Here is a 50,347-nt window from a genome sequence, read left to right as displayed (position 1 = left end):
CGTGAATTTCGGCTCAAAGCGAGGGAAAAGACAGCACTTCGGCTTTTCCCGATCCTTCCCACAGCGATCCAGACCAAATTTGGCGAACGGTAAGGCGGCAAGTACGCGACAATCATACTATAATGGCTGTTATCCTTGTCACACCAGAATTCGTAGCTGTTTTCTATCTTTCAACCTTTAGTCGCTTAAACTTAATCTGAATTTTTAGATGTCAGTTGCTTTACAATGCGCTTGATCCAATGCAAGAGCGGTTGGCGATCCGACCCGACCAAGCCAATGGCTTCGACAAAGAGTTCCAAACCAATCAGAATGGCGATTGTCAGCAGCACGGATCCCCAAATGGTCGACAGTGGGTATAGTAATGAAATAAAGGAAAAAATCAACGCAATCCCATAAATCACCAGCACCGTCTGCCGGTGGGTCAAGCCCAATTGCATCAGCCGGTGGTGCAGGTGGTGTTTATCGGCATGCGAAATAGGCTGTTTGTTTAAAATCCGCCGAATCATCGCGTAGACCGTGTCCGTGATCGGTACCCCGAGAATAATCACGGGGATAATCACGGAGATAAACGTGACGTTCTTCAACCCATACAACGAGAAGCACGCGATCATAAACCCAATAAACTGGGCACCGGTATCTCCCAAGTATATCCGGGCCGGAAAGAAATTATACGGCAGGAAGCCCACCATCGCGGCAACCAGCGCAAAGATCATGATGGCGACCCACGTGTTGGCAACGTTCAGGAAGAACAGGCCCGTAATCCCGGTAGTGGTCAACGCAATGATTGAGACCCCTGTGGCCAAACCGTCCAACCCGTCGATCAGGTTGATGGCATTCACGATGGCCACGATCCACAGCAACGTGATCGGCAGTGCTAACCAGCCAAAATGCCAGACACCCACGAAAGGCAGCGTTAGGTAACGCATCCGCACGCCCGCCACAAAATAAACTTCCAGTGCTGCAGCTAGTTGAAACATCACCTTTTGCCGCGGCTTTAGTTCAAAGACATCATCAATCATGCCCCCCGCGATGATGATACATTCACCGCCAAACAGGCCCCACAGCTGTTGCGTCGGTATTTGGTCACGCAAGAGGAACATGGTTGAAAATGTAAACGCGATAAAAATCGCCAGGCCACCCAACGTTGGCATTGGGATCTTATTGACCCGTCGCTGATTCGGTTTATCCACCGCACCTATTTGAAACGCAAAACGGCGTACAAACGGCGTTAGGACTGCGGAGATAATCATGGTAGCAAATAAGCTAACAATAATCTCAAATCTCATAAAGTGTCCTCTTTCTTTTCTACATATCTTTTGCTAATTATACAAATCTCCCAATTTAAACACAACCGCTAGTTTCAGAATGTTCAGAAAAGTTAAGGTTTTCAATTGGTCTGACCGATTTTCACAAAGTTCAGTCGTCTATTCAGCGCTTAGTTAGTTCAGCGAAAAACCGATGAAAACAACTGCCTAGTCAGGTCGTCAAAGCCTCAGTTAATAAATCCACCGTAATTACTGGACTTGCGGAGATTAAGCTTGTGTATTCGTCAGCCTCCCAATATAATGAGGTTAGTTCGAGAGTGATTAAGTCCTTATTAATTTCTTTATAATAAGCGCCTAATTTTCTTGTGAAATTAGGTCGATTGTCGGTTTGGTTTGGTGTTTCATTGAAAGGAGATTTTTCTATGGCTAGCCAAGACAAAGTTCCCCAGACAACTGAGCAGACTGAAGAGAAGCCCTCGCCAATCATCGTGCAAATGGCGATTTTCGCGGCGATTCTATTTGTCTCCAGTCTGATTTCACCCCTCTTCCCACCATCTTTTCCCGTACCTACGCCCGTTATCGGACTCATTATCCTTTACGTGCTACTGGCGACCCACATCGTTAAGCTACGCAATGTTGAGAAATTCGGTGATTTTATGATCAGTCTGATTGCCTTTCTCTTCGTTCCTTCTGGTATTCAGCTCGCCGCGAGCCTGAACATCTTGAAGACGCAAGGGCTACAAATCGTGGGGGTGGTGCTCATCGCCACAATAGTCATGTTGGTCGTCGTGGCCTATACCACGGCTGGGATGATTTGGATTCGTAAGCATATCTTCCACCGTAGCGTTGATGTTAAGTCATAATTAGGATTCCGTCACACGTTAAACGCATAAGAGAGATGAGTGTTCATGATAATTTTGACAGCAACACCCCACATGGCCGTCTGGGGCAAGTGGTTAGGTGATGCCCTCGGCACCAACGCGACCGGTGCCCCTGCAGGCAACGCCATCTTCGGTATTTTCCTGTCGCTAGTGGTTTACTTAATCGGCCAGTGGCTCTTTAAGATTGGCAAGGGGTTCTTTCTCTTCCAGCCCCTCTTCGTCGGCATGGTACTGGGGATCTTCGTTCTGTTTCTCATGGCCAAGTTCTTTGGGACCACGACCGCAACCTTTTATAAGTCGGCTTACAAACCCGGTGGGGACATCATCTTCTGGTTCCTGAATCCCGCAACGATTGCCTTCGCCATTCCTCTGTACCGGCGAAACGACATCGTCAAGCGGTTCTGGCTTGAAATCGTCCTGTCCCTAATCATCGGCTTGATTGCCTCGCTGTTCTTCATCTACGGCGCCGCCAAGCTCCTGGGCCTCAACGATATCGGGATTGCCTCCATGCTACCACAGGCCGCAACCACGGCTATCGCCATGCCAATTGCGACGGCGATTGGTGGCGACGCCGCGGTCACCGCTATGGCCTGCATTCTCAACGCCGTCATTATCTACGCGCTGGGAGACTGGCTGGTCAAGTTCTTCCGGATCAACAATGATCCCATTGGTGCCGGGTTAGGGTTAGGAACCGCCGGCCACACCGTGGGGTCCGCCAAGGCCCTGCAACTAGGGTCAATCCAAGGCTCGATGGCCTCAATCGCGGTCGTGATCATTTCTATCGTGGTTGACATCGTCGTTCCCCCGTTTGCCGCATTCATGGGTCTCAAGTAGTCACGTCTAACAAAAATAATTTTAATTTTAGCCGTTTCCGACAATCGTTCATCCTTTTTGACTGGAAATTTAGCGCTTGTGAAAAATTAGTCGTCCTGAAAAGCTTTTTGAAACCTAGGTCGGCTGCTTGCAAGCCCAAAACGTTGCACAAGTAACCCTATAAACCGCGTCACACCGCAGATTTCGCTTGTGCGAACCGTTTAAATCCCATATAATGATGGTGAGCGATTGAGAGCGGTTTCACAGCAAGTTTCATTCTGCCTCTGCCAAGGTCTTCCTTTGAGACTCCTCTCGCATCGCTGCTTCTAGCTTTGCGTTTGAAAGGAGACTTTATCTTGGCTCAACAGCATGCAACGACCGAGACGGCGACTGAGGAACAACCTACACCTATTCTGGTTCAGATGAGTATCTTCGCTGCAATTCTCTTTGTAGCAAGCCTCATCTCACCCCTGTTTCCAGCCTCGCTCCCCGTCCCCACGCCAGTCATTGGGATTGTGATTCTCTACACCCTACTGGCCACTCACATTTTAAAATTACGTAACGTCGAAAAATTCGCTGATTTTATGATCAGCCTGATTGCTTTTCTCTTTGTTCCCGCCGGCGTTCAACTTGCGGCCAGCCTGGATATTCTAAAGGCTCAGGGCCTGCAGATCACGGCGGTTGTGCTGATCGCGACCATTGTCATGTTGGTGCTGGTCAGCTACACCGCCGTTGGACTAATCTGGCTTCGGCAACACCTGTTTCACCGCAGTAATGCGGTGGAACAAGAGTCGACACTTTAGCGCCTAAATGAAGAAGGTTATAACATGTTAATTTTAGCTGAAAACCCCAATTTAGCGTTGTGGGGCAAATGGCTCGGCGATGGTCTCGGAAACAACGCCGACGGCTCCACCGCTGGTAACGCCATCTTTGGTATCTTCTTGTCGCTGGTCGTGTACTTAATCGGCCAATGGCTCTTCAAAATTAGTAAAGGCTTTTTCCTATTTCAGCCGCTCTTTGTCGGGATGGTGCTCGGTATTCTGGTCTTGTTCTTACTGGCCAAAGTCTTTGGCACTTCAACCGCAACATTCTACCGTTCCGCCTATAAACCCGGTGGAGACATTATCTTCTGGTTCCTAAATCCCGCGACCATTGCGTTTGCCATGCCCCTCTACCGCCGTAACGACATCGTCAAACGCTTTTGGCTTGAGATTATCCTATCCCTGATCATTGGCCTCAGTATCTCGCTATTGGTCATCTATGAGGCGGCTAAGCTCATTGGGCTCGATACGGTGGGGATTGCCTCCATGCTACCCCAGGCGGCCACGACGGCCATCGCCATGCCAATCTCGAACGCCATCGGTGGGGTTGGCGCGGTCACGGCGACGGCTTGTATCCTGAACTCCGTCATTATTTACGCACTGGGCGACTGGTTGGTCAAGTTCTTCCGGATTGACAAGGATCCCATCGGTGCCGGGTTAGGGCTGGGGACTGCCGGTCACACGGTCGGCTCGGCCAAGGCCGTTCAGTTGGGCTCCATCCAAGGGTCCATGGCCTCGATTGCCGTGGTCATCATTTCCATCGTGGTTGACCTCCTGGTACCGCCATTCGCTTCGTTGGTGGGCCTGCGTTAACTTCCCCGTTTTCGGTCGTCACCTGACCGCCTGCCTTACAATTAGTCAGGCACCGCGGATACATCGCTTCACCAATTTTTATCCAAAAAGGCCCGCAAAACCAAAGTGGTTTTGCGGGTCTTTCGGAACTACTCTTTCAAGTGGTAGTTATAAGTGGAAACGATAATATTTTCTCGTGAGTTCAGGGTGGTCCGTAAGCGTAACGCCGTTTGGTTATGCAGGACGTTTTGCCAAGGATGCCGCGGCACGAACTGCGGTACCAGCACGGTCGTGGTGAAGTTCCGCTCGGCTGCCCGCTTCGCAATGACATCACAGAAGCGCAGCGTTGGCGTCGCAATCGACCGGTAAGACGAGTGAATATCCACAAAACGAATGTCCGGAAATTCTTCTTTGAATTCCTGCGCCGTCTTGTGCTCCTTCTCCGGATTCTCGTCAAAGGAGACGTGCATCGCAATCACGTAGTCCCCAATGGACCGCGCGTAGTTGATGGCTCCAGCGGTCACCCGCGTAATGTTGCTGACCAACACAATGACCGTTGCGCCATCGTATTCATGCATGTCGGCCTTCGTCTTGGCCGCCACCCGTAATTGCTGGGCAACCTTCTTGTAATGCTGGTGAATGCGATAAAACAGCAGCAATAGCAGGGGCATGATGATCAGATATGGCCAAACGTTGGCAAACCGGGTGAACAAGAGAATAGTCACCAATGCCGCCGATATCAAGGTCCCAACTAGGTTAACAAACGCCTTGCCCAGCCAGATGCCCTCTCTTACGCGGAACCAGTGGATAATCATCCCCGATTGCGATAACGTAAATGGCACGAAAACCCCGATTGCATAGAGGGGAATCAGGAGCGTGGTTTGCCCGTGGAAGATCATGATCAGAACCACGGCACCAACGGCTAAGGAAATAATCCCGTTAGAGTACCCCAGCCGGTCCCCCCGGTCCAAGTAGGCGTGGGGCAAGAACTTATCTTTAGCCAAGTTATAGGCCAGAATCGGAAAGGCCGAGAACCCGGTGTTCGCCGCAACGGCCAAAATCAAAGCCGTAGATAATTGCAAGAGATAGTAGATCACGCCATGACCGAAGACGCCGATTCCAATTTGCGAAAGAACGGTTTGACCGGCCACAGGACGAATCCCCATGTAGTAACTCAGGAACGTAATCCCACCGAAGAAGACCGCCAGAATCGTCGCCATAATGGCCAACGTTGCCGCCGCATTATGGCTCTTGGGCTTCTTAAAGTTGGGCACCGCATTACTGATCGCCTCAACCCCAGTTAAGGAAGACGACCCGGACGAGAACGCCCGGAGGAACAGCAACAGGGTCATCCCTTGAACTGAACTGCCCAAGTGTGCCGCCGCATGATACGTGATGTTCCCGGTAACAATGTTATAGAACCCAATTCCGATCATAACCACGATCATCAGAATGAAGAAATAGACGGGGCCGGTAAGAAACGCCGCGGACTCCCGCATTCCCCGTAAATTCAACAACATGATGCCAATCACAATCAGCACTGAAATCAGCACCGAATAAGGCGACAATACCGGAATCGCGGCGGTAATCGCCTCGGTCCCAGATGTCGTCGAAACCGCCACGGTCAGCATATAATCAACCAACAGGGATCCCCCGGCGACTAACCCTGCCGATTCCCCCCAGTTCGTGCTGGCAACCACATAGGCGCCACCACCCGATGGATAGGCATGGATAATCTGTTGGTATGAAAGCGTGATCGCAAACAACAGAACCAACACGACCGCCGCAACCCACAATTGGTACATCAAGGCTGCCGCGGATAAGGTAATCAGAACCGTCGTAATTTGCTCAGTACCATAAGCCACGGAGGACAACGCGTCAGATGACAGCAAGGCCAGTGCCTTAAACTTCGTCAACGCTTGGCCACCTTCATCCATGGTCTTTAGGGGTTTCCCAATCAAAACCCGCTTTAAATAATGCCACATGACTACTTACTCCTTATCCCATAAATAATGAAAACGGGCTTGCACCCGCCTAAAAAGTCTTAATTAAGGCGTTCCAAATTCAAACGCAAACGTAATTCTACTACAACTGACTCCACAATACCACTCCTGTTCAGCATAGCAACTAAGAAAACCGCGAACGGTGTGGTTCCACGTAACGGCCGTAAATTTAACATTGTTGACCTGCGGCAAAAGAAAGCGTTTTATCGACGGTTCGCCTCAGCACAAATTTTTATCCGATTTCTCATTCAGTGTCCAAACGCTATTTACGCCGCCCCCTCCCAATGAGTGGACAGCTAGCATGACGCGTTATATCGTCTATCATCACCGGCACCGCGGTCCTGGTGGCACTACAAAAAGGCCAATCGGAAAATCCGATTGGCCTTTTCTTTCAACGCACTAGCGAACTAGTGGGTTAAGTTTTACATCATACCGCCCATACCTGCTGGGTTAGCAGGTGCTGCAGGAGCTGGGTTGTCTTCTGGCTTGTCAGCCACAACGGCTTCAGTCGTCAACAACAATGCGGAAACGGATGCGGCGTTTTGCAGAGCAGAACGGGTTACCTTAGTTGGGTCGGTAATCCCGGCCTTAACCATGTCTTCGTATTGGTTGTCGGCAGCGTTGTAACCGATGCCTTCTTTTTCACCCTTCAGGTGTTCAACGACAACGGAACCTTCAACACCGGCATTTTCAGCGATTTGACGAACGGGTTCTTCCAGGGCACGAAGCACGATGTTAACCCCGGTCTGTTCGTCGCCTTCAGCCTTGACAGCGGCAACGTCCTTGATCACGTTGATCAAAGCAGTTCCACCACCAGCAACGAAGCCTTCTTCAACAGCGGCACGCGTTGCGTTCAAAGCATCTTCAATGCGGTACTTACGTTCTTTCAATTCAGTTTCGGTTGCGGCACCAACCCGAACAACGGCAACCCCGCCGGCTAACTTAGCCAGACGTTCCTTCAACTTGTCACGGTCGAAGTCAGAAGTCGTTTCTTCGATTTGGCCCTTGATCTCAGCAACCCGGTTGGCGATTTGATCCTTGGCACCAGCACCTTCAACCACCGTGGTGTTGTCCTTGGTAACGTTAACCTTTTGGGCTTGGCCTAATTGATCGATGGTCGTGTCCTTCAAGTTAAGGCCTAAGTCATCAGTGATGACCGTCCCACCAGTCAGAACCGCGATATCTTGCAAGGTCGCCTTACGACGGTCACCAAAGCCAGGTGCCTTGACAGCAACCACGTTGAAGGTCCCACGCATCTTGTTCAGAACCAAGGTTGGTAAGGCTTCACCGGTGATGTCATCGGCAATGATCAACAGTGAACGGCTTTGTTCAACAACGGATTGCAACAATGGCAAGATGTCTTGGATGTTGGAAATCTTCTTGTCGGTGATCAAAATGTAAGGATTGTCCAAGTTTGCTTCCATCTTGTCGTTGTCGGTGACCATGTATTGTGACATGTAGCCCCGATCGAATTGCATCCCTTCAACGACATCCAAGCTGGTATCAACCCCACGGGATTCTTCAATGGTGATAACCCCATCGTTACCAACCTTTTCCATGGCGTCAGCAATCAGCTTACCCGTTTCTTGGCTAGCAGATGAAATCGATGCGATTTGGGCAATATCGTCCTTGGTCTTAACATCGTGTGACATCTTGTGCAGACCGTCAACGGCAGCCTTGGTTGCCTTTTCGATCCCCCGACGAATGCCGACAGGGTTAGCACCGGCCGTGACGTTCTTCATGCCTTCGTTAACGATGGCTTGCGTCAATACCGTAGCCGTGGTGGTCCCGTCACCAGCGATGTCGTTAGTCTTGGAAGCAACTTCGGAAACCAACTTGGCCCCCATGTTTTCGAAATGATCTTCAAGTTCGATGGACTTGGCGATCGTAACCCCATCGTTGGTGATGGTTGGGTTACCATAGCTTTGTTCCAAAACCACGTTACGGCCTTTAGGTCCTAAGGTGGTCTTTACCGTATCAGCTAATTTATCAACCCCGGCAAGCATCTTGCTACGGGCATCTTCAGAGAATTTCAATTCTTTAGCCATTTTAATCATTCACCTCATACTAAAATTTTTGAATTATTTGGATAGTCTTCTTAAGTGGGAAAAGCTTAGTCGATTACGGCGACCAAATCTTTTTCATGTAAAACAAGGTAAGTCGCGTCTTGGTACTTGACTTCAGTACCGGCGTATTTATCAAACAATACCTTGTCGCCAACCTTAACAGTTGGGGCTACCTTTTCGCCATTGTCTAACACACGGCCATCACCGACAGCGACAACGTTCGCCGTTTGTGGCTTTTCTTGAGCATTACTTGCGAGCACAATGCCACCAACCGTAGTTTCTTCTTCTTCTGGTTGATCCAAAATGACGCGGTCTCCTAATGGTTTTAACACTTGAATCCCTCCAATAAACTTACTTTTTAGCACTATTAGCACTTGACTAACATAAGTGCTAATCAACAATATCTAATATATGGTTTTTCCCTCTAAAAATCAAGGAATTTGACAAACAATTTCTCCGATACTGCCGTGGTTGCCCATGACGAGCGGGATTCGTAGGTTTTTGACAAATCCCAGTCATCACTGCGCACAACAGAAAAGGAACCCGGACGAAGACATCCAGATTCCTTTTTAAAATTTACCGACTGATCACGACCTCATCAGTCCGTATTGCACGCTTCATTTTCTAGTTTAAATTATTGTAGTGTTCCAAGAAATAAATCAACGTCTGTAGCTCGTTGGTTAAGTCCACGTTTTGAACGCGAACGCCCTTGGGCACCGTGATCCGCAGTGGCGTGAAGTTCAAGATCCCCTTGACGCCGCCAGACACGGCCTCATCGGTAACCTCCTGAGCCACTTGTGACGGCACCGTCAAGATGGCCACTTCAATCTGTTGTTCTTCCAGTTGGGTCCGCAAATCCGTCATCGGATAAATCGGAACGCCGCTTTGAATCGTGTTGGCAATCTCTTGCTTCACATCAAAGGCCGCGCTGATCCGGACGTTACTGTCTTGGTGGAAATTAAAGTTCAAGAGCGCATGGCCTAAATTTCCAACCCCAATCAAAGCCACGCTGGTGAGGCGGTCCTGATTCAAAATCTTCTTAAAGAACTTGATTAAGCTTTCAACGTCATAACCGTATCCGCGCTTGCCGAGCGCCCCAAAATACGAGAAATCCCGACGAATTGTTGCGGAATCGACCTTAACGGCTTCGGACAATTCAGTCGAAGAAACTCGGGTTTTATCAGCGTCTAACAAAATATTGAGATAACGGTAGTAAATGGGCAAACGTTTCGCTGTCGCCCGCGGGATTTTTTGTTCTGTCAAAACGTGACCTCCTATTAAAGAAACCGGCTACCGTTCACAAGCGATAGCCTCATATTTAAATAATTGTCTGGATTGTGAAATCAACTTTCTTATAGATTATAGCATAACCGTTCATCTTGTGAAAGAATTTGCAAGTTTTTTTCACAATTTGTTCGCTTATTTCGGTCTCTCTGCAGAATATGCTAAAATAGTGATTAGACGTGTTCCACGACAGAACTGGCTTGGCGCAATTTCCGCGAGTCGGTAACCGACATCGGGCTAGTGACACCGATCACCAGTCAGACGGCAATCGTTGGTAACCACGCGTAATGGTTGCGTCACTTCACGAATCACTAGTTAGTCAGTGACGGCTACCCCCTATTTTCTTTAGTCAATAACCGCTTAAAAAACTTCCTAAAAAAAAAAACGACTCCCAATAAAGGAGGGTGAGTAATCGTGATTCTTTTACAAGTTCAACAGGTCACGCGGCGATTCGGCGCCAGTGTCCTCTTCGAAAATGTCAGTATGGACGTCCCCGAGCACGGCCGGGTGGCCCTCGTCGGCCGCAACGGCGCGGGTAAGTCCACCCTATTAAAAATGATTGCCGGTGAAACCACGCCGGACGTGGGTCAAATTACCACCAAGCGCGGTCTGACCATGGGCTACCAAGCGCAGAATGCCGGCTTAGCTTCAACTAAAACCGTTTGGAACGAAATGCTCAGCGTCTTTGCCAAACTTATCGCGATGGAAAAACGGATGCACGAGCTCGAACAACAGATGAGTGACCCCGACATCATCGCCAATCAGGAACAATTCGATCAGATTAGCGCGAGCTATGACCAACTTCAACAGGACTTTAGCGATCAGAACGGTTACGGCTATCAGGCCGAGATTCGTGGCGTTCTTCACGGTTTCGAATTCGATGAAGACTATTACGATAAACCGATTAATGAGTTGTCCGGTGGTCAGCGAACCCAACTGGCCCTGGCCAAGCTCCTATTGGAACGACCGGATCTGTTAATTTTGGACGAACCCACGAACCACTTGGATGTGGAGACATTAACGTGGCTAGAAGGCTACCTGCAAGGTTATCCCGGCGCCATTCTCGTCGTTTCCCATGACCGGTATTTTCTGGATCACGTGGTCAACGACGTTTACGATATGGCTCACGGGGGCCTCGATCACTACCCCGGAAACTACTCCCACTACATCGCAGACAAGGCGGAACGCCTACGGTTGGCCTGGAAGGAATACGATAAACAGCAGACCGAGATCAGCAAGCTGGAAGACTTTGTCAACAAGAATATCGTCCGGGCGTCAACCACCAAGCGGGCTCAGGCTCGGCGTAAGCAATTGGAAAAAATGGACAAGATGGACCGGCCCGAGGGCGACGAAAAGGCGGCGCGGTTCAGCTTTCGGCCCAAGCGTCAGAGTGGTAATGTCGTCTTAGATGTCGTCAACGGTGCCGTGGGCTATGACGGTCAGATCTTGGCCGCTCCCGTTAACCTGGACATCAAGAAGCACCAGGCCGTGGCGATCGTGGGCCCCAATGGGATCGGTAAATCGACCCTGTTAAAGACCATCTTGGGCCGGATTCCCGCCATTCAGGGCCAGATTATTTTTGGTACCGGTGTGGATACCGGCTACTACGATCAGGATCAGGCGACCCTGCACGATAAGAAATCCGTTCTGCATGAGCTGTGGGACGACCATCCCACCACACCCGAAGGCCACATTCGCTCCATTCTTGGCAGTTTTCTGTTTACCGGGGCCGACGTGGACAAGAGCGTCCACAGTCTCAGTGGGGGTGAACGGGCCCGCCTGTTACTGACGAAGCTAGCCATGCGTCACGACAATTTTCTCATGCTCGATGAACCCACGAACCACTTGGACATCGACAGTCGTGAGGTCTTGGAAACCGCACTCAATGAGTTCGATGGCACCATCCTGTTCGTCTCCCATGACCGGTACTTCATTAACCAAGTTGCCACCCAGGTGGTTGAACTCAGCCCCGAGGGCACGACCCGTTATCTGGGTGACTACGACTACTACGTGGCCAAGAAGGCCGAGCAGGATGCCTATGCGGCCAAGGAAGCGGCCGAGGCGGAGGAAGCCCACCCCACCGTTGTGGCCCCGAAGCAGACCCAGGTCGACTACCAAGCGCAAAAGGAGCAGGCCAAGGCCAAGCGGAAACTCAGCCGGCAGGTCGCCGCACTTGAGGAACAGATGAGCGACTTGGAGAAGCAAAAGACCGCTGTGGAAACCGAAATGAGTCAGGAGGAAAACTTCAATGATGCCGGCAAATTGGCCGACCTTCAGGCCCAGCTCACGGCCGTCACCACGCAACTCAGTGAAACGGAGGATGCGTGGACGGAAAAGAGTCTGGAACTGGAAGACTTTGCGGATTAAAGCTGGGGACGGGAGCGTATTCGTGAACTTTCAACCTTTAGCCGTTTAGTCACAAAATCAGTGTCGTTCCCCTAAGAATTTAAGGGGCGACACTGATTCTTTATATCCAATCCGAATCCCCACCCCACAGAGAAATTAACATTACCCACATTTTCACTAAGCACCTTGTCTCAATAACCGACAAAGCCTATAATTCTAAATGGTTTCAGGGGAGAATCATTGACGTTTCAATTTAGCGTGGTATGTCCGGATTACTCCGAGAATACGCGTGATACGGGGAGAGGTCTTTTAATGAAGAAGCTATTTAAGCAGTATTGCCAAGCCAGCATCGCAAGAACAAACGCCCTATTCAAAAATTATTCCAAGTGGTTTAGGTGGTTCGTCTTGGGCGCGGGGCCGGTATTGACGCTCCAACTCATCTTAGTTTTCCTGCCCGAATCCCTACCCATTTTTCTACTTGAGGTTCTAGGCCTCACCTATTTCATCATCGCCTTTGCCCTATTTCTGGTGGAATCTGTCATTCATGGGGTTCGGTATCTGAGAAATAATTAGGGATCCCACTTAAAGATCCCTATCCTATACAAAAACTGTCAGTCCGAAATAAATCGACTGACAGTTTTTTTTCCTCTATTCCATGACGCGATAGTCCTTTGGCCAGCTAGTCATGAAACGTCGTCATCTGATCGATAGGTAACCGCGTAGACGTGATTCGGTTAACTGTCGCATCTGCCGCACGATAACCTAAGCCAATGCCCATAATGAGCTTCTCATTGTTTGCCAGTTGAATATTGTGCCGAACTTCCTCTGGAAAGCTGACGAACTGATAGGCCGGCATGGAATCGATTCCGGCATCTTTAGCCGCTAGCATCAATGCCATACCGAAGGCCCCCAAATCGTATAGTGACCACTCTGAGTAGCCTTCAGGTAAGGTCAGATAGACAATTGCCTGGGCATTATAGAGCTTACCTGCGGCATCCCCCATGACTTTCTGCCAATCGGAACCAACTGACTTCGCAATCCCCTCGGACCAGCCCTTCATATTGTCCTGTGCCTGAGATGACCAGTCAGACCGCGCCATTACGGGTAAATCGGAATGGCCATGCTCACCGACATCCCCTAGGTGTTGATGCTCTTGGCGAATACTTTGTAGCGCCTTCCCCGTGACCACATGGACCTGATAGGGTTGTGAGTTCACCCAAGAAGGCACCTTTTCTGCCGCCGAAATAATCTTCTCCAGCGTGGCTTTGGGAATTTGCTGATCCGTGAACCAACGTGTTGCATGACGTTCGTTTAAAGCTTGATAGACATCCATTCAAACAATCTCCTAATCTGTGAATTTCTTACTTTTACTGTACTATTGTGCCTTTAGCCCATGCTAGTCCAAACCTTTATGATCTTGCGGTGTCCGGATCAAACTGGAATCCACCACTGTACGGGGCCTCGTCGATTGCTTGCATCTCAGCCGCCGTTAGCGCAAAGTCGAAGTCATCCAAATTAGCCTGCATATGCGTATCACTAGTCGACTTGGTCAGCGGAATAATGCGCTTTTGAATCAGCCAACGCAAAATAACTTGTGAAGGTTGCTTACGATACTTGTCAGCAATCCGGTTAACCGTGGCATCTTGTAAGACGTTACTGTCCGGTCCACCAAAGGGGCTCCAAGCTTCGACCTGAATATCCTGGGATTGCGCATACTCGGCCGCTTCCGTTTGGGCAAAACCAGGGTGATATTCAATCTGGTTCAGCATTGGCTTAATCTCGCTATCTTCGACTAACGCCTTCAGATGGTGCGCCAAAAAGTTAGAAACACCAATGGCCTTGATCTTACCAGTACGATACAACTCTTCTAATGCGCGCCAAGTATCGGCATTTAATTCTCGCCAGTCATCATGCCACTTGGCATTAGCCGGCCAATGAATCAGATAAATATCAACATAGTCCAAGCCCAACTTATCTAATGAAGCATTGAAAGCCTGCAACGTCTGCTGATAGCCCCGATGACTATGCCAAGCCTTCGTACTAACCAAAATATCTTCTCGTTTGAGATTATTTTCGGCCATTGCCTCACGAATTCCTTGACCAACACTCACTTCATTGCCGTAAATTTCGGCTGTATCGATCAGCCGATAGCCATTTTTAATCGCCTTTTTAACCGCTGTCACGGTCTCTTGGCCGTCCGGAATAATCGTACCGAAACCAACTACTGGTACCTTGTAACCATTGTTTAACGTATAAGTTGATGTCATATCCATCATTTTTCGCTCCTATTCTACTGAAAATTGCTTTGACATATCCAACATCGCTTGAAAGTCCTTCGCGTTCTCAGGCATATTAAACCCATTTCCCGTGTTCAATGTCGCGATCTTTTCCATTTCATCAGCCTGTAACTCGAAATCAAAGATAGCCAGATTTTCCTTCATTCGGTTAACGTGAACACTCTTAGGAATGGCCACGATGTTTCGTTGCATCAGCCAACGCAGAATCACCTGGGCCGTCGACTTACCATGGGCCTGAGCAATCTCCGTCAGCACTGGCAAGTCAAACACCTGCTTGTTTCCCGAGGAGAATGGCGCCCAAGCTTCCATTTGCACATCATAATCACGCATGGCTTGTTGGTCCGCCTCGCGCTGGTTAAAGACATTGGCTTCAATCATGTTCACGGCTGGCTTAATGTCCGTGAAATTAATGAGGTCAACCAACTTTTGTTGGGTAAAATTGTCAACTCCGATGGCGCGAATCTTTCCAGCACGATAGGCTTCACTCAAGTAACGCCAAGCGCCATAATAATCACTTACCGGTTGATGGATTAAATACAAGTCCAAGTAATCCAGGCCTAAATTAGTTAAAGACCGTTCGAGACCGCGTTGGGCCCTCTCATAGGAGTTGTCTGTCAACCACAGTTTTGACGTGATAAAGAGTTCCGACCGATCAACCCCACTACGCTTGATGGCTCTCCCTACCGCTTGTTCATTGCCATAAGCAGCGGCCGTATCAATCAACCGGTAGCCCAACTTGATTGCCTGATAAACCGCCTCTTCGGCCTCGGCCAAATCCGTTACCCGAAAGACGCCTAAGCCTAACTTAGGCATTTTGATTCCATTGTTTAAAGTTGTAAATTCCATTTTGATAATCTCCTTTAGTGGTTTTCCATGAGTTGAAACTTTAAATAATCAATACTCGCAATTTGTTGCTCGAAGTGATGAATCGTTGTCAACCTTTCCCGACGGCGTTGCGTTAACAGCGCGATTAGCTTAACGGGCGGCACCTGTTGCTGTAGCTTAAGGCTAAGAAAATCTTCAATCTCCTGCGACGAAAATCCAATTTGTTGAAGATCGAACATCAAACGTAATTTTTCGATATCTTCCACCGTGTAAGTCGACGGTGCCACTTGACCATCAACCTGTTTCACACGCCATGATTCATAATCCGATAAGAGTTGATTCGACAAGTGATACTTCGTTTGAACGTCGTCTCTGTTCACTAACCTCACCGCCTTCTGTCCACTATCTCAGTGGCTAAATATGTTCTCGTTCAGCAAAACCATCAAATTATAATGGCCTTGCTAATCGATGACTGTAGTGTATCGCGATTTTTTAGATATGTTAAATGCTTATTTTGTTTAAATAGAAATACAATTATCGCATATCTAAAATGGGTGACCGTCTCGCTTGACAGTCACCCATTAACTCTTAATTTTTAGCTTGTCGGACAAATTCAATAAACGCTTTTGTCACTGCTGAATGTGGTTGCTGGCCCCGCCAGGCCAACACCGAATCTAATTTTAAGGCTGGCTCTAACGGCACAAAAGCTAAGTGATCAAACGTCTGATTGAGCTTTAAACAAATGACGACACCGTGATTTTGTTGCGCGAGCATCGCCGCACTGTAAAGCAGGTTATAACGCGCCTTATTCCTCATCTTTATCGCGTAATCTCCGGACCAGTTTATCAGTTCATTTTGAACCACGCGATCTGCAATTGTAATCACGCGCGTACCTACCAAGTCTCCGGGACGGATGGCATCATAGCTGGCAAATTTCGAGTCCTTGTGTGCCAGAATGCCCCACTCCTCTTGACTCTTTAAGTGAACAAAGTCATATTTGCCAATTTCAACTGGCTCAATGAGCAAGCCTAAATCTAAGACGCCTTGTTCAATCCAGCCTTTAATGTCATCATTATTGCCGCTTCTTAAGTTAAATTTGACCTGGGGGTGTTGTTCCTGAAACACATCAATTAGCTCTGCCACTTCCGCCATACTATGAAGTTCACTACAACCAATCGCAATGGTTCCCGCCAGTTCCTGCTTTTCTTGTAGCTCATCGCGCGCCTGTTCTAAAATATCAACCATATCCTGAGCCCGCTGCCGAAAGAGCAAGCCCTCCCGAGTGAGATAAATGCTATGGTTACTGCGGCGAAACAAGTCGACTTGCAGTTCTGCTTCCAATCCCTTTAATTGTCGCGACAAGGTCGGTTGGGTCATATGAAGCAAAGCCGCCGCCCGCGTCACGTTTTCTTCCCGCGCCGTAATTAAAAAGTAATTCAGCACCCGAATATCCATCAATTTCCACGTCCTTTTCGCCTAATTAGATAGCTATAGTCTAGCACAGACATACTAAATATGAATAACTGATCACGTGAAATGGATAATGGCTAATTGCCGTTTCGTCACAGGCGATAACCCCTACGTGCAAATTATCAGTGCCCCAGTTTTGTTGCTCATGATTTACCTCAAAATAAAGATGGCCTCATCCCATTTTCGGGACGAGACCATCTTTCGCTTTAAACTAGATTGAACCGTATGCCCATAAGCGACCAGTTGGAATCGCCTCTTTATTTGGCCGAATCCGCCGCCCAGTCAAATTCCAGACTTGGGTCGGCATTCAACGTGGCATCCGCAAACACCCCGTGCTTAAAGGCCACGTAGGCAAAGGCGCCGATCATGGCGGCGTTATCGCCACACAGCTTCAACGGTGCCTTGACCAAGTGCGTGGTGGGATTACTACTGAGGTCGCGTTCCAACCGTTCACGCAGTCCCCGATTAGCGGCCACGCCACCGGCCAAGATCAGTTGCTTAACCGGGTAATCGGCCAGGGCGCGCTGCGTCTTTTCGGCCAAGACATCGACCACGGCCTGTTGGAAGCTCGCCGCCAGGTCTTGCTTGCTCAGGGTCTCGCCGATCTGATCGGCGTGGTGCGTCGTATTGATGAAGGCACTCTTCAATCCACTGAAGCTAAAGTCGAAATTGTCGTCCTTCTCCATGGCCCGTGGAAAGTTAAACGTATCCTTCCCTTGGTGGGCCCACTCATCGACCGTCTTACCGGCGGGATAGTTCACGCCCATCACCCGGCCAACCTTGTCGTAGGCCTCACCGGCGGCATCGTCACGGGTCTCACCGATGATTTCAAATTGGTTCTCGGCGGGCATGTAGACCAATTCGGTATGGCCGCCGGAAACCAATAGGGCTAAGGCTGGAAATTCGATGGGTTCCACGTAACGGGCCGCATAGATGTGACCGGCCATGTGGTTCACGGGAATCAAGGGTAAGTTGTGGGCAAAGGCCACCGTCTTGGCCGCCGTGACGCCAATTAATAGGGCGCCGACCAGTCCGGGACCGTACGTCACGGCCACGGCATCGAGGTCATCGTATCCGACCCCAGCCTCGGCTAAGGCATCCTTGATGCACAACGTGACCTCTTCAATATGGTGGCGACTGGCCACTTCGGGTACCACGCCACCAAACCGTTGATGACTCTTAATCTGCGTCGCCACAATGTTCGACAGAATCTTGTGGCCGTCCTCGATGACGGCCACACTGGTCTCATCACAACTCGATTCAAATGCTAAAATCAAATTTCGCTTTTCCGTTGGACTCACTCCTCTTCATCACTCACGCAAAAAACGGGTGGCCAAGTGCCAGCCCGCCAATGACTTGCTTAATTCTGTTCACGCGTCTCCGGCTCAACGCCATCCTGGGCCACGTTTTCATTTTCATTCAGGAACAAGGCCATGTCGACCGCATCTTCGTGGTCACCAAAATAATAGCCCCGTTTAATCCCGGTCTGTTCAAATTGAAGATCGCGGTAAAGGCGCTGGGCGTTCTTGTTTGAGATCCGAACTTCCAAGCTAACCGTCTTGTAGTTCAACTTCCGCGCCTTGCGGATCATGATCCCTAGCAGGAACCGGCCCAATCCCTTACCCTGATAGTCCGGCAACACCGCAATATTGGTGATGTGGGCATCGCGCGTCCGTTCGTCAAAGGTGCTGCCGATAAATGCCAACAGCTTATCGTTCTTACGGATAACCAGGTACAGCCGATCCTTTTCCCGCCGCAACTCGTTGGCAAACGCCGTCGAATCCCACGGCGCCTGACCGGCATACACGGCACGCTCAATCTCGATCATTTCTGGAATATCGGTGAATAGGGCCTTAGCCACAAAGTAGGTCACGTCATGGATGTCAACCCGATGATTCTTCACATCCATGGTCTCTTCGCGCACAACCTCACGCCGACTACCAAATATATTTTTATACCAACTTTTAAATTTTTTCAACATATGATCCGGTATCCTCTTCTGGGTTCTTCGCACGCCATTCAGCCTCCGCCTGTGTCAACCGTAAATAGTTGGGCACAAACCGATCAACGTCACTGACCGGCGTCATCTTCTGACCTAACAAACCAATCGTTGCGACCTGGGGCAAGTTCAACCAGGGGCTGACCGCCGGCGTGGCCGCTGAGACCGTGGTCCCAATCAGGTCACGGAAATGATCGGCATCCCCTAGGAACCACACGGGCTCACCGTATTCACCAACCGCCGTCAGAAAAGCCGTCACGTCAGTGTGTGTGTCCGCAATTTCCGCGGTCGGAACGCCCTGTTTAATGCGGTACAGGCCCGCAAAAACATTCTGGTTTCGGGCATCAAACATGGGGGCCACCAAGGCACCCTCGACCGGCACGTTAGCGGCCAAGGTCGCCAAACTCGAGACGGCCACTAAGTCAATATCCAAGGTTGCCGCCAACGTCTTCGCCGTCGTTACGGCAATCCGAATGCCCGTGTAAGATCCCGGACCGGCCGCTACCACCACCCGATCCAAATCGGTTGGTTGTAAATCGGCCATCGCCAGGAGCCGTTCAATCTCTGGGAGTAGGTATTCCGCGTGTTTCTGATGAACCGTGACCGTAATGGCCGCCAAGACGGTTGTCCCATCCAAGACGGCGACGCTAAGCGGACGGTTCGATGTGTCAATTGCTAAAATCTTCATATTTGCTTGGGTTCCCCTTCATGTGTATGGTGACCACAGCCGGTACCAGGAGATGGCAAAAGCGGCGGCTGGTTTAACGGCCCACCGCTTTTCCCGGTACCCGGTTACTTACTTCTCTTCGTGCACTGTTCATATCAGTGTCCTATGTTACCACAAAGAACGACTGGCAACATCTTCTCTGCCTGTCTTTATCAAAATTAATCATTTTCTTCACGCGAGGTGTATGACTTACGATCGCTCCTGCCACGTTACCGTGGCTAAGACCGCCGTGGTAGCGCCCAATTTAATCGTATGTTGGGTGGTCATGGCCGCGCTGTGCACCACTTCACTGGTCACCTGGTGGCCGTACTTCACTTCGTTTTCGAAACGGATTCGGACGTCCACGACCTGATGATGACGCAACCAGTCAGCGGGCAAGGTATCCAGCATCCAGTCAAAATAGTGGGCGTTGTTAACGTGACCATTCTCATCAATGTCGAAATACCGGACCGTGTACGGTTTCATCCGACTGGTCGCCGTCATCTCCCCATGTTCTGGTCGTGGCAACCGCGGCAAGCGTTTCACCGGTTCGGTGCCATACGGTGCCATGATGGCCGGTGGAATCGTGGCAATCTTCCGGGTGGCATAGCTCATCGTCACCCAGATTCCCTCGCCGTAGACCAACTGCTCACCTTGGGCATCCAACAACCAGTACTCGCGATAGGCGAAATACTTGTTGAAGGCGGTTGCCCGTGTCTTAAGGGTCACTTGGTCACCAATCTTTGGCAACCGGTTCACTTGCAGGTGATACTGCGTGACGACCCAGCCAACTCCAAGGCTGTGAATGTACGCGGGCGTTAGCTTTAAGGCGGCGTTTTGGTCCTCAGAGACCAAAACGAGCAAGTTAATCAACATGGCTAAGGTGAGATGACCGGTATCGTCGACTTCGTAGTAGACGACCCGGTGGGGTTCACTAAATTCGTTTTGGGCCACACGGGTCACTCCTCATCTAAATGGTGGTAAGTTCGGTAAACATCCTGTTTCTTTAGGCCGCGAAGATTGGCCACTTCCTTGATGGCCGCGTTGGGCTTATCGCCAGCCGCAATCAAGCGATCCACCTGTGTCTCGATGGGTTCACTCAGATCGACCGCCGTCGTCGCCGTGGTCGTGGGATGGGGATTGCCCTCCACCAGCACCACAAACTCGCCCCGAACCGTATCCGTGGCCGCCCATTCGGCCAGCTCACCCAGACTACCGCGTAGAAATTCCTCGTAGCGTTTCGTCAACTCGCGGCATAAGACGGCCGGTCGATCGGCCCCCATGCCATCCGCGAGGTTCTTCAGGGTCTTCTTCAAGCGATGGGGCGCCTCATAAAAGATCAAGGTCTCCGGCCGTTGTGCCAGTTCATCGATCTCTGAGCGTTGATCCTTGGGCTTGCGGTCTAAGAAACCATAGAAGTAAAAGGGTTGCGGCACGAGTCCCGAGGCAATCAGCGCCGTCAAGCCGGCGTTCGCCCCGGGCAACGGCACCACCGGAATGTGCGCGGCAATACAGGCATTAACCAGTTCATGACCGGGATCCGAAATGGACGGCATCCCCGCATCACTAACCTGCGCAATCTGCATCCCCTGCTGGAGTTTCGCCACTAATTGGGGGATCCGCTCCTGCGTATTGTGCTCATGAAAACTAATTTGTTTCGTGTCAATTTCAAAATGATTTAAGAGTTTCTGGGTATTTCGCGTGTCTTCGGCGGCAATCAGATCAGCGTCCTTTAGCGTCTTGACGGCGCGAAAGGTCATGTCGTCGAGATTTCCGATCGGTGTGGGCACCAGGTATAAATGACCGCTGTCGGCGGTTTGAAAACTACGTTGACGTTCCATGTGTGGTGCGGACCTCCTACTGATCACGATAGATAACTTCTAGACAAAAGGCACATTCCTCGTCCTGCTTACGACGTGTCCCGTAGAACTCACGGCAAACGTGGAAGCCCTCTTCGTATAACTTTTCCAAAATTTGCCGCGACTTGGACAAGCCCTGCGGCGTCTCCGGATCTTCGGGCAGGTTGCGTTGTAATTCCCGCAGTAAGTCCCGCAGATGTTGATTCTCAATCTCTAACTCGGCATTCTGCTCAAAGACTTGGGTCATCTCGCCCTGTAAGTCAGTGAATTGGGCGAGCACGTCTTGTAATTGGCTCTCGAGCTGTTTAAATTGATCGTATACTTCCTGTTTTTCCAAGTTGCCACCCCTCCAATGCTGACTGGTCAGCGCGAAATCTGCGTTAAAATCTGTAAGGTCAAGGCCTCTAAGATGCCCTGAAAGTTCATGTTGCCGGCTAACTGACTGCGGGTCTCTAGCGTCAGCGTCATGATGGCGACCAGCTGTTCAATGCTCAAGCGCTGGGCCATCTCGCCGCTTGTTTTGGCCACCTGGGGAAAGGCCAATTGATCGGTCGGCACCGTGGCATTTTGCTGGCGCAAGACGTCGTGCCAAACCTGAACCACCATATCGAGGACGGTCCCCTGAAGGTCGCGATTGGTCCCCAACGGCAATAGTTCCGTCTGAACGCGAACAAAGGCCCGTTCATCACCCGCACAGGCCGCCGCGAACCACTGACCCACGTTGGTCTGGGCGTTCTTTAACCAGTCCTCGGCCGTCAACGCCTTGGCCGCCTGAACACTCTCCGTCAACGTCGCCAAGAGGTGGCGCTGACTGGGCGCAATACCGGCCGCCGCCAACGCATCGGCGAGGGCACTGGGCGCAACCCGCAGGAAATCCACAATCTGGGTCCGGGAGAGAATCGTGGGCAGAATCAGATTCTTATTGGCCGTCAGAAGTAAGGCCACCGTGTTGCCGACCGGTTCTTCGATGAACTTCAATAGGCTGTTAGCGGCCCCCGTGGTCATCCGCTCCACCTGATCGACAATGAAGATCTTTTGATTCCCCTCAACGGCGCTCTTGGTGAATTCGGACTTTAGATACCGGACCTGATCGACCTTAATGCGTTGGCCATCGGGAATGACCGTCACCACATCCGGATGGTCGCCCGCCATGATCCGCTGACACTCCGAGCACTGACCACATGGCAGGCCGTCCGCCGTGACATTTTGGCAAAATAACCGCATGGCAATGACCTGCGCCAACTGTTGCCGTCCGGTGCCGTCCGCCCCATTAAACAGGTAGGCGTGGGCCAGCCGGTTCTCGGTGATCAGCGTCATAAAATGGTGTAACAACTGCGGCTGCAAGCGCTGCGTCGTTGCCACGAGAGATTCTTCGGTCATGCGGGCCTCCTAAAACTGATGGAACTGATCGACGGGTAGGACGAAGACCGTCGCGCCACCGACCTGAACTTCGACCGGATAAGACGACGTATTGTCCAGTTGTGCGTCCAGATTAACAGGTGGTGTCATGAACTGTTGTCGGGTGTGGCTGGCTTCCTTAATCATGTTCAAAACCTCATCAACCCGTTCTTCTTCCACCCCAATCATAAACGTGGTGTTACCGGACTTCAAGAAGCCCCCCGTCGTTGACAACCGCGTGGCGCGAATGTTCTGGTCAATAAACTCATTACTCAGCCGATTCGCGTCCTTATCTTGGACAATCGCGATTAGTAATTTCATTGCTGTTCCTCCCTCAAATGCCGGTTTAAAAGTAACGCTTTGCTGTTTGCTTGATCAACGCCAACGCTTCAGCCACCACTTGTTCTGGGGCTTGCGTGGCATCGATTAATTTGATCCGTTCAGGATGGGCCTGTTGTAGCCGCAGGTAAGCCGCACGAACGCGGTCGTGAAAGGCTTCCTGCTCAACATCGAGCCGATCGACTTGATCGGCCTGTCGATGGGCTTGAATTCGCCGCAAACCAACCTCGGCGGGAACGTCGAAGTACACCGTGAGTTCGGGAAGCAAGCCATCCGTGGCGAAGGTGTTCATCTCGGCCACGGCGGCCTCCCCAATCTGACGCCCAGCACCCTGATACGCAATGGAACTGTCGACATACCGGTCACACAGCACCAACTGATCGGCCGCCAGCGCTGGCAAGATCGTTTCTGCCAGATGTTGCCGCCGCGCCGCCGCATACAGTAGGGCTTCGGTTCGATAGTCCATCGCCGTATTCGCCCGGTCTAAAATAATAGACCGGATACTTTCGGAAATCGGGTTGCCCCCCGGTTCCCGCGTAATCGTTAACCGATCGCCTAACACCGGTTGAATCTCGGCCGTAATCGCTGCGAGAGCACTGGTCTTGCCAGCACCATCGGGCCCTTCAAAACTAATAAACGTTCCTGACAACATACTCGACCCCATTTTTGATTGAATACATACATTGTACTTGAATTCAGAATTGATGTCTATTTGCATCGCTCGATTTTGGCACCGGTTGTCCGTTTCAATGAGATGACAACTGGTGATGATCGCCTTAACATTCGCCAAATTTGACGTAACTATAGCTACGCGGAACGTAAGGTCGTTATTACGGATGGACGCTGACCGTCAAGTAACACTCCCGGTCATTCCATAATCTTCAACTTTTATAACCGGAGACAACCAGAGGTGACTAACCTAATGCTTTGATTATCTTGTAAATTAGGAAATTCTAAGGTCCGTGCATATTCATCCTTATTAGCTTAAAATAGATTATGCAGACCATGCATAATCTATGCAAGAACGATGGCGACACTAACCCGTAGCGTTCTTACACGTCTTAAAAATTTATAATCCTGAAGGCTGACCGTTTAACCACGGATTAATTCTCTTTCACTCACACTCACCAATCTTAACGTGAAAGACTTATCTGAAACACTCACGGTTCCACTTCAAACTAGGCATAATCCTTGGGTAAATTCAGCAACGTCGACCAATCCTTTGTAAGACTCGTAGCAGTTCCATTTGCGATGCGACAGATTGGTTAAATCTACTTTTTAAAGTGTTTACCCATCTATATATGAATGGTACAATATAATATCATATTTATATTATTTACATACAGTAATATAGTACGTTTAATAAACACTGGGATAAATAAAAAAGACCATCAGTATCCTGCAAAACAAGAAAACGAGGAAACATTTATGTTAAGCATCGGCGTCATTATTCCCGCACTCAATCCCGATAACCAGTTGCTCAAGTTAATCAAGCAGCTCACCACAGAACCGGAACTGACCCCCCTAATTGAAAAAATGATTATTGTAGATGATGGCAGTGATCCCGCTCACCAACCCATCTTCCGCCAACTTGGCGATCTTTATCCGGACTTGGTCATTCTGCACCACGCCACGAATCGCGGCAAAGGCGCCGCGCTCAAGACCGCCTTTACTTACGTTAAGGACCAGTTACCCAACCTGGACGGCGTCGCCACGATGGACTCGGACGGGCAACATACCGTAGCGGCCCTTCAAAGTTGTCTGGACAAATTCGCACAAGACCCCCAGCAATTGGTCATTGGCGTTCGACATTTTACCAACGACATTCCCTTCCGTAGTCAATTTGGGAATCTACTGACCAGCGGACTGGTCCGGATCTTAACGCACCAAAATATTTCCGATACGCAGACCGGACTGCGCGTCATTCCTACCACTTATACGGAAGCCCTCATTCATTTCCCCGGTGACCGCTTCGAATTTGAATTCGACATGCTCCTTCAAGCCAAAAAATATGCGGTCAAGATTGTTGAACAACCCATTCCAACCATCTATTTGGAAGGAAATGCCTCCTCACATTTTCGGGTCATTCGTGATTCCATTGCGATTTACTCCCGCTTTTTTAAGTTCGCAGCGAGTGGCCTCATTTCTTTTTTGCTCGACATCAGCCTCTTCTACCTGGTCTTATTCTTTATCGGGAATCATATTTTAAACAGTATTCTCGTAGCGACCGTGGTCTCACGGGTCTTGTCCTCCATTGTTAACTACTCTATTAATCATCGGGTGGTGTTCAACCATGCCGGGCATCAAACCCTCATTAAATACGGGTGTTTATTTGTCGCGCAAATGTTGGCTTCCGGATTCTTTACGGACTTACTGACCACCCTACTTCCAGCCACCGATGGGCAAGTCATGCCCACCCTAGCTAAAATGATTGTCGACTTTATCCTCTTCGTGATCAGCTACCAAATTCAACGTGACTTTATCTTTAAAGAAGGTCCTCAACATGTCTAACCGGCGTCGCGCACTCTATTTCCTAGCCATTGTGTTATCCGTCATTTACTTATTGTGGCGGATATTCTTTACGATTCCCTGGCATGCCAATATCTTCGTCCTGATTTTTGCGTTATTACTGGTTATTAGTGAAATTCTATCGAACACGACTGGCTTTATTCTGATCTTCTTCCGAATGCTGTCGACCAAGAAAAAGTGGAACTTAGAGATGCCGGACTACAGTACAACCCAGCCGCTGCCAGACGTTGACCTCATCATCGTCACCCACAACGAGGAAGTTGATCTGCTGCGCAAGACCGTTAATGCAGCCACCTATATTGACTACCCCGATAAAAGTAAAGTCCACGTGGTCATTGCCGATGATGGCAATCGACCAGAAGTCAAGGCTTTAGCGGAACACTACCACGTTGGTTATTCCGGCATGGAAGGCAACAAGCAGGCTAAGTCTGGAAATATCAATCACACATTGGCTAAACTGCATTCTCCCCTATTCGTTATCTTTGATACGGATATGATTCCCTTCTCTGGGTTTCTACGAAATACGGTGCCGCTGTTTACCGAAAATTTCCAGCAACTCATTGACGATCCCGACCATACGGAACCCTTGGGATTTGTCCAAACCCCGCAGAGTTTTTATAATGCGGATATTTTTCAATTCAATCTTTTTTCAGAGAAAATCATCCCCAACGAGCAGGACTTCTTTTCACGCGACATTAACGTGCTGAATGGTGGCAATAAACGGGCCCTCTTTACCGGTTCTAACGCCGTTTTCCTGCGTAAGGCCGTTGATGAAGTCGGCGGCTTTCCGACTGACACCATCACCGAGGACTTTGAACTCGGGACGATGCTCAACATGGCCGGTTACATCAGTTTAGCGACCAAGATTCCGCAATCCAGTGGCATTACGCCAATTGATATGAAGGGGGTCATCAAGCAACGGACACGGTGGGCCCGTGGGGTGATGCAGAGCTGTCGAAACCTGCACATCTTCACCAATCCCCATCTGTCACTGATGAACCGCGTGATTCTGATCAATACCTACTTCTATTGGTGGGCGTTCTTCCGTCGCATGATCTATATGATTGCGCCAATTCTCTACGCCCTGTTTAAAATTCAAGTCGTCAACGCCAATTTTTGGATTCTCATGATCGTCTGGGCGCCCGGTTATTTTCTCTTGCACTACGTCATGGGAGACACCTCCGGCATGGGCGATAAGGCCAAGATCCGGAATGAACGTTGGGGGGAAGTTCAAGAAACCTTCTTTGCTCCCTACCTGTTCATCCCGGTCATTCTCGAAACCTTGGGGATTAAAGCTAAGAAATTCAAGGTGACCTCTAAGAACGTGACCTACTCGCTTAAAGACAAGCTGTACATCTTGCCCTACCTGATTTTGTGGACGATTACCGTGGTGGCCATCATTAAGTTCAACTACGGCAAATACGGGTCTGAAATTCTGGTCGGGAGTGTCATCACTTTCTGGCTCCTCATGCACTTTATTAATTTGAGCATGTGCCTCTTTATCTCGCTAGGGCGTCCCGTTTATCGGAAGAACGAACGGTTTATCCGCCGGGTTCCCGGCCGAGTACAGGGTGACGATGGCCAATGGCATCCGATGATGACCGAAGATGTCTCCGAGGGTGGCGTGGCGTTCACGACTACGGATGGTCCCGTGGACGATATTGCCGAGGATGATGATGTCCAACTAACGATTAAACACGGTGAGTTTGACGTTCAACTCACCGGCAAAATTGCCCGGATCAGTCATCGGGATGAGACGACAATCTACAGTGTCCAAGTTCAGGTGGCCCCCGACGAAAATCGTGATCATTATTTACAACTCATTTACGATGGTGCGAACAAGACCTTGCCAAGTGTTCAGGACACTTGGGTCACGCCATTTGACGAACTTTACATGAACTTGATCGTACGCGCACGCACTTACGAACGAAACCTAAGTCGGCGCTTTAATCGGTTTTAGGAGGAACCCTTATCATGAACGCTTGGATCGGACTTTTTATTTACCTATTAGGCCTATTAGGCTATGATGGCACACTGCGTCGGTTGGGCATCAGCCCCTACCTAGCCTGGATTACGGCCATGCTGGTTCAAATCTTAATGCTCTATGTTTTTGCCATGACTGGCCTGCTCAATCTCGGCATCCAAGTCGTGACCTACCTGGGTATCGCCCTACTCGTCTTCTGGTTTATCCTGAGCTTTTGGCACAAGGGGCGTCTGAGATTCGAAGGAATCCACCTCTTTGACTTCTGGATGATTGGTTTGGGACTTGCGATGGGACAGACTCTCCTCAAAAGTCCCCTCGTCCACTACGACAACTTCTCCCACTGGGCCGTCATGGTTAAATTCATGACGTTTACCGGTCACCTGCCCGGCGCGGCGGATAAGTTAATTTCATTCACGTCGTATCCGCCCGCCACGGCGCTCTACATTACCCAATTCGTCCACTGGACCGGCTTTAGCGACGGCACCATGTTGGTCGCCCAATTCATCTTAATTTGGGCAGCCAGTTACGCCATTTTTGCTGGTTTACGTGATCGGTCACGCGCGTTGATGAGTTTTGCCCTGTGCTTCACGTTGGCGATTTCGTTCGTCTTCAACGTGGCGATCCGGCTCAACAATCTACTGGTCGATTACGTCCTGCCGATTATCGCGGTAGCTGGACTAGTGGGAATCTTTGTTTATCGCAAGAAGCCAACCGTGCTTTGTGTCCATACCGCTATTTTTATCGGTGCACTCATGCTGGTCAAGAATTCGGCCACTTTCTTCGTGGTGATGATGGGTGGCTACTTTCTTTACGCTTTAATCACGAACGACGACCATCACTGGTATCGTCGGTTACTCACCGTTCCCATTCGCTTCGTCATCACCATTGGCGTGGGTATTTTGCCCTTCCTGTGGTGGGAGTGGCACGTTAAACACACCTTTACCATCTCGAAGCATCAAATCAGTGCCCAAGCGTATACCAAGCAACTTAGCGGTGAAAGCCACCAGGAACTCTTCAAAATTGCACACAAGTTCATCGGTCAGATTCTCAGTCTAAATTCGCTGTCGACTAAGGGCATTATCCTCATCAACGTCGTCCTCATTGGCGTGTGGCTTTACGCGCGGTTACGCGCCCACCAACGCAATAATCTTTTGGGCATGGCCGTTCTACTGGACGTTATCTTTATCGCTTACTACGGCAGTCTATTTGGCATGTACATTCTCTCAATGCCTTACGCGGAAGCCATTGTCTTAGATGGTTTTGAACGGTACATGGGGAGTATGGTCATTCTCAACTTGTTCATCGGCGCCATCGCCCTGGTTCGGGTACTGGATCGTTTACAATTTGAGCAAAACTTTCAAAAACGCGATACCCAGTCCTTTAAAAGTGCGGCCTCCAAGAATATTTACCAAGTCTCAACGCTAGTCGTCGGCTTTTTTGCCATCACGATGATGTATTCCGAAATTACCGGGACCAACTTTACGAATAAGATGAATCACAATACGTTGCCGCTACAAATGAGTCGCATCGCCAAACCTTGGACCCACCTTAACCATCAAAAAGTGCTCATCGTCGATCCCGAAGTCGTTGATGTCAATGATTACTACGCTGGCTACGTCGGTCGCTATTACTTCTTCACCGACCAAGCCGTTGGGCAAGAGAATTTTATGATGACGCCCAAGGCCTTCAAGGCCGCGGTCGAACAATTCGATTACGTGGCTATTCCCGAAACCCACCGGACCTTCACCGTACTCACCGAGAAGGTTTATCACCAACACGTGGTGACTGGTTTCTTCAAAGTCACGGATCACGGTCTAAAACGGATTCATTAATTCACCAAATGGAGGTGCCCTCTTGGCATTCATTGGCCTCATTTTCTTTGCACTATCTTTGATTGGCTACAGCAGTACCATGCGCTGGCTTCACATTAATCCCTATCTGACTTGGATCACCGGTATCTTAGTGCAAATTATGTTTCTGTATGTCTTCGCAATGGTCGGGTGGCTTAGAGTCGGTATCTGGGTCGTCACGAGCTTAGGCGTCGTTTTGCTGATGACGCGACTTATCCTGGGTTATTTGGGCAAGGTTGCCTTTCACTACGAAGGTTTACATTTCTTCGACTTTTGGATGATTTTCTTAGGTCTCGTGATGGCGCTGGTCCTCTTCCGTAGTCCCCTGATCCACTACGATAACTTTTCCCATTGGGCCACGATAGTTAAATTCATGACCTACACGGGACACTTGCCAGGTGCGAGTGATACCATTATCTCATTCACGTCATATCCTCCGGCAACGGCCCTATTTATCACGCAATTCGTGACCTTTGTTGGCTTCAGTTCGGGGGCCATGTTGGTCGCCCAATTTGCTTTGATTTGGGCCGCCAGTTACGCCGTTTTCGCAACTTTACGCGATCGTACACGTGGGCTAAACTCACTGCTGTTGTGCCTGACGATTGCCATCTCTTATGTCTTTAATATCAACATCCGGTTAAACAATTTATTGGTCGATTACGTCCTGGCTATTCTAACGGTAGCCGCGTTAGTCGGAATATTTGTTTACCGGCACCAGCCCCGCATACAGCTAGCGCACGTGGCGTTATTTAGTGGGACGCTACTACTCGTCAAGAATTCGGCGGCCTTCTTTGTCGTCATCATTGCCGTCTATTATCTCTATATGCTCTTTCAGCGTTCATCGCACGGGCATTGGGTCAAGTACACCTTAAAAACGTTGGGCATTTGGCTAGGCGCCCTTTTACTAGGGGCACTGCCCTTCATTTGGTGGGAAATTCACGTCAAGATGACCTTCACCGTTTCCAAACATGAAATTAATGCACAAGCCTATTCGCAACAGTTATCACACGATGGCCTTCACGGTTTCATAGCGATCGGTCAGCAGTTTCTCAAACAGATTTTCAGCTGGGGATCCTTGTCTACTCAGGGCTTTATTGTCCTTAACCTCCTGCTGATTGGGGGCTGGGCCATTGTTAAATATGTGTGTCATCGTCCCAATATCTTACTCAAGCTTCTGGGGTGGTTAGATCTCATCTCACTGCTCTATTACTTCAGCTTACTCGGCATGTACGTCTTATCGATGCCTTACGATGAAGCCATCACGTTAGATGGCTTTGAACGCTACATGTCTACCACAGTCGTTTTAAACCTATTTATCGGTGCAATCACTTTAGTCCGCGTCATCGACGAGGTCTTTTACGAACAAGATTTTGCCGAGCGAACTCCTCGGAATTTTAAAAATCTGTGGACGAAAAACGGGTATCAATTGGCAACATTTCTCGTCATGTTTTTCGCGGTAATCATGATGTATTCCGAGATTAATGGGACCAACTTTACCAATAATTACAACCGCAACACGGTTCCCGTCAAACTGACTAAAATCGCTCAGCCTTGGACGCAGCTAAACGATACGAAAGTACTGATTGTGGATCCCAGTCAGGTCGAAGTAACGACCTATTACGCAGGATATCTGGCCAATTACTACTTCTTCACGAATAACGCGACGGGACAGGCAACTTTTAGCAAACATCGCGCCGCTTTCCGTAAGAATCTGCAGCAGTACGAATACGTGGCGATTCCCAAGCGTGACAAATCCTTCACCCGGGGCATGAAGAAGTTCTATCACCAATCCATTGATACCGGCTTCTATCAGGTCCACCGTGACCACCTATCACGCGTCCCAGCAACGGCTAAAGTCAAGTAACCATTGTCTAGTCTCGGGCGGGCCCTGGTCGAAACTCTAATCCAACTCAGGGTTGAAAGATAGAAAATAGCTAAGATTCCTGGTGTGACAAGGATAATAACCATTATAAGATGATAGTCGCGTGCTGGCCGCCTTACCGTTCGCCAAATTTGGTCTGGATCGCTGTGGGAAGGATCGGGAAAAGCCAAAGAGCTGTCTTTTCCCTCGCTTTGAGCCGTCAGCCCGCTGTCGTCTTGTCATCGACATAGCCGAAACGTGCGCCAACAGGCAACTGGTTCCGCTTAACACTGATAGACAAATAATCCAAAGGCAGGATTATCCGCCTATCAGCGTTAATGCTCACCAGTTAACCGCCTGTGGGCACACTCTTGTCAACGGCTGAGACCAAATTTGACTCACTCACGGCTACATGAGATGTACCCAATTAACATGGGGAAAACGCTGTTACTCCAGCGATGTCCCCGCACGTTTAATAGTTTTCAACCACCGTAACCGGAGGCAGCCAGAGATGTAGGTAGCCGTGACAGCGGTGTTAGCTGTGCAACAGCTTACAGCGCGGGAAGTGTTTGGAGCCTGACGGGTTTCGTCAGGCTTCAAACCGAGCCGGAGGACCGCTTCTCAGGCCGCAGGCGGTCCCCACAGCGCCGGAATCTCTGGCAGCCGCAGGTGGTTGTTGATGACTAATTTAATGGCGATAAGCCTTACCAGCTGGGGACTGGAGCATGTTCGTGAACTTTCAACCTTTAGTAAGCCAACTCAAAAATCCCAATACCAGTGCTGATTGCACTGATATTGGGATTTTTCGAATTTCTAACTAATGTGTCAAGCACCAACTAGTCCCTAAACACCGCCGCCGAAATGTGCTTGCCTTTAACCTGACGACGGCGCGCTTCGCGGTAGAGAAACAGATACGTCTGCCGTGCCAGCGCGGTATTGGCCGTCATTTCATTGTCGGCATCGGCAATGGCTTCTTCCGTCTGCTTGGCGTGATCCCACCGGTCCTTAGCGTCATCGATGGCCAGTAACAGCTGCTCATCGTAGGCCGCCTTTAACCGGGGTAACTGCCGTTTCTTTCGTCCAAACATATGAATGCCCCCTACATTTCCGTTCGGCCTTCAACGGCCTTAAACAGCGTCATTTCGTCAGCGTATTCGATGTCACTTCCCACGGACAGGCCGTGCGCTAAACGCGTCACCTTGATGCCCGCCGGCTTGATTAACCGGGACAAGTACATCGCCGTGGCCTCGCCCTCAGGGGTGGCGTTGGTGGCAATGATAACTTCCTTCATCTCGGGATTCTTCTGTAACCGATTGATCAGACTGGTAATGTTCAAGTCTTCCGGGCCCTTGCCTTCAATCGGTGACATAACTCCGTGGAGAACGTGATACAGGCCATGATATTCCTTCATTTTTTCCATCACCATGATGTCCTTGGCCTGCTCCACCACCAAGACGTGGCTCTGATCGCGGGTCTTGTCCGCACAGATGGCACACGGGTCACTTTCGGTGATGTTCCCACAGATTGAGCAATAGTGCAGGTCGCGTTTGGCCGAGACCAACGCCTTGGAAAACGCCGTGACATCATCGTCCGCCATATCAATGGTAAAGAAGGCCAGCCGGGTTGCCGACTTTTGCCCGATGCCCGGCAGCTTCATGTAACTGTCAATCAACTGCGCAATGGGTTCTGGATACTGCATGTCACAACGTCCTTTCTGCCTTACATTCCAGGAATATTCATCCCTTGGGTGTACTTCCCTAACGACTGCTTCGTGGTCTGGTCAACCTTGGTTAACGCATCGTTAACGGCGGCCAAGACCAGGTCGGCCAGCATGTCAGGATCGTCGGGATCGATGGCTTCCAGCTTGATAGTCAGATCGGTCATCTTCCGGTCACCGGTAAAGGTGGCGTGTACCAAGTCGTCCGGTGAGGTCCCGGTAAAGGATTGGGCGTTTAAATTCGCTTGGTCCTCTTCCATTTTCTTTTGCATCTGGCGCATCTGTTTCATCATGTTCCCCATATTTCCCATGTTCCGCATCGTAATCATCCTTTCAAGGTTTAATCTTGTTTAACGTCAACAATGTTTTTACCAAATAATGCTTCGGCTTTAGTGACCACCGGATTGGCCGCTGGTTTGGCCGGTTCCGCTACACTGTCGCCAGTCGCCTGTAGCTCGTCCTTGTGGGCGGTCAGATAGTTCTTACGAATCACCGGCCACTCATCCTTCGGCACAAAGACTACCGGTAGGGCCGAACCAATCATCCGATCGAGACCGTTTTCCAAGGCATCGGTCAGCTCATGGTCCGTCGTCGCCCGCTGGTACAGAAATGAATAGTCAAAAGCCACAATAACCCCGGAATTGGCGGCCGCCACGGGCTGAGAGACCTTCATGACTGCCCGTTGTGTCACGGTCAGGCTATTGAGCAGGTCCGGCCAGACTTCCTGGAGTTGATTCAATTTTTCTCGGGTCGCCGAACCCAGTACCGGATAAATCTTGGCCAAGTTGACTTCCTTGGCCGCCGGCGACTTGGTGACCCGTGGCTTCGCCTTAGCCGGAGCAGCCGTCGTCTGTGCGGGTGCTTGCTCCAGTTGCTTAACGGCCGAGCGCAATTGGTCAATCTCGTGCTGTAGTTCACTGACCTCAGCCGAACCAGCCGCTTGTGTTGGCGCTGGCGCAGCCGCATCAGGGGCAGGCGCACTGGCCGTAGCGACTGGCGCCGAACCCTTCTGCCGGCCAATCTCGGCCAATTTAATGGTCAAGATTTCCAAATAAACATCGGGATGAGTGGTGAAGCGCATCTGTTGCTGGATGGCATTTAATTCATTAATCATGGCGTACATGGTCTGCGCCGGCGTCTGTTTGGCCAACGCCTGAAAGTCCGCGCTCACACTGCCCATCTCGGCTTCCTCCACCATCTGAGGAGCCTGTTGATAGAGTAAGAGGTCGCGTGAATAACCGATGATATCCTCGGTAAACCGCTCGGCATCCTTACCCGCCTCTAAGACGGACTGTAGGCTTGCCAAGGCGGCCTTGGTGTCACCGGCCAGAACCTGCGCGATATAGGTCGCTAACAGCTCGTGCGTCACGCTCCCGGTCACCAGTAGCGCGTTGTCCAACGTGATCTCGTTATCGCCAAAGGACAGGGCCTGATCCAGAATGCTCAGGGCATCCCGCATCCCGCCCTCGGCGGCCTTGGCAATCACCTTAACGGCCTGATCATCGTAGGTAACGTTCTTTTGTTTCAGAATGTAGATCATCCGGTCGTAGCTATCGTTGGCCGCAATGCGTTTGAAATCAAAGCGTTGGGTCCGCGAGATAATCGTGGCGGGAATCTTGTGTGGCTCCGTCGTGGCGAGAATAAAGATCACGTTAGCCGGCGGTTCCTCCAACGTCTTCAGTAGGGCGTTGAAGGCCCCCGTCGACAGCATGTGCACTTCATCAATGATGTAGACCTTGTAGTCGGCCACCGTGGGCGCATATTTCACCTTATCACGAATATCGCGAATCTCTTCGACCCCGTTATTGGAGGCCGCATCGATTTCAATCACGTCGTTCAACGTGCCCGCCGTGATGGCCTTACAGGTCTCACATTCGTTACAAGGTTCACCGTCAACCTGGTGATGACAGTTGATTGCCTTGGCAAAGATCTTAGCGGCCGAAGTCTTCCCGGTTCCCCGGGGCCCCGCAAAGAGGTACGCGTGACTAATTTGATTGGTCGTGATGGCATTCTTCAACGTTCGGGTAATCACTTCTTGCCCGATCATGTCATCGAAACGCTGTGGGCGCCAGACCCGATAGAGTGCTTGATAAGCCATGCAATCCGTTCCTTTCTTCTATAATTCCTGTTAAATTCGCTGTTCATAATTATAGCCTTTTTCCCTACCATCTGTCACGGATTGTTCAACCGGTTTTAGGGGAAATTAATCTCCAACGGCGTGCGGCCAGCCAGCCGACCCATTTCGGAAAAATTCGGTGGACGAAAAAACTCCCAGTCAACGACTGAGAGTTGGTTAATTACTCATAAACTTGAAGCACAAAGCGACACAAACTTAGTGCTGCTTCCTTCCGGACCTGACACAGTTCGTAAGTCCGCCCTTGCTTCAAGGCCTTAACGGCAATGACTAGTGTATCATGATTCGCAGGGCCTGTCTAGCCGTTGGTTAATTTTGGCCCGCCTTTTTCGCCTTACGCGCTTTCTTGGCCGCCTTCTGCCGTTGCCGTGCGGCCTTGAAGAAAGCCACCATGCGCTCACCGGCATCCTTGGCCATCAAGCCCTCGTGGACGGTCACCGTGTGATTCAACCGCGTATCGGTCAACGTCTGATACAGGCTATCCACGGCGCCGGCCTTGGGGTCTCTGGCGCCGTAGAAGACTTCCGGAATTCGTGCATTGATAATGGCCCCACTGCACATCAGGCAGGGTTCAATCGTCACGTAGAGCTGACAGTCCTCCAACCGCCAACTCTTGAGCGTCGCACAGGCCTCTTCGATCGCCCGAACTTCGGCATGTAACGTCGCATCGTTGGCGTGTTCTCTTAAATTATGCCCGCGCCCCACAATCTGGCCATCGTGCACAATGACCGCACCAATCGGCACCTCACCGATCAGACCGGCTTGGTCGGCCTCAAACAGGGCTTCTGTCATGTAATGTCGCTGTAGCGGTGAATAGGAAGTGTCACGCATCGAACCCCTCCCTTCTTAATCAAATGGTCCTTAACGTAACGTGCTTTCTAGGATATAATAACCCTTGTCTTTTTTAATAATCTCGCAGTTGCCAAAGGTCGCTTGCATGTTCTTCTCGGCGGATGGGGCCCCCTGTTTCTTCTGAAGTACCACCGTTAACGTCCCCCCGGGGAGGAGGTGTTCCTTGGCACCGGTTAACATGGCCGTGACCACTTGTTTGCCCGCGCGAACGGGGGGGTTCGTTAGGATAGCGGCGTAACGCTGTGTGACGTGTTCGTAAATATCTGACGTCTTGATTTCAACGTTTTCAATCTGATTAGCCACGGCATTCTGCCGCGCCAGATCCAAGGCCAACTCGTTAACGTCCACCATGGTCACCTGCCGTTCTGGCCACTTCTTCGCCAACGCTAGCCCGATGGGACCGTATCCCGTCCCGAGGTCCAACCAGGGACCAGCCGGCGTCTTAGTGGCATTAAAAGCATTCAGCAACGCCCGTGACCCGTAGTCCACGCGATTCTTGGAGAAGACCCCGTTGTCGGTGGTAAACAACAATTCGTTGCCTAAGAGGGTAAACGGCCAATGGTGTTCTTCGTGTAAAACATCTGGATTTTGTGTATAATAGTGATTAGTCAAGTTCTCCGCCACCTTTTAGGTCTATTTTACCCTAGATTTTTGACGGAAAACAGGAAAAATAATTTTAACGCGCAAAGCACTATATTTGGTGGTTATTGTATGGCCCAACTACCAAATGTGGTGCTTTTTTTGATTGCTATTTTCTATATCTGGTGTACACTTAACTCATTGACAACGAAAGTTAAGGGATGTGGCAACAATGAAAGTAACAGTTTACTCAAAGAATAATTGCATGCAATGCAAGATGACAAAGCGTTTTCTCAGCGAACACAACGTGGAATTCGAAGAACGGAACATTAATCAAAATCCAGAATATGTCTCCTACCTCAAGGAACACGGTTTTCAAGCCGTTCCAGTTATTGAAGCATCCGGAATTCCTGCCTTTTACGGCTTCCGGCCAGACCAATTGACCAAGATTGCGGGCTAACTCAGGTCACCCGTAACTCCCGAGGCGGCATACTGGCGCGTATGACGCGAACCAGTGTCCCCTGGCTTTATCACTTGTAGACCTGGAAACAACAACGAGTTTGGGTGATTTGTCCCAAACTCATTTTTATTTAAATCGCTAATCCAGCCCTAGAATAGTTCACAACTAAAAAAGAAGGAAGAGATGACGAGTATGAGTTTGAAGAATTTAGGCGACGTCACATACTACGACTTAAACAACGAGATTAACATCCCCGTGGATGGTCAGATCCCATTGAATAAGGATCAAGAAGCCTTGCAGGCCTTCTTAAAGGAAAACGTGATTCCCAACACCAAGACGTTTGACTCCCTGCGTGACCGGTTCGACTACCTAATCGCCGGCAACTACGTGGAAAAAAAGGTGATCGACCAGTACCCCTTTGCCTTCATTGAAGAACTGTACGCCTACTTAAAGGCCCAGAACTTTCACTTCAAGTCCTTCATGGCGGCCTACAAGTTCTATGCCCAATACGCCTTAAAGACCGACGACAACGACTACTATCTCGAAAACTTCATCGACCGGGTGGCCATGAACGCCCTGGACTTCGGTGACGGTGACCAAACACTGGCCCACGACCTCGCCGATGAAATCATTCACCAACGCTACCAACCCGCGACGCCGAGCTTCCTAAACGCCGGCCGGTCACGACGGGGGGAACTGGTCTCCTGCTTCTTAATTCAATCGACGGATGACATGAACACGATTGGCCGGACGATTAACTCCGCGCTACAACTGTCACGGATCGGTGGCGGGGTCGGCATTAGCCTCTCCAACCTCCGGGGGGCCGGTGATCCCATCAAACACATTGATGGTGCCGCTTCTGGGGTCGTGCCCGTCATGAAGTTGCTCGAAGACAGCTTCTCCTACTCCAACCAATTGGGACAACGGCAAGGCGCCGGGGTCGTTTATCTCAGTGTCTTCCATCCCGATATTGTGGCCTTTTTGAGTGCCAAGAAGGAAAACGCCGACGAAAAGATTCGGCTCAAGACCCTTTCGCTCGGGGTCACGGTACCCGATAAGTTCTATGAACTCTGCGAACAGGATGCCGACATGTACCTGTTTAGCCCCTACGACGTCGAACGCATCTACGGCAAGCCGTTTGCCTACGTGGACATCACCACGGAATACGACAACATGGTGGCCAACCCCGACATTCGTAAGAAGAAGCTCAAGGCCCGCGAACTGGAAACCGAGATTGGCAAGTTACAACAGGAATCCGGCTACCCGTACATCGTCAACATTGATACGGCGAACCGCGAGAGTCCCATCGACGGTCGCATCGTGATGAGTAACCTGTGTTCCGAAATCATGCAGGTACAGACCCCATCTACCGTCAACAACAAGCAAGAATACATCCAAAAAGGCACCGACATTTCCTGCAACCTGGGGTCCACCAATATCGTGAACTTGATGACCTCCCCCGACTTCGGTCACTCCGTGGAAACGATGGTGCGGGCTTTAACCTTCGTCACCGACCACTCCGACATCGACGTGGTCCCTTCCATCCAAAAGGGGAACCAACTAGCCCACACGATTGGGCTGGGCGCCATGGGATTGCACAGTTACTTTGCCAAGAACCACATGATGTATGGGTCCAAGGACAGCATCGACTTCACCAGCGTTTACTTCATGCTGCTCAACTACTGGACGCTAAAGGCCTCTAACGAGATTGCCAAGGAACGTCACGAAACGTTCCACAACTTCGAGAAGAGTACCTATGCCGATGGCAGTTACTTCGATCGCTACACGGAACACGACTGGCGGCCAACTGCGGCCAAGGTCCAAGATCTATTCAAGGACGTCTGGTTACCGTCACCCGCAGATTGGGCTGAACTGAAGCAGGCGGTCATGCAAGATGGCCTGTACCACCAGAACCGCATGGCCGTGGCACCGAACGGCTCAATCTCCTACATCAACGACACCACCGCCAGTCTTCATCCAATTATCAACCGGATCGAGGAACGGCAGGAAAAGAAGATTGGGAAGATCTACTACCCAGCGCCATACCTGGACAATGACACCATGCCGTACTACAAATCGGCCTACGATACCGACATGCGGCGGGTCATCGACGTCTATGCCGCGGCACAAAAGCACGTGGATCAAGGCATGAGTCTCACCCTGTTCATGCGGTCAACCATTCCGGCTGGCCTGTACGAATGGAAGAACGGGCGGACGGACAAGATGACCACGCGGGACCTGAGTATTTTGCGCAACTACGCTTACCGCAAGGGTATCAAGTCCATCTACTATGTGCGGACCTTCACCGACGACAACAACGAAGTCGGCGCCAACCAATGTGAAAGCTGTGTTATCTAGTACGGACGGCATCAGCATTTCCAATGGTGCACCGGAACTTCATATGATCCGAAACAAGAGACACCTTAATTTTTAACTTAATTATAATGAGAGCGGGGACCACCCGACCGATCGTCTTTTGACGGCGTTGCCCCATAAATTTCGCGTGGTCACCCGCTCTTCGCTTAACGGTTCCCCGCTCAAAGTGTGGTAAGCTTAGACCAACGCGCTGGTGGAATCTCGGCAAAAGATAAAGGAGTGGCTGCAATGGCAAGAACTGAAAATTACAAGGCGATTAACTGGAACGCGGTTTCAGATGAAATCGATAAGGCAACTTGGGAAAAATTAACGGAACAATTCTGGCTGGATACCCGAATTCCCGTCTCCAACGACTTGGACGACTGGCGGACGCTGGACACCGACCATCAGTGGGTCGTGGGTCACGTCTTCGGCGGACTGACGCTGTTAGACACCCTACAATCACAAGACGGGATGGCCGCCCTGCGTCGGGACGTTCGGACCCCCCACGAAACGGCGGTTCTCAACAACATCCAGTTCATGGAATCCGTCCACGCGAAGAGTTACTCCACCATTTTTTCAACGTTGAACACTCCTGAAGAAATCGATGAGATTTTCCAATGGAGTGATTCCGAAGAATTCTTACAAAACAAGACCAAGCGCATCTTCGACCTCTATCATGACGACGAACATCCTTTGAAGAAAAAGATTTCCAGTGTCTTCTTGGAAACGTTCTTGTTCTACTCCGGGTTCTTTACGCCGCTGTACTACCTGGGCCACAACAAGTTGGCCAACGTGGCCGAAATCATCAAGTTGATTTTGCGGGACGAATCCGTTCACGGAACCTACATCGGCTACAAATTCCAGCTCGGCATGAAAGAATTGACCGACAACGAACAACAACAGATGAAGGACTGGATGTACGACTTTCTCTACAAGCTCTATGACAACGAAGAAAAGTACACCCACACGTTGTACGACCAAGTCGGCTGGACGGAACAGGTCTTAACCTTTATTCGTTACAACGCCAACAAGGCGCTGATGAACCTGGGCCAAGATCCCCTCTTCCCCGATACGGCTGAGGACGTGAACCCCGTGGTCATGAACGGTATTTCAACGTCCACGGCGAACCACGACTTCTTCTCTCAGGTCGGCAACGGCTACCTGTTGGGGAACGTTGAGGCCATGAACGACAGTGACTACAACATCGGTGAACCCGATGATCCCGAAGATCCTCGTAATAAATAAACAAACGCTAAAACAGGCGGTCAGCGACAATCATCAAACCATGATTGCGGTTGACCGCCTGTTTAGTTTACAAAAAATTAGTTTTAGATCATTGGCGCTTCCCAGAAGCCCTTCGTATCCACCTTAGCCGCAGCTGCTAGGGTTTCCAGCTGGGTGATTTCTGCTGGCGTTAATGTCACGCTTTCCGCGCGCAGTTCACTCGCAATATACTTTTCCTTCGTGACGCCGATGATCGGCGTCGTGCCCTTTGCCAGGGCATAGGCCGTCGCAACTTCGGCGATCGACGCCTGTTGCTTGGCCCCGATGGTTCGCATGGCCGCCGTCAATTGGGTGAGCTGGGGAAGAACCGCGTTGTAGACCTTGGCCCGTTCACTTCCGGCCGGTAAGGGATGGTCGACATCGTAGTGACCGGCCAAGGCACCCTGTTCCAACACCATGTAGGCAAAGAAATCAATGTGGTGTTGGTGACAGTAATCAATGATCCCGGCCTGTTCGGAAGACCGGTAGAGCAGACTAAAGTGGTTTTGCACGGCCGAAATCTGAATGCCGGCGGTGCCCAAAATCTCATTGGCCCGTTTAATCTGAGCCAAATTATGATTGGAAACCCCGACCCGCTTCACCTGGCCACTCTTGACTAGCGGAATCAGTTCCGGCGTCCATTTTTCCACGTCATCCGGATTGTGAATCCAGTAAAGGTCAACGTAATCCGTCCGCAGCCGCTTTAGACTGCCGGCCAGCATGTCGGCCATCTCGTGCGGACCATCACCGGCCATTCGCGGCGTAAACTTTGTGGACAACTGATAGGCCGTCCGCGGGTACGCCGATAACAGTTCACCGACCAGTTTCTCCGATGTTCCTTGACCGTAAGCGTAGGCCGTGTCCCAGAGATTGAAGCCGTGGGTCATTCCCGCGGTGACGACCGGCTTTAACGTTTCGGCCGACAGGGTATCACCAAAATACTTATTCGAGGCGTTATCGCCCCACGCCCAGGTACCTAAGGCAATTGCAGGTTGTTTCATCACCATACTATTCAAGTCCTCCTTCGTCTTACTACGACCATCATACCGTGTCGGTCCGGTCGAGAACAACGATGTTGTCAGAGTTAGCAAACTGGTTAGCCAAATGGCAGCGACCCGGCCCACCACAAAAAATGGCTACCCCACCGGACTAGCCATGTCACCCACTATTCATCTTCAACAAAGCCCGGACGCTGATACGCCGGATGAGGATACCGGTAGAAGCCGGCACCCGTCTCCTGGCCTAACCGATGCTGGTCAATCAACTCGACCTTAATGCGATGGGCCACCATCACCAGGCCCTCGCGACCGGGTTCAGCGCTGGCGGCCAGCATTAGTTTGTAGGCCGTCTTGAGCCCAATCTCGTCCAATACGGCGAACGGCCCCCGAACCGCGCCGGTCGCCATCATCCAGGTCCGATCGATGGTCTCAAAGTCGGCGACGCCCTTGACCCACAACATGAGGGCCGTGCTCAGGAAGGAATCCAACATCGCATTCAGAATATAGGCGGGATGTTCACGCTGTAGCTGAATAGGAATCAACCCAATTTGCCGAACAAAGGCCACGACCGCCTGGTAGACGGCGGGGTCCGTCCCCGGATGGCCCATGATCTCCGCCAAATGATTGACCCACACGTGATTGGTAAAGTGGAGCGCGAGGAACTGCCCCGGTCGGCCCGTAATCGCCGCAAATTGGCTGGGAAGCATCGTCGACGTACTGGTCGCAAAGATGGTCTTCGCGGGAGCCACCTTGGCTAATAACGCGTAAAATTCATTTTTGACGGCCACCACCTCGGGCACGGTCTCGATCACCAGATCCGCATCCTCTACGGCCGTCTCCAAGTCCGTGGCGTAGTGTAGCCGATCGTTGGTCGCCTTAATCATCGCCGGTGTCGCCTGCCGCTCCCGCATATACGTCCGATCCCAGGTGGCCACGCGACGTTTGGCCGCCGCACTAGCCGCCGGACTCACATCATACACCGTGACCGCCAAGCCACTAAAGGCAATTTGAAAGGCAACCTGACTGCCCATAGTTCCGCCGCCAGCAATCACCACTTTTTCAATTGTCATCACACCTCACCCTTTCTGCGCAACCTTTCCGTCAACAATTCCCGTACTTAACCGATTAGACCACGCCACCCCAACTGACGACCCGGTCAACGGCGCCAACGGCCGTTCCTAATAGACCGCTTGGTATCGAGACATTGGCCCGTCAAATTGCCCCCGGAAGTCCATTCATTTTGCGGTATAATGGACGGTAAGTTACGCGGTCTTTCCGCAAGTCTCACGGCCGCAGTACTGTCTAAACTTCAGGGGGTCAATTCTTATGCCAAAAATTAAAAACGTCTGCGTCTTCTGCGGTTCCAACCATGGGTACGACCCAGATTTTCTGAAACAAACCAATGCGTTAGGCCAATATCTCGCCGCAAATCACCATCCCGTGGTCTACGGGGGCGGTAAGGAAGGCCTGATGGGTGCCATCGCCAAGTCCACCATGGATGCCGGTGGTGAGGTCATTGGGATTATTCCCACCTTCTTGAGCGAAATGGGGCTGGCCGAAACCCACGTCACCACGCTACTGGAGACCAGCACCATGGACGAACGGAAGGATGAAATGCTCCGGCAATCCGACGCCTTCATCGTCTTACCCGGTGGTTTCGGCACGTTTGAAGAGTTTACGACCATGTTGTCATGGAGCCAAATCAACGTGCACCAGAAGCCCATCGCCCTCTTCAACATCAACCACTACTTTGACGAATTGGTCGCCATGATGCAGAAATGTTGTGACCAAGGCTTTGCGCCGCAGGAAAACATGGATCTCTTCATTGACGCGGCTTCCATCGATGAGATCTTTGCCGGTTTTGCGACTTTCCACCACCAATTGCCTTACAAGTACACCAACTAAAGCCCTCAAGAACTGGCGAGCTCTCAGCTGACAGAGATTTGAATGATTAAACTAGTCCATCAACGATCACCTGCGTCAGCCAGAGATTCCGGCGCTGTGGGGACCGCCTGCGGCCTGAGAAACGGTCCTCCGGCTCGGTTTGAAGCCTGACCAGAATCGTCAGTCTTCAAACACGTCCCGCGCTGTAAGCTGTTGCACAGCTAACACCGCTGTCACGGCTGCCTGCATCTCTGGCTGCCTCCGGTTACGAAAGCTGAAAGCCATTAAATGTGCGGTGACATCGCTGGAATGGCAACATTCATCCAGCTTAATTGCGCACATCACGTGTAGCCGTGAGTGAGCCAAATCTGGTCTCAGCCGTGGGAGTTTCCAAGTGATTTTGCTTGGAAACTGGCGTCTTTGAGACGCGGGCTGACGGCTCAAAGCGAGGGAAAAGACAGCCCTTTGGCTTTTCCCGGTCCTGCCCACCGCGTTCCAGACCAAATTTGGCGAACGGCAAGGCGGTCAGCAACGTTTGTCGTCTGATTGAAGCACTGCTAAATTTCCATCCCAAGGACGGCCACCGTTGCCGTTCTTTTTGTTTGCCATGATTCGGCCGGTCTCCGGTCAAAGCCGATTCTGCCAATTGATCTCGTCGGTAAGCCAGCGGTCGAGCCACCGGGGAACCAAGCGATTCCGCGGTCCCCCCGTTGCCGGCCGATTAATCACCAGCATCAGCTGGAGCATCGTAAAGACCAGCGATGCTCGGCGGCGATACGCCAGATACTTCGGCTCCCACGTTGTCACGTATTTTTCCTTGTACGCCCGTAATCCCTGGAAACTGTAGACGCTAGACCCATATTGATAAATCAGGTGGGCCGCCCGTTCTTCAATGAAGCTAAAGTGCGAGACGCCCACGTTGGCCAGCGGTGCCATCCCCAGATTAAAGCCGGTATAGCCCTGATCTCGGCACAGCTCAAAGAGGTACACGAACAGGCCATCCATAATCCCAGACGGCGCATCTCGGCCCTCACGCATCAAATCAATCGACGTCATCTTGCGATCGCCGGTCGGCATCAGATTGGCAAACGCCACGGTCTTACCGGCAGCGTTCTTCATCACCGCCACGGGCGCCTCGTTCAGGTAGTCCCGATCGAAGAAGCCCAACGAAAAGCCCTTTTCCGTCTGATCACCCAGCCAGTCATCAGAAATCTCTTGTAGTTCCGCGAAGTCGTGATCACTTAACGGCGGCTGCTGAATCTCACAGGTATAACCTTCCCGCCGAAATTTATTGACCAAGGCCCGTTCGCCCTTATGCGCCCGACCAACCAGATTAAAGTGCGTGAGGTCAACATGACCCTCTTCGCCAACCTTGATAAAGTCGAATCCCATCTCATGAAGACGCAGGGTTAGGGCCTCACTGATCTCGTAAAAAACCGGCCGGCGTCCCGCCAAGTCTGCATCGTGCATGAACTGCTTGAGCGCCGGGGCCAACTCGGCTTGATTGCCGATGGGTTCGCCCATGACCAACAGCTTATCGGCTCGTTGCTGGAACAGTAATAATAACTGATCAACCCCATCTTTTTGGTAAAAGTACAGGTGCTTATCCCGCAAGAAGGCGAGGTGGCTCACCTCATTTCCGCCAAATCGGTGAATGAGCGCTCGCACACGAGGGGCATCGAAGGGCTGCTGTAGCCAATCTGGTCGTGTATGGGCCAGATACCGATAGATGCCAATGAGAATCAGTAAGGCCACTAGCAGGCCGCCTAAACCGTTCAGCCAGACCTGCGTGGAAGGCAACAACCAATCCTGAGGCAACCACGGCCGGTGATGCCCATGAAACATCGAGAGGCCCAGTACCGTGTACACCAGAAAGGTGCCCACGTAGATGCTACCATCGACCAAGAGCCCGCCCCACGAATAGTGAAAACTTTCGCGATAAAGCTCCGGGCGGGCAAAGATCAAACAAGCGAGTACCAAGCCCAGTAAGACCGCCAAGCCCCCCGGAAAGTTCTCCCGCCACAGGGTCACGCCAATCGCCACGGTCAGGACAACGAGGGTTGGCCAAAAGACCCGTTTAACGCGAGCGCCCACCCCACGGGCCAAGCCAATTAGGAGAAAGGCGACAATGATATTGGACACCTGATCGAGGAAGTAAAACATATACGGCACTAAGCGCATGTAGATGTGATTGGTCAACACAACATCTGGAATCGTCGCGTACAGCAGCATCATGACCCCGGAAAAATACATAAAGGTCGTGACAAACAGGTGCGCCCCCCGGCGAAGAGCCGCCACGGGCAGGCCACCCAAGAAGCGGTTAAAGCGGCGCCCCGCATCGTGGAAGAATAGGCCGATTCCCACACCAAAGGGAAAGAAGTAGTAGAACAACCGATACAGGAGTAACCAGCCCGCCGCATCGGCCCGACTCACGCCCAGCATGCCCAGACCAAAGATCATGAAGACGTCGAAGCTTCCCAACCCCCCGGGAATCATCGAGACCACCCCAGCGACCGAGGCCACCACAAACATCGGGAAGACGGCTGCCAAATTTAACGGTAATTGTAGCGCCCACCCAATGGCGAGGAAAAACAACGCACAGCTTCCCCACTCCAAGCTCGACCCCACAATCAAGCGGAGTTCCCGCGTCCAGGTCAGGTCTTTAAAGAATTCCCCATTATTCAGCCGCGTAAAGAGAAATAACCCGGGAAAGTACAGGCCACCGCCCAATAGCCAGATCCAGTAGCCCTGATAGGGTTGCCCAATATCAAAGCCAAACAACAGGATCAACGCCACCCAACAAGAAAGCGACAATCCGGCTAGTAGAAACAGGGCAATCTTCGAAATCGCATAGACCACTTGTTTTTTCGTCGCCGACTGGGAATAGAAATTGGCCCGCAAGCTGGCGCCTAACAGTCCCCCCATCCCCATTAAATTGGTGAAGGTATTCGTCACCCAACCACTCCGCACGATGTAGCCCCATGAAAAGTTTCCTGGTAAAAATTCAACAATGGTAAAATCATAGATCAACATGGGCAGAACTGCCACGAAGCCCCCAATCAGTAGCAGGCCCAGCGTGCCCCAGCTCAGTGAGGACAGCACCGCGTGAACCTGTTGGCCGCTCACCTCGTGCATCACCCGGCCAACCTCCCGAATGATGAAGAGAAGGACGGAAAACATGAATAGCCCCTTAATCAAGGTCATGTGCTTTTGAATCCCTAACCATACTCTTTTCCCCATTGTCAACGCTCCCCCCATAGTTCTCCATTATCGCAATGACCCGTTTGAAACACAATCAAGGCACTGGCCCAGCCAGTTGTTAGGTTAGCTGACTTACCAAAAAAGGCCGGCGTCCCCACGCACGGTCTCCGACACGGACATCCCCCAGAATGTCGTTTTCTATTCTACTGTTTCCCTTACACCGTTGACCATCGCATTGGTTCAGAGCCGCTCAGTAAAGAAGACGGCCTCCCCGTTAGACTTTACCCTTCAATTCGGTCCGCTGACTCCCACAAAACGTTTCAAAAATGATCCACGATTCCAACCAACAACCGCCGCCTAAGAATAGGCTTCTGGCGATGGCACTCGGTGACGCCGCGTCCCCCAAGACTTGCGCGATCACCATGAGTAGACTCGTCAAACTGATTATGCCAATAACTGTCTTTTGTTGTTCTGACCCTTTGCGCCACCCCTCAGCGACCACCAAGCAGGCCAGCCACGTCCAGTAAAAGGCCCCCGTACACAACACTGGATTCTCATTGCCCCAAACAAACGCTTCAGCCACCGGCGGGATGCGGGCGACTAAGAACTTGACGCCCAACTGTAGCGGTGTCGCTACGATCAGGCTTAACAAGCTGTAGATCGCCCACTGCCGGTCTCGGTGCCACCAGTAAATAACCAGTCCGCCCATGAGTAACGGTAAGCCGAGATACAGGCCGCGATTCAGGGTATCCCAGACCCCTTGACTCCCCACAACATGTCCCAGTAACCAGTGATGCATGAAGCGATCCCCCTGCGTCAGAACGGCAAAGTGGTACTTGACCAGAATTGTAAAAATTACGAAAAGTCCCCAACTCCCCCAAACAATCTGCTGCTGATACTGTCGCACCGACATCGTGCCGCCTCCTCGCAAAAACTGTTCGTCTACTGGTAACTGATTAGCTTAATCATAGTCGAACGCACGCCTGCGAAAAATAGGGGTAAAAAGAATTTATTCTGAGATTTTCTCAGACGGCTGGCGCGCTGTCGTTAGCGTCAAAATAAACCGGCTCCCGCGGGGATGATTATCCACCACCGTCACCGTTCCCCGGTTGAGGCTGGCCAGTTGGGCGACGATGGCCAATCCCAGACCCGTGCCGGCAATGGCCGGGGTGCGGGCCGCATCCACCCGATAAAACCGTTCAAAAACGTGGGCCTTCTGGGCGTCACTAATCCCCATCCCCAGGTCTTGAACGATAATCTGCTGCGTGGTGGCCGTTGCGCGAACCACCACCGTAATGGCCGCCGTTGCTGGCGAGTATTTGGCCGCATTGTCAATCAGCGCGGTCAAGATCTGTTCAATACTTTGGCCATCTCCCAACGCTTTCGTCGCACCCTCAGTCTGAACCGTAATCGGCTGTTTAATCAGGGCCGCTTCCCTGGTCACCACGGCTCGCACCACCGCGGCTAGGTCGATCGGCACAAGCTTTAACACGGCCCGGTCGGCACGCGACAGGGTCAATAGACTATCGACCAACCGTTTCATCCGAACCGACTCTTCACCAATGTAGCCAATGGACTGGGGGACAATCTCGGGGTGATCTTTGGCTCGCCGTTCGAGCAACTGGACGTGGGTTAGAATGGCCGCGATGGGCGTGCGTAATTCATGGGCAGCATTCGACGTAAATTGCCGTTCCTGAGCCGCGTGGTCGTTAACGGTCTGCAAGAGCGCATTAAAACTAGTGGCCAACTCCTGAACCTCGACGGGCTGGGTCGGCACTGGTAACGCCACCTTCTTTTCTCGTTGGTGCGTCTGTACCTGGGCCGCGTCATTAAGGCTGGCCAAGGGCTGGGTGATCTTACGCGCCATGATTCGGACGTACGCACTCCCCAGTATGATGGTCGCCACCATGACCAGTAAGACGACCAGCACCACCGAACCGAGGGTATCCAAGATTGGCGTCAAATTCAGCCAAACCTCCAGCCGATTGCCATGGTAATCACTCTGCCGATAATAGGTGAACCCAAAATCCGGGGTATACGCAATCGCTTGGGTTCCTAGAATTCGGTGATGGTCTAAGGACAAAAAGTCCCGGGTAAACGGCGAATAGTAACGTTTGACCGGCTGTGACTGCTGATTGGTCACCCGTACGTAAGTATCAATGGTGTTGATGGCACTGTAACGCCGCCACCAATGCCAATCCGGCCGATCGTCAATCACCGAGTGTTTCAGCCCCTTCATTAATCGTGTCGCCGACTGCTGGGTCTGCCGCACCTGCCGATAGCCAACCACGGTAATGATGGCCGTTCCCATCACGAGGGTGGTCAGCACCAGCATGCTAATAAAGCGTTTACGAATCTCGTGAGCTGTGGTCTGTGGCTTACGCATGTCGGTTCACCCCACGTATTCCGCAGAGAGCAGGTACCCCACCCCACGCACCGTATGAATCAGATCAGCGACGTTGGCCGCCGCCAGCTTATGCCGGAGGTAACGAACATAAACATCGACAATGTTGGGTTGCCCCTCGAAGTCCACGCCCCAGACCTGATCGAGCAACTCGTCACGCGTCAGGGTCTGGCCAGCGTTTTTCATGAGGCACAGTAATAACTCGTACTCGCGCTGGGTTAGTTGGATCAGGTCGCCATTGTTTCTGACCTGACGATTCCGCGTATCCATCACGAGATTAGCGACCTGAACCTGTTCAGCAGTTGGTTTTTGTTGACGTCGATGCCGGAGCACCACCCGAATCCGGGCAAGTAGTTCCTCAAGATCAAATGGCTTGGTGATATAGTCATCGGCCCCCGTATCGAGTCCGGTGACCTTATCACTCACATAATCACGGGCGGTCATCATGATGATGGGCAGATCATCGCTCCGCCGAATGCGCCGTAACACGCCTAACCCGTCCAGTTCCGGTAACATCCAATCCAAAATGACTAAGTCCAATTGCCCGCGATTATTTTCGTAAATATCTAGAGCCGCCCGTCCATCCTTGGCGTTCAGCACCGTATACCCTTCGAATTGTAGCTCCATGGTGACCGACGCCAACAACGCGGCATCGTCCTCCACCACTAAAATCATCTCGCTCATCACGAAACCTCCCCTAATTCTGAGCCGCTATGACGTCCGTATTGATCGCCGTATGGCCGCACTTTCTCCTTAGCTTACCGCAAGTTCGGGTGGCTTGCCTATCCTTGCAGGGCAATCTTCATCTTTCCGCAAAGACTTTCCGGTAAATGATCTCATAGCCGCAGGTGGTCGGTGATCCCCGGTTCAATGACGACAAGCCTTGCCAGTTAGGAACCTTATCCGCATTTTTGAGGGTTCAATCTTTTTAGTCCTACTCAAAAAGGACCTGAGAAAAATCTCAGATCCCTTTGTCATCTCCAAACTTAACTTGTGGAAAGGTCACTCAACTAAAGGTTGAAAGGTCACGAACATGCTCCAGTCCCCAGCTGATAAGGCTTATCGCCATTAAATTAGTCGTCAACGACCACCTGCGGCTGCCAGAGATT

45 protein-coding genes and 1 other RNA gene are annotated in these 50,347 nt (G+C 51.1%); 14 read left to right on the top strand and 32 right to left on the bottom strand.

Translation table 11 applies throughout. The annotated features are described in order from the left end of the window. Positions 1–191: 191 nt before the first annotated feature. Positions 192–1,286 (bottom strand): glycosyltransferase family 4 protein, encoded by a 1,095-nt coding sequence (locus HEQ50_RS08140; RefSeq protein WP_168900020.1) that lies wholly within the window; start codon positions 1,284–1,286, stop codon positions 192–194. A gap of 401 nt (positions 1,287–1,687) precedes the next feature. Between HEQ50_RS08140 and HEQ50_RS08135 the strand changes: the two genes are divergently transcribed. The 4 genes from HEQ50_RS08135 (at position 1,688) to lrgB (HEQ50_RS08120) (ending at position 4,593) form a co-directional block, all read left to right on the top strand. Further along, the gene (locus HEQ50_RS08135) at positions 1,688–2,128 is read left to right on the top strand and encodes a CidA/LrgA family protein (RefSeq protein ID WP_168900019.1); all 441 of its coding nucleotides are present in this window, start codon (positions 1,688–1,690) and stop codon (positions 2,126–2,128) included. A 45-nt stretch (positions 2,129–2,173) separates the two neighbouring features. Beyond that, a complete protein-coding gene (gene lrgB / locus HEQ50_RS08130; protein ID WP_168900018.1) occupies positions 2,174–2,980 on the top strand; it encodes an antiholin-like protein LrgB in 807 nt (268 codons plus the stop codon). 401 nt (positions 2,981–3,381) lie between these two features. Continuing rightward, positions 3,382–3,762, top strand: coding sequence for a CidA/LrgA family protein (locus tag HEQ50_RS08125; RefSeq protein ID WP_232842717.1), 381 nt, complete (start codon positions 3,382–3,384; stop codon positions 3,760–3,762). A 24-nt stretch (positions 3,763–3,786) separates the two neighbouring features. Further along, a complete protein-coding gene (gene lrgB, locus HEQ50_RS08120; protein ID WP_211089274.1) occupies positions 3,787–4,593 on the top strand; it encodes an antiholin-like protein LrgB in 807 nt (268 codons plus the stop codon). A gap of 128 nt (positions 4,594–4,721) precedes the next feature. Here the strand turns inward: lrgB (HEQ50_RS08120) and HEQ50_RS08115 are convergent, their stop codons facing one another. The 4 genes from HEQ50_RS08115 to HEQ50_RS08100 form a co-directional block, all read right to left on the bottom strand. After that, positions 4,722–6,557 carry an APC family permease gene (locus HEQ50_RS08115; RefSeq protein WP_168900016.1) on the bottom strand — a complete coding sequence of 612 codons (1,836 nt, stop codon included), beginning with the start codon at positions 6,555–6,557 and terminating at the stop codon, positions 4,722–4,724. Between the two features lie 440 nt (positions 6,558–6,997). Then, a complete protein-coding gene (gene groL, locus HEQ50_RS08110; RefSeq protein ID WP_168900015.1) occupies positions 6,998–8,623 on the bottom strand; it encodes a chaperonin GroEL in 1,626 nt (541 codons plus the stop codon). Positions 8,624–8,688: 65 nt separating this feature from the next. Continuing rightward, positions 8,689–8,973, bottom strand: coding sequence for a co-chaperone GroES (groES, locus tag HEQ50_RS08105; protein WP_168900014.1), 285 nt, complete (start codon positions 8,971–8,973; stop codon positions 8,689–8,691). Positions 8,974–9,265: 292 nt separating this feature from the next. Further along, complete coding sequence (locus tag HEQ50_RS08100; RefSeq protein WP_168900013.1) at positions 9,266–9,904, bottom strand: redox-sensing transcriptional repressor Rex; 639 nt, start codon at positions 9,902–9,904, stop codon at positions 9,266–9,268. Positions 9,905–10,339: 435 nt separating this feature from the next. Between HEQ50_RS08100 and HEQ50_RS08095 the strand changes: the two genes are divergently transcribed. Together HEQ50_RS08095 and HEQ50_RS08090 are read left to right on the top strand one after the other, a co-directional pair. Continuing rightward, positions 10,340–12,292, top strand: coding sequence for an ABC-F family ATP-binding cassette domain-containing protein (locus HEQ50_RS08095; protein WP_168900012.1), 1,953 nt, complete (start codon positions 10,340–10,342; stop codon positions 12,290–12,292). Positions 12,293–12,583: 291 nt separating this feature from the next. Beyond that, positions 12,584–12,844 (top strand): hypothetical protein, encoded by a 261-nt coding sequence (locus tag HEQ50_RS08090; protein WP_168900011.1) that lies wholly within the window; start codon positions 12,584–12,586, stop codon positions 12,842–12,844. A 106-nt stretch (positions 12,845–12,950) separates the two neighbouring features. Here the strand turns inward: HEQ50_RS08090 and HEQ50_RS08085 are convergent, their stop codons facing one another. The 14 genes from HEQ50_RS08085 to tmk all read right to left on the bottom strand — a co-directional run bounded on the left by HEQ50_RS08085 (position 12,951) and on the right by tmk (position 23,816). Beyond that, positions 12,951–13,604 carry a nitroreductase gene (locus HEQ50_RS08085; RefSeq protein WP_168900010.1) on the bottom strand — a complete coding sequence of 218 codons (654 nt, stop codon included), beginning with the start codon at positions 13,602–13,604 and terminating at the stop codon, positions 12,951–12,953. A gap of 76 nt (positions 13,605–13,680) precedes the next feature. Beyond that, the gene (locus HEQ50_RS08080) at positions 13,681–14,544 is read right to left on the bottom strand and encodes an aldo/keto reductase (RefSeq protein ID WP_305066825.1); all 864 of its coding nucleotides are present in this window, start codon (positions 14,542–14,544) and stop codon (positions 13,681–13,683) included. A 12-nt stretch (positions 14,545–14,556) separates the two neighbouring features. Next, on the bottom strand, positions 14,557–15,414 hold the full coding sequence (locus HEQ50_RS08075; RefSeq protein WP_168900008.1) for an aldo/keto reductase: 858 nt from the start codon (positions 15,412–15,414) through the stop codon (positions 14,557–14,559). Positions 15,415–15,428: 14 nt separating this feature from the next. Beyond that, positions 15,429–15,773: a hypothetical protein gene (locus HEQ50_RS08070; protein WP_168900007.1), complete on the bottom strand. Its 345-nt coding sequence runs from the start codon at positions 15,771–15,773 to the stop codon at positions 15,429–15,431. 208 nt (positions 15,774–15,981) lie between these two features. Further along, positions 15,982–16,848: a LysR family transcriptional regulator gene (locus tag HEQ50_RS08065; RefSeq protein ID WP_168900006.1), complete on the bottom strand. Its 867-nt coding sequence runs from the start codon at positions 16,846–16,848 to the stop codon at positions 15,982–15,984. A 272-nt stretch (positions 16,849–17,120) separates the two neighbouring features. After that, a complete protein-coding gene (gene tsaD / locus HEQ50_RS08060; RefSeq protein WP_168900005.1) occupies positions 17,121–18,164 on the bottom strand; it encodes a tRNA (adenosine(37)-N6)-threonylcarbamoyltransferase complex transferase subunit TsaD in 1,044 nt (347 codons plus the stop codon). A gap of 59 nt (positions 18,165–18,223) precedes the next feature. After that, complete coding sequence (gene rimI, locus HEQ50_RS08055; RefSeq protein WP_168900004.1) at positions 18,224–18,844, bottom strand: ribosomal protein S18-alanine N-acetyltransferase; 621 nt, start codon at positions 18,842–18,844, stop codon at positions 18,224–18,226. Further along, entirely contained in the window at positions 18,828–19,550 is a 723-nt protein-coding gene (tsaB, locus tag HEQ50_RS08050) for a tRNA (adenosine(37)-N6)-threonylcarbamoyltransferase complex dimerization subunit type 1 TsaB (RefSeq protein ID WP_168900003.1), read from the bottom strand. The genes rimI and tsaB overlap by 17 nt, the downstream gene beginning before the upstream one ends. A gap of 228 nt (positions 19,551–19,778) precedes the next feature. Continuing rightward, complete coding sequence (locus tag HEQ50_RS08045; protein WP_168900002.1) at positions 19,779–20,522, bottom strand: acyl-[acyl-carrier-protein] thioesterase; 744 nt, start codon at positions 20,520–20,522, stop codon at positions 19,779–19,781. Between the two features lie 5 nt (positions 20,523–20,527). Next, on the bottom strand, positions 20,528–21,409 hold the full coding sequence (gene rsmI / locus HEQ50_RS08040) for a 16S rRNA (cytidine(1402)-2'-O)-methyltransferase (RefSeq protein ID WP_168900001.1): 882 nt from the start codon (positions 21,407–21,409) through the stop codon (positions 20,528–20,530). A gap of 16 nt (positions 21,410–21,425) precedes the next feature. Next, a complete protein-coding gene (locus tag HEQ50_RS08035) occupies positions 21,426–21,764 on the bottom strand; it encodes a DNA replication initiation control protein YabA (RefSeq protein ID WP_168900000.1) in 339 nt (112 codons plus the stop codon). Positions 21,765–21,790: 26 nt separating this feature from the next. Further along, complete coding sequence (holB, locus tag HEQ50_RS08030; RefSeq protein ID WP_168899999.1) at positions 21,791–22,807, bottom strand: DNA polymerase III subunit delta'; 1,017 nt, start codon at positions 22,805–22,807, stop codon at positions 21,791–21,793. Between the two features lie 9 nt (positions 22,808–22,816). Then, on the bottom strand, positions 22,817–23,146 hold the full coding sequence (locus HEQ50_RS08025; protein WP_168899998.1) for a cyclic-di-AMP receptor: 330 nt from the start codon (positions 23,144–23,146) through the stop codon (positions 22,817–22,819). 25 nt (positions 23,147–23,171) lie between these two features. Then, positions 23,172–23,816, bottom strand: a complete 645-nt coding sequence (gene tmk / locus HEQ50_RS08020) for a dTMP kinase (RefSeq protein ID WP_211089272.1) — start codon at positions 23,814–23,816, stop codon at positions 23,172–23,174. A 776-nt stretch (positions 23,817–24,592) separates the two neighbouring features. Here tmk and HEQ50_RS08015 point away from each other — a divergent pair. The 4 genes from HEQ50_RS08015 to HEQ50_RS08000 are packed head-to-tail and all read left to right on the top strand — an operon-like array spanning position 24,593 to position 31,391. Next, positions 24,593–25,675, top strand: coding sequence for a bifunctional glycosyltransferase family 2/GtrA family protein (locus HEQ50_RS08015; RefSeq protein WP_168899997.1), 1,083 nt, complete (start codon positions 24,593–24,595; stop codon positions 25,673–25,675). Next, the gene (locus tag HEQ50_RS08010) at positions 25,668–27,653 is read left to right on the top strand and encodes a glycosyltransferase family 2 protein (RefSeq protein WP_168899996.1); all 1,986 of its coding nucleotides are present in this window, start codon (positions 25,668–25,670) and stop codon (positions 27,651–27,653) included. The genes HEQ50_RS08015 and HEQ50_RS08010 overlap by 8 nt, the downstream gene beginning before the upstream one ends. Before the next feature lie 14 nt (positions 27,654–27,667). Further along, the gene (locus HEQ50_RS08005; protein ID WP_168899995.1) at positions 27,668–29,509 is read left to right on the top strand and encodes an ABC transporter permease; all 1,842 of its coding nucleotides are present in this window, start codon (positions 27,668–27,670) and stop codon (positions 29,507–29,509) included. 22 nt (positions 29,510–29,531) lie between these two features. Continuing rightward, positions 29,532–31,391 (top strand): glycosyltransferase family 39 protein, encoded by a 1,860-nt coding sequence (locus HEQ50_RS08000; protein ID WP_168899994.1) that lies wholly within the window; start codon positions 29,532–29,534, stop codon positions 31,389–31,391. Between the two features lie 833 nt (positions 31,392–32,224). Here HEQ50_RS08000 and HEQ50_RS07995 read toward each other — a convergent pair. The 7 genes from HEQ50_RS07995 to HEQ50_RS07965 all read right to left on the bottom strand — a co-directional run bounded on the left by HEQ50_RS07995 (position 32,225) and on the right by HEQ50_RS07965 (position 36,703). After that, positions 32,225–32,476 carry a YaaL family protein gene (locus tag HEQ50_RS07995; protein ID WP_168899993.1) on the bottom strand — a complete coding sequence of 84 codons (252 nt, stop codon included), beginning with the start codon at positions 32,474–32,476 and terminating at the stop codon, positions 32,225–32,227. An 11-nt stretch (positions 32,477–32,487) separates the two neighbouring features. Further along, complete coding sequence (recR, locus tag HEQ50_RS07990) at positions 32,488–33,087, bottom strand: recombination mediator RecR (RefSeq protein WP_168899992.1); 600 nt, start codon at positions 33,085–33,087, stop codon at positions 32,488–32,490. A gap of 20 nt (positions 33,088–33,107) precedes the next feature. Then, complete coding sequence (locus HEQ50_RS07985) at positions 33,108–33,425, bottom strand: YbaB/EbfC family nucleoid-associated protein (protein ID WP_168899991.1); 318 nt, start codon at positions 33,423–33,425, stop codon at positions 33,108–33,110. A 20-nt stretch (positions 33,426–33,445) separates the two neighbouring features. After that, on the bottom strand, positions 33,446–35,203 hold the full coding sequence (gene dnaX / locus HEQ50_RS07980) for a DNA polymerase III subunit gamma/tau (RefSeq protein WP_168899990.1): 1,758 nt from the start codon (positions 35,201–35,203) through the stop codon (positions 33,446–33,448). A gap of 205 nt (positions 35,204–35,408) precedes the next feature. After that, positions 35,409–35,495: signal recognition particle sRNA small type (gene ffs / locus HEQ50_RS07975), an RNA gene on the bottom strand. A 53-nt stretch (positions 35,496–35,548) separates the two neighbouring features. Beyond that, complete coding sequence (gene tadA / locus HEQ50_RS07970) at positions 35,549–36,070, bottom strand: tRNA adenosine(34) deaminase TadA (RefSeq protein ID WP_168899989.1); 522 nt, start codon at positions 36,068–36,070, stop codon at positions 35,549–35,551. Between the two features lie 30 nt (positions 36,071–36,100). Then, the gene (locus tag HEQ50_RS07965; protein WP_168899988.1) at positions 36,101–36,703 is read right to left on the bottom strand and encodes a class I SAM-dependent methyltransferase; all 603 of its coding nucleotides are present in this window, start codon (positions 36,701–36,703) and stop codon (positions 36,101–36,103) included. A gap of 199 nt (positions 36,704–36,902) precedes the next feature. Between HEQ50_RS07965 and nrdH the strand changes: the two genes are divergently transcribed. The 3 genes from nrdH (at position 36,903) to nrdF (ending at position 40,733) form a co-directional block, all read left to right on the top strand. Continuing rightward, positions 36,903–37,130: a glutaredoxin-like protein NrdH gene (gene nrdH / locus HEQ50_RS07960; protein ID WP_168899987.1), complete on the top strand. Its 228-nt coding sequence runs from the start codon at positions 36,903–36,905 to the stop codon at positions 37,128–37,130. A 192-nt stretch (positions 37,131–37,322) separates the two neighbouring features. Continuing rightward, complete coding sequence (nrdE, locus tag HEQ50_RS07955; RefSeq protein ID WP_168899986.1) at positions 37,323–39,488, top strand: class 1b ribonucleoside-diphosphate reductase subunit alpha; 2,166 nt, start codon at positions 37,323–37,325, stop codon at positions 39,486–39,488. A 246-nt stretch (positions 39,489–39,734) separates the two neighbouring features. Continuing rightward, the gene (nrdF, locus tag HEQ50_RS07950; protein ID WP_168899985.1) at positions 39,735–40,733 is read left to right on the top strand and encodes a class 1b ribonucleoside-diphosphate reductase subunit beta; all 999 of its coding nucleotides are present in this window, start codon (positions 39,735–39,737) and stop codon (positions 40,731–40,733) included. An 83-nt stretch (positions 40,734–40,816) separates the two neighbouring features. Here the strand turns inward: nrdF and HEQ50_RS07945 are convergent, their stop codons facing one another. Next, positions 40,817–41,758 carry an aldo/keto reductase gene (locus HEQ50_RS07945; RefSeq protein ID WP_168899984.1) on the bottom strand — a complete coding sequence of 314 codons (942 nt, stop codon included), beginning with the start codon at positions 41,756–41,758 and terminating at the stop codon, positions 40,817–40,819. Between the two features lie 158 nt (positions 41,759–41,916). Further along, positions 41,917–42,819 carry a 3-hydroxyacyl-CoA dehydrogenase gene (locus HEQ50_RS07940; RefSeq protein ID WP_168899983.1) on the bottom strand — a complete coding sequence of 301 codons (903 nt, stop codon included), beginning with the start codon at positions 42,817–42,819 and terminating at the stop codon, positions 41,917–41,919. Between the two features lie 256 nt (positions 42,820–43,075). On the opposite strand from HEQ50_RS07940, the gene HEQ50_RS07935 reads away from it, so the two are divergent. Further along, the gene (locus HEQ50_RS07935; protein WP_168899982.1) at positions 43,076–43,654 is read left to right on the top strand and encodes a TIGR00730 family Rossman fold protein; all 579 of its coding nucleotides are present in this window, start codon (positions 43,076–43,078) and stop codon (positions 43,652–43,654) included. A 606-nt stretch (positions 43,655–44,260) separates the two neighbouring features. Here HEQ50_RS07935 and mprF read toward each other — a convergent pair. The 4 genes from mprF to HEQ50_RS07915 form a co-directional block, all read right to left on the bottom strand. Further along, on the bottom strand, positions 44,261–46,873 hold the full coding sequence (gene mprF, locus HEQ50_RS07930) for a bifunctional lysylphosphatidylglycerol flippase/synthetase MprF (RefSeq protein ID WP_168899981.1): 2,613 nt from the start codon (positions 46,871–46,873) through the stop codon (positions 44,261–44,263). 235 nt (positions 46,874–47,108) lie between these two features. After that, positions 47,109–47,747, bottom strand: a complete 639-nt coding sequence (locus HEQ50_RS07925; RefSeq protein WP_168899980.1) for a hypothetical protein — start codon at positions 47,745–47,747, stop codon at positions 47,109–47,111. A 96-nt stretch (positions 47,748–47,843) separates the two neighbouring features. After that, on the bottom strand, positions 47,844–49,220 hold the full coding sequence (locus HEQ50_RS07920; RefSeq protein WP_168899979.1) for a cell wall metabolism sensor histidine kinase WalK: 1,377 nt from the start codon (positions 49,218–49,220) through the stop codon (positions 47,844–47,846). A 6-nt stretch (positions 49,221–49,226) separates the two neighbouring features. After that, on the bottom strand, positions 49,227–49,922 hold the full coding sequence (locus HEQ50_RS07915; protein WP_168899978.1) for a response regulator transcription factor: 696 nt from the start codon (positions 49,920–49,922) through the stop codon (positions 49,227–49,229). Positions 49,923–50,347 lie beyond the last annotated feature (425 nt).

The sequence above is a fragment of the Lactobacillus sp. HBUAS51381 genome (assembly GCF_012641095.1).
Classification (GTDB): domain Bacteria; phylum Bacillota; class Bacilli; order Lactobacillales; family Lactobacillaceae; genus Levilactobacillus.
The sequence above is the reverse complement of the archived record's forward strand: the minus strand, read 5'-3'. Positions and strand labels throughout refer to the sequence as shown.

What these genes read in the sequence shown, in the direction of transcription:
- HEQ50_RS08140 (WP_168900020.1), bottom strand. Translation starts at nt 1,286, where the DNA reads ATGAGATTTGAGATTATTGTTAGCTTATTTGCTACCATGATTATCTCC.
- HEQ50_RS08135 (WP_168900019.1), top strand. Translation starts at nt 1,688, where the DNA reads ATGGCTAGCCAAGACAAAGTTCCCCAGACAACTGAGCAGACTGAAGAG.
- lrgB (WP_168900018.1), top strand. Translation starts at nt 2,174, where the DNA reads ATGATAATTTTGACAGCAACACCCCACATGGCCGTCTGGGGCAAGTGG.
- HEQ50_RS08125 (WP_232842717.1), top strand. Translation starts at nt 3,382, where the DNA reads ATGAGTATCTTCGCTGCAATTCTCTTTGTAGCAAGCCTCATCTCACCC.
- lrgB (WP_211089274.1), top strand. Translation starts at nt 3,787, where the DNA reads ATGTTAATTTTAGCTGAAAACCCCAATTTAGCGTTGTGGGGCAAATGG.
- HEQ50_RS08115 (WP_168900016.1), bottom strand. Translation starts at nt 6,557, where the DNA reads ATGTGGCATTATTTAAAGCGGGTTTTGATTGGGAAACCCCTAAAGACC.
- groL (WP_168900015.1), bottom strand. Translation starts at nt 8,623, where the DNA reads ATGGCTAAAGAATTGAAATTCTCTGAAGATGCCCGTAGCAAGATGCTT.
- HEQ50_RS08090 (WP_168900011.1), top strand. Translation starts at nt 12,584, where the DNA reads ATGAAGAAGCTATTTAAGCAGTATTGCCAAGCCAGCATCGCAAGAACA.
- HEQ50_RS08085 (WP_168900010.1), bottom strand. Translation starts at nt 13,604, where the DNA reads ATGGATGTCTATCAAGCTTTAAACGAACGTCATGCAACACGTTGGTTC.
- HEQ50_RS08080 (WP_305066825.1), bottom strand. Translation starts at nt 14,544, where the DNA reads ATGGATATGACATCAACTTATACGTTAAACAATGGTTACAAGGTACCA.
- HEQ50_RS08075 (WP_168900008.1), bottom strand. Translation starts at nt 15,414, where the DNA reads ATGGAATTTACAACTTTAAACAATGGAATCAAAATGCCTAAGTTAGGC.
- HEQ50_RS08065 (WP_168900006.1), bottom strand. Translation starts at nt 16,848, where the DNA reads ATGGATATTCGGGTGCTGAATTACTTTTTAATTACGGCGCGGGAAGAA.
- rimI (WP_168900004.1), bottom strand. Translation starts at nt 18,844, where the DNA reads ATGTTGAAAAAATTTAAAAGTTGGTATAAAAATATATTTGGTAGTCGG.
- tsaB (WP_168900003.1), bottom strand. Translation starts at nt 19,550, where the DNA reads ATGAAGATTTTAGCAATTGACACATCGAACCGTCCGCTTAGCGTCGCC.
- rsmI (WP_168900001.1), bottom strand. Translation starts at nt 21,409, where the DNA reads ATGGAACGTCAACGTAGTTTTCAAACCGCCGACAGCGGTCATTTATAC.
- holB (WP_168899999.1), bottom strand. Translation starts at nt 22,807, where the DNA reads ATGACCGAAGAATCTCTCGTGGCAACGACGCAGCGCTTGCAGCCGCAG.
- HEQ50_RS08025 (WP_168899998.1), bottom strand. Translation starts at nt 23,146, where the DNA reads ATGAAATTACTAATCGCGATTGTCCAAGATAAGGACGCGAATCGGCTG.
- tmk (WP_211089272.1), bottom strand. Translation starts at nt 23,816, where the DNA reads ATGTTGTCAGGAACGTTTATTAGTTTTGAAGGGCCCGATGGTGCTGGC.
- HEQ50_RS08015 (WP_168899997.1), top strand. Translation starts at nt 24,593, where the DNA reads ATGTTAAGCATCGGCGTCATTATTCCCGCACTCAATCCCGATAACCAG.
- HEQ50_RS08010 (WP_168899996.1), top strand. Translation starts at nt 25,668, where the DNA reads ATGTCTAACCGGCGTCGCGCACTCTATTTCCTAGCCATTGTGTTATCC.
- HEQ50_RS08005 (WP_168899995.1), top strand. Translation starts at nt 27,668, where the DNA reads ATGAACGCTTGGATCGGACTTTTTATTTACCTATTAGGCCTATTAGGC.
- HEQ50_RS07995 (WP_168899993.1), bottom strand. Translation starts at nt 32,476, where the DNA reads ATGTTTGGACGAAAGAAACGGCAGTTACCCCGGTTAAAGGCGGCCTAC.
- recR (WP_168899992.1), bottom strand. Translation starts at nt 33,087, where the DNA reads ATGCAGTATCCAGAACCCATTGCGCAGTTGATTGACAGTTACATGAAG.
- HEQ50_RS07985 (WP_168899991.1), bottom strand. Translation starts at nt 33,425, where the DNA reads ATGCGGAACATGGGAAATATGGGGAACATGATGAAACAGATGCGCCAG.
- dnaX (WP_168899990.1), bottom strand. Translation starts at nt 35,203, where the DNA reads ATGGCTTATCAAGCACTCTATCGGGTCTGGCGCCCACAGCGTTTCGAT.
- tadA (WP_168899989.1), bottom strand. Translation starts at nt 36,070, where the DNA reads ATGCGTGACACTTCCTATTCACCGCTACAGCGACATTACATGACAGAA.
- nrdH (WP_168899987.1), top strand. Translation starts at nt 36,903, where the DNA reads ATGAAAGTAACAGTTTACTCAAAGAATAATTGCATGCAATGCAAGATG.
- nrdE (WP_168899986.1), top strand. Translation starts at nt 37,323, where the DNA reads ATGAGTTTGAAGAATTTAGGCGACGTCACATACTACGACTTAAACAAC.
- nrdF (WP_168899985.1), top strand. Translation starts at nt 39,735, where the DNA reads ATGGCAAGAACTGAAAATTACAAGGCGATTAACTGGAACGCGGTTTCA.
- HEQ50_RS07945 (WP_168899984.1), bottom strand. Translation starts at nt 41,758, where the DNA reads ATGGTGATGAAACAACCTGCAATTGCCTTAGGTACCTGGGCGTGGGGC.
- HEQ50_RS07940 (WP_168899983.1), bottom strand. Translation starts at nt 42,819, where the DNA reads ATGACAATTGAAAAAGTGGTGATTGCTGGCGGCGGAACTATGGGCAGT.
- HEQ50_RS07935 (WP_168899982.1), top strand. Translation starts at nt 43,076, where the DNA reads ATGCCAAAAATTAAAAACGTCTGCGTCTTCTGCGGTTCCAACCATGGG.
- mprF (WP_168899981.1), bottom strand. Translation starts at nt 46,873, where the DNA reads ATGGGGAAAAGAGTATGGTTAGGGATTCAAAAGCACATGACCTTGATT.
- HEQ50_RS07925 (WP_168899980.1), bottom strand. Translation starts at nt 47,747, where the DNA reads ATGTCGGTGCGACAGTATCAGCAGCAGATTGTTTGGGGGAGTTGGGGA.
- HEQ50_RS07920 (WP_168899979.1), bottom strand. Translation starts at nt 49,220, where the DNA reads ATGCGTAAGCCACAGACCACAGCTCACGAGATTCGTAAACGCTTTATT.
- HEQ50_RS07915 (WP_168899978.1), bottom strand. Translation starts at nt 49,922, where the DNA reads ATGAGCGAGATGATTTTAGTGGTGGAGGACGATGCCGCGTTGTTGGCG.